General features: G+C 28.2%; 63 protein-coding genes and 1 tRNA gene (1 of these 64 cut by a window edge). 25 read left to right on the top strand and 39 right to left on the bottom strand.

Annotation, left to right across the window (positions count from 1 at the left end):
- The 4 genes from ileS to ACTTBL_RS03700 all read left to right on the top strand — a co-directional run.
- Nucleotides 1-2,378 (top strand): isoleucine--tRNA ligase (gene ileS, locus ACTTBL_RS03715; RefSeq protein ID WP_440643672.1); only part of this gene is annotated, 2,378 nt, incomplete at its 5' end.
- A gap of 2 nt (nucleotides 2,379-2,380) precedes the next feature.
- A complete protein-coding gene (gene lspA / locus ACTTBL_RS03710; RefSeq protein ID WP_440643671.1) occupies nucleotides 2,381-2,887 on the top strand; it encodes a signal peptidase II in 507 nt (168 codons plus the stop codon).
- Nucleotides 2,874-3,200 carry a DUF3035 domain-containing protein gene (locus ACTTBL_RS03705; RefSeq protein WP_440643670.1) on the top strand — a complete coding sequence of 109 codons (327 nt, stop codon included), beginning with the start codon at nucleotides 2,874-2,876 and terminating at the stop codon, nucleotides 3,198-3,200. The genes lspA and ACTTBL_RS03705 overlap by 14 nt, the downstream gene beginning before the upstream one ends.
- Nucleotides 3,200-4,363, top strand: coding sequence for a glucose-6-phosphate isomerase (locus ACTTBL_RS03700; protein WP_440643669.1), 1,164 nt, complete (start codon nucleotides 3,200-3,202; stop codon nucleotides 4,361-4,363). The genes ACTTBL_RS03705 and ACTTBL_RS03700 overlap by 1 nt, the downstream gene beginning before the upstream one ends.
- Here ACTTBL_RS03700 and rsmD read toward each other — a convergent pair.
- Together rsmD and purD are read right to left on the bottom strand one after the other, a co-directional pair.
- Nucleotides 4,346-4,912, bottom strand: coding sequence for a 16S rRNA (guanine(966)-N(2))-methyltransferase RsmD (gene rsmD / locus ACTTBL_RS03695; RefSeq protein ID WP_440643668.1), 567 nt, complete (start codon nucleotides 4,910-4,912; stop codon nucleotides 4,346-4,348). The genes ACTTBL_RS03700 and rsmD overlap by 18 nt on opposite strands.
- Nucleotides 4,909-6,174: a phosphoribosylamine--glycine ligase gene (gene purD, locus ACTTBL_RS03690; RefSeq protein ID WP_440643667.1), complete on the bottom strand. Its 1,266-nt coding sequence runs from the start codon at nucleotides 6,172-6,174 to the stop codon at nucleotides 4,909-4,911. The genes rsmD and purD overlap by 4 nt, the downstream gene beginning before the upstream one ends.
- A 21-nt stretch (nucleotides 6,175-6,195) precedes the next feature.
- Here purD and ACTTBL_RS03685 point away from each other — a divergent pair, with 21 nt between their 5' ends.
- Entirely contained in the window at nucleotides 6,196-6,393 is a 198-nt protein-coding gene (locus ACTTBL_RS03685) for a DUF2093 domain-containing protein (protein ID WP_440643666.1), read from the top strand.
- 2 nt (nucleotides 6,394-6,395) lie between these two features.
- Here the strand turns inward: ACTTBL_RS03685 and ACTTBL_RS03680 are convergent, their stop codons facing one another.
- From ACTTBL_RS03680 to ubiA, 5 genes are read right to left on the bottom strand one after another with little or no spacing between them, the layout of a single operon-like run.
- Nucleotides 6,396-7,256, bottom strand: a complete 861-nt coding sequence (locus ACTTBL_RS03680) for a lysophospholipid acyltransferase family protein (RefSeq protein WP_440643665.1) — start codon at nucleotides 7,254-7,256, stop codon at nucleotides 6,396-6,398.
- Between the two features lie 3 nt (nucleotides 7,257-7,259).
- On the bottom strand, nucleotides 7,260-8,189 hold the full coding sequence (lpxK, locus tag ACTTBL_RS03675) for a tetraacyldisaccharide 4'-kinase (RefSeq protein ID WP_440643664.1): 930 nt from the start codon (nucleotides 8,187-8,189) through the stop codon (nucleotides 7,260-7,262).
- Nucleotides 8,170-9,420 carry a 3-deoxy-D-manno-octulosonic acid transferase gene (locus ACTTBL_RS03670; protein ID WP_440643663.1) on the bottom strand — a complete coding sequence of 417 codons (1,251 nt, stop codon included), beginning with the start codon at nucleotides 9,418-9,420 and terminating at the stop codon, nucleotides 8,170-8,172. Before ACTTBL_RS03670 ends, lpxK begins: the two co-directional genes overlap by 20 nt.
- A 2-nt stretch (nucleotides 9,421-9,422) precedes the next feature.
- Nucleotides 9,423-11,159 (bottom strand): ABC transporter ATP-binding protein, encoded by a 1,737-nt coding sequence (locus tag ACTTBL_RS03665; RefSeq protein WP_440643662.1) that lies wholly within the window; start codon nucleotides 11,157-11,159, stop codon nucleotides 9,423-9,425.
- On the bottom strand, nucleotides 11,156-12,025 hold the full coding sequence (ubiA, locus tag ACTTBL_RS03660) for a 4-hydroxybenzoate octaprenyltransferase (protein WP_440643661.1): 870 nt from the start codon (nucleotides 12,023-12,025) through the stop codon (nucleotides 11,156-11,158). The genes ACTTBL_RS03665 and ubiA overlap by 4 nt, the downstream gene beginning before the upstream one ends.
- A gap of 49 nt (nucleotides 12,026-12,074) precedes the next feature.
- On the opposite strand from ubiA, the gene ACTTBL_RS03655 reads away from it, so the two are divergent.
- Nucleotides 12,075-12,479 carry a DUF2721 domain-containing protein gene (locus tag ACTTBL_RS03655; RefSeq protein ID WP_023854756.1) on the top strand — a complete coding sequence of 135 codons (405 nt, stop codon included), beginning with the start codon at nucleotides 12,075-12,077 and terminating at the stop codon, nucleotides 12,477-12,479.
- Here the strand turns inward: ACTTBL_RS03655 and ACTTBL_RS03650 are convergent.
- From ACTTBL_RS03650 to ACTTBL_RS03640, 3 genes are read right to left on the bottom strand one after another with little or no spacing between them, the layout of a single operon-like run.
- Nucleotides 12,472-13,446: a quinone oxidoreductase family protein gene (locus ACTTBL_RS03650; RefSeq protein WP_440643660.1), complete on the bottom strand. Its 975-nt coding sequence runs from the start codon at nucleotides 13,444-13,446 to the stop codon at nucleotides 12,472-12,474. The two genes, ACTTBL_RS03655 and ACTTBL_RS03650, sit on opposite strands and share 8 nt — an antisense overlap.
- 3 nt (nucleotides 13,447-13,449) lie before the next feature.
- Complete coding sequence (locus ACTTBL_RS03645; protein WP_440643659.1) at nucleotides 13,450-14,286, bottom strand: pirin family protein; 837 nt, start codon at nucleotides 14,284-14,286, stop codon at nucleotides 13,450-13,452.
- A 20-nt stretch (nucleotides 14,287-14,306) separates the two neighbouring features.
- On the bottom strand, nucleotides 14,307-14,969 hold the full coding sequence (locus ACTTBL_RS03640) for a haloacid dehalogenase type II (RefSeq protein WP_440643658.1): 663 nt from the start codon (nucleotides 14,967-14,969) through the stop codon (nucleotides 14,307-14,309).
- Between the two features lie 16 nt (nucleotides 14,970-14,985).
- Here ACTTBL_RS03640 and ACTTBL_RS03635 point away from each other — a divergent pair, with 16 nt between their 5' ends.
- From ACTTBL_RS03635 to ACTTBL_RS03595, 9 genes are all read left to right on the top strand, one after another.
- Nucleotides 14,986-15,684, top strand: coding sequence for an RsmE family RNA methyltransferase (locus ACTTBL_RS03635; protein ID WP_440643657.1), 699 nt, complete (start codon nucleotides 14,986-14,988; stop codon nucleotides 15,682-15,684).
- Between the two features lie 61 nt (nucleotides 15,685-15,745).
- Nucleotides 15,746-16,561 carry a cytochrome c oxidase subunit II gene (coxB, locus tag ACTTBL_RS03630; protein WP_440643656.1) on the top strand — a complete coding sequence of 272 codons (816 nt, stop codon included), beginning with the start codon at nucleotides 15,746-15,748 and terminating at the stop codon, nucleotides 16,559-16,561.
- A gap of 1 nt (nucleotide 16,562) precedes the next feature.
- On the top strand, nucleotides 16,563-18,197 hold the full coding sequence (ctaD, locus tag ACTTBL_RS03625; protein ID WP_075536509.1) for a cytochrome c oxidase subunit I: 1,635 nt from the start codon (nucleotides 16,563-16,565) through the stop codon (nucleotides 18,195-18,197).
- A 33-nt stretch (nucleotides 18,198-18,230) separates the two neighbouring features.
- Nucleotides 18,231-19,142 (top strand): heme o synthase, encoded by a 912-nt coding sequence (gene cyoE / locus ACTTBL_RS03620; RefSeq protein WP_440643655.1) that lies wholly within the window; start codon nucleotides 18,231-18,233, stop codon nucleotides 19,140-19,142.
- A gap of 118 nt (nucleotides 19,143-19,260) precedes the next feature.
- Nucleotides 19,261-19,794: a cytochrome c oxidase assembly protein gene (locus tag ACTTBL_RS03615; protein WP_023854768.1), complete on the top strand. Its 534-nt coding sequence runs from the start codon at nucleotides 19,261-19,263 to the stop codon at nucleotides 19,792-19,794.
- A 9-nt stretch (nucleotides 19,795-19,803) separates the two neighbouring features.
- A complete protein-coding gene (locus ACTTBL_RS03610) occupies nucleotides 19,804-20,592 on the top strand; it encodes a cytochrome c oxidase subunit 3 (protein ID WP_023854769.1) in 789 nt (262 codons plus the stop codon).
- A gap of 9 nt (nucleotides 20,593-20,601) precedes the next feature.
- Nucleotides 20,602-21,255: an SURF1 family protein gene (locus ACTTBL_RS03605; RefSeq protein ID WP_440643654.1), complete on the top strand. Its 654-nt coding sequence runs from the start codon at nucleotides 20,602-20,604 to the stop codon at nucleotides 21,253-21,255.
- The gene (thrC, locus tag ACTTBL_RS03600) at nucleotides 21,256-22,635 is read left to right on the top strand and encodes a threonine synthase (protein ID WP_440643653.1); all 1,380 of its coding nucleotides are present in this window, start codon (nucleotides 21,256-21,258) and stop codon (nucleotides 22,633-22,635) included.
- Complete coding sequence (locus ACTTBL_RS03595) at nucleotides 22,635-23,120, top strand: peroxiredoxin (protein ID WP_440643652.1); 486 nt, start codon at nucleotides 22,635-22,637, stop codon at nucleotides 23,118-23,120. Before thrC ends, ACTTBL_RS03595 begins: the two co-directional genes overlap by 1 nt.
- Here the strand turns inward: ACTTBL_RS03595 and rnhA are convergent.
- Genes rnhA through ACTTBL_RS03520 form a run of 15 tightly spaced genes read right to left on the bottom strand, consistent with a single transcriptional unit; the run spans nucleotide 23,112 to nucleotide 35,779 of the window.
- The gene (gene rnhA, locus ACTTBL_RS03590) at nucleotides 23,112-23,537 is read right to left on the bottom strand and encodes a ribonuclease HI (protein WP_440643651.1); all 426 of its coding nucleotides are present in this window, start codon (nucleotides 23,535-23,537) and stop codon (nucleotides 23,112-23,114) included. The two genes, ACTTBL_RS03595 and rnhA, sit on opposite strands and share 9 nt — an antisense overlap.
- The gene (locus ACTTBL_RS03585; protein WP_440643650.1) at nucleotides 23,537-24,502 is read right to left on the bottom strand and encodes a homoserine kinase; all 966 of its coding nucleotides are present in this window, start codon (nucleotides 24,500-24,502) and stop codon (nucleotides 23,537-23,539) included. Before ACTTBL_RS03585 ends, rnhA begins: the two co-directional genes overlap by 1 nt.
- A gap of 2 nt (nucleotides 24,503-24,504) precedes the next feature.
- Nucleotides 24,505-25,449, bottom strand: coding sequence for a 4-hydroxy-3-methylbut-2-enyl diphosphate reductase (gene ispH / locus ACTTBL_RS03580; RefSeq protein ID WP_440643649.1), 945 nt, complete (start codon nucleotides 25,447-25,449; stop codon nucleotides 24,505-24,507).
- Nucleotides 25,439-26,374 carry a Brp/Blh family beta-carotene 15,15'-dioxygenase gene (locus ACTTBL_RS03575; protein WP_440643648.1) on the bottom strand — a complete coding sequence of 312 codons (936 nt, stop codon included), beginning with the start codon at nucleotides 26,372-26,374 and terminating at the stop codon, nucleotides 25,439-25,441. The genes ispH and ACTTBL_RS03575 overlap by 11 nt, the downstream gene beginning before the upstream one ends.
- A 1-nt stretch (nucleotide 26,375) precedes the next feature.
- Nucleotides 26,376-27,440 carry a lycopene cyclase family protein gene (locus ACTTBL_RS03570; protein WP_440643647.1) on the bottom strand — a complete coding sequence of 355 codons (1,065 nt, stop codon included), beginning with the start codon at nucleotides 27,438-27,440 and terminating at the stop codon, nucleotides 26,376-26,378.
- Entirely contained in the window at nucleotides 27,427-28,278 is an 852-nt protein-coding gene (locus ACTTBL_RS03565) for a phytoene/squalene synthase family protein (RefSeq protein WP_440643646.1), read from the bottom strand. The genes ACTTBL_RS03570 and ACTTBL_RS03565 overlap by 14 nt, the downstream gene beginning before the upstream one ends.
- Nucleotides 28,278-29,738, bottom strand: coding sequence for a phytoene desaturase family protein (gene crtI / locus ACTTBL_RS03560; RefSeq protein ID WP_440643645.1), 1,461 nt, complete (start codon nucleotides 29,736-29,738; stop codon nucleotides 28,278-28,280). Before crtI ends, ACTTBL_RS03565 begins: the two co-directional genes overlap by 1 nt.
- Before the next feature lie 39 nt (nucleotides 29,739-29,777).
- The gene (locus ACTTBL_RS03555) at nucleotides 29,778-30,290 is read right to left on the bottom strand and encodes a F0F1 ATP synthase subunit B family protein (RefSeq protein WP_256998221.1); all 513 of its coding nucleotides are present in this window, start codon (nucleotides 30,288-30,290) and stop codon (nucleotides 29,778-29,780) included.
- Entirely contained in the window at nucleotides 30,265-30,855 is a 591-nt protein-coding gene (locus tag ACTTBL_RS03550; protein ID WP_440643644.1) for a F0F1 ATP synthase subunit B family protein, read from the bottom strand. The genes ACTTBL_RS03555 and ACTTBL_RS03550 overlap by 26 nt, the downstream gene beginning before the upstream one ends.
- Before the next feature lie 4 nt (nucleotides 30,856-30,859).
- On the bottom strand, nucleotides 30,860-31,087 hold the full coding sequence (locus ACTTBL_RS03545; protein ID WP_006997791.1) for a F0F1 ATP synthase subunit C: 228 nt from the start codon (nucleotides 31,085-31,087) through the stop codon (nucleotides 30,860-30,862).
- 17 nt (nucleotides 31,088-31,104) lie between these two features.
- On the bottom strand, nucleotides 31,105-31,839 hold the full coding sequence (locus ACTTBL_RS03540) for a F0F1 ATP synthase subunit A (protein ID WP_072090806.1): 735 nt from the start codon (nucleotides 31,837-31,839) through the stop codon (nucleotides 31,105-31,107).
- A 9-nt stretch (nucleotides 31,840-31,848) separates the two neighbouring features.
- Nucleotides 31,849-32,124 carry an AtpZ/AtpI family protein gene (locus ACTTBL_RS03535; RefSeq protein WP_075484905.1) on the bottom strand — a complete coding sequence of 92 codons (276 nt, stop codon included), beginning with the start codon at nucleotides 32,122-32,124 and terminating at the stop codon, nucleotides 31,849-31,851.
- A 9-nt stretch (nucleotides 32,125-32,133) separates the two neighbouring features.
- Nucleotides 32,134-34,707, bottom strand: coding sequence for a chromosome segregation SMC family protein (locus ACTTBL_RS03530; protein ID WP_440643643.1), 2,574 nt, complete (start codon nucleotides 34,705-34,707; stop codon nucleotides 32,134-32,136).
- Between the two features lie 8 nt (nucleotides 34,708-34,715).
- Nucleotides 34,716-35,294, bottom strand: a complete 579-nt coding sequence (locus ACTTBL_RS03525) for a thioredoxin domain-containing protein (protein ID WP_440643642.1) — start codon at nucleotides 35,292-35,294, stop codon at nucleotides 34,716-34,718.
- Nucleotides 35,291-35,779 (bottom strand): DUF721 domain-containing protein, encoded by a 489-nt coding sequence (locus ACTTBL_RS03520; protein ID WP_440643641.1) that lies wholly within the window; start codon nucleotides 35,777-35,779, stop codon nucleotides 35,291-35,293. Before ACTTBL_RS03520 ends, ACTTBL_RS03525 begins: the two co-directional genes overlap by 4 nt.
- Between ACTTBL_RS03520 and ACTTBL_RS03515 the strand changes: the two genes are divergently transcribed.
- Together ACTTBL_RS03515 and ACTTBL_RS03510 are read left to right on the top strand one after the other, a co-directional pair.
- On the top strand, nucleotides 35,780-36,766 hold the full coding sequence (locus tag ACTTBL_RS03515; RefSeq protein ID WP_440643640.1) for an A/G-specific adenine glycosylase: 987 nt from the start codon (nucleotides 35,780-35,782) through the stop codon (nucleotides 36,764-36,766).
- Nucleotides 36,763-37,905 carry an FAD-dependent monooxygenase gene (locus tag ACTTBL_RS03510; RefSeq protein WP_440643639.1) on the top strand — a complete coding sequence of 381 codons (1,143 nt, stop codon included), beginning with the start codon at nucleotides 36,763-36,765 and terminating at the stop codon, nucleotides 37,903-37,905. Before ACTTBL_RS03515 ends, ACTTBL_RS03510 begins: the two co-directional genes overlap by 4 nt.
- Here ACTTBL_RS03510 and ACTTBL_RS03505 read toward each other — a convergent pair.
- The 3 genes from ACTTBL_RS03505 to ACTTBL_RS03495 all read right to left on the bottom strand — a co-directional run bounded on the left by ACTTBL_RS03505 (nucleotide 37,902) and on the right by ACTTBL_RS03495 (nucleotide 40,356).
- On the bottom strand, nucleotides 37,902-38,972 hold the full coding sequence (locus tag ACTTBL_RS03505; protein WP_440643638.1) for a site-specific DNA-methyltransferase: 1,071 nt from the start codon (nucleotides 38,970-38,972) through the stop codon (nucleotides 37,902-37,904). The two genes, ACTTBL_RS03510 and ACTTBL_RS03505, sit on opposite strands and share 4 nt — an antisense overlap.
- Nucleotides 38,973-39,076: 104 nt before the next feature.
- The gene (locus ACTTBL_RS03500) at nucleotides 39,077-39,637 is read right to left on the bottom strand and encodes a ribonuclease HII (protein ID WP_440643637.1); all 561 of its coding nucleotides are present in this window, start codon (nucleotides 39,635-39,637) and stop codon (nucleotides 39,077-39,079) included.
- Nucleotides 39,637-40,356 carry a uracil-DNA glycosylase gene (locus ACTTBL_RS03495; RefSeq protein WP_440643636.1) on the bottom strand — a complete coding sequence of 240 codons (720 nt, stop codon included), beginning with the start codon at nucleotides 40,354-40,356 and terminating at the stop codon, nucleotides 39,637-39,639. Before ACTTBL_RS03495 ends, ACTTBL_RS03500 begins: the two co-directional genes overlap by 1 nt.
- An 11-nt stretch (nucleotides 40,357-40,367) precedes the next feature.
- On the opposite strand from ACTTBL_RS03495, the gene ACTTBL_RS03490 reads away from it, so the two are divergent.
- The 4 genes from ACTTBL_RS03490 to ACTTBL_RS03475 all read left to right on the top strand — a co-directional run bounded on the left by ACTTBL_RS03490 (nucleotide 40,368) and on the right by ACTTBL_RS03475 (nucleotide 44,284).
- A complete protein-coding gene (locus ACTTBL_RS03490) occupies nucleotides 40,368-42,053 on the top strand; it encodes a tetratricopeptide repeat protein (protein WP_440643635.1) in 1,686 nt (561 codons plus the stop codon).
- Nucleotides 42,054-42,899 carry a GHMP family kinase ATP-binding protein gene (locus tag ACTTBL_RS03485; protein ID WP_440643634.1) on the top strand — a complete coding sequence of 282 codons (846 nt, stop codon included), beginning with the start codon at nucleotides 42,054-42,056 and terminating at the stop codon, nucleotides 42,897-42,899.
- A 33-nt stretch (nucleotides 42,900-42,932) separates the two neighbouring features.
- Nucleotides 42,933-43,006: transfer RNA gene (locus ACTTBL_RS03480), tRNA-Gln, on the top strand.
- Between the two features lie 3 nt (nucleotides 43,007-43,009).
- Nucleotides 43,010-44,284, top strand: coding sequence for a CCA tRNA nucleotidyltransferase (locus tag ACTTBL_RS03475; protein WP_440643633.1), 1,275 nt, complete (start codon nucleotides 43,010-43,012; stop codon nucleotides 44,282-44,284).
- On the opposite strand, the gene greA is transcribed toward ACTTBL_RS03475, so the two are convergent.
- Genes greA through ACTTBL_RS03460 form a run of 3 tightly spaced genes read right to left on the bottom strand, consistent with a single transcriptional unit; the run spans nucleotide 44,281 to nucleotide 46,064 of the window.
- The gene (greA, locus tag ACTTBL_RS03470) at nucleotides 44,281-44,757 is read right to left on the bottom strand and encodes a transcription elongation factor GreA (protein WP_440643632.1); all 477 of its coding nucleotides are present in this window, start codon (nucleotides 44,755-44,757) and stop codon (nucleotides 44,281-44,283) included. The genes ACTTBL_RS03475 and greA overlap by 4 nt on opposite strands.
- Before the next feature lie 4 nt (nucleotides 44,758-44,761).
- Complete coding sequence (hemF, locus tag ACTTBL_RS03465) at nucleotides 44,762-45,589, bottom strand: oxygen-dependent coproporphyrinogen oxidase (RefSeq protein ID WP_440643631.1); 828 nt, start codon at nucleotides 45,587-45,589, stop codon at nucleotides 44,762-44,764.
- Nucleotide 45,590: 1 nt separating this feature from the next.
- On the bottom strand, nucleotides 45,591-46,064 hold the full coding sequence (locus ACTTBL_RS03460) for a tRNA (cytidine(34)-2'-O)-methyltransferase (protein WP_145596991.1): 474 nt from the start codon (nucleotides 46,062-46,064) through the stop codon (nucleotides 45,591-45,593).
- Between the two features lie 93 nt (nucleotides 46,065-46,157).
- On the opposite strand from ACTTBL_RS03460, the gene petA reads away from it, so the two are divergent.
- Genes petA through ACTTBL_RS03445 form a run of 3 tightly spaced genes read left to right on the top strand, consistent with a single transcriptional unit; the run spans nucleotide 46,158 to nucleotide 48,721 of the window.
- On the top strand, nucleotides 46,158-46,667 hold the full coding sequence (gene petA / locus ACTTBL_RS03455; protein WP_440643630.1) for a ubiquinol-cytochrome c reductase iron-sulfur subunit: 510 nt from the start codon (nucleotides 46,158-46,160) through the stop codon (nucleotides 46,665-46,667).
- 11 nt (nucleotides 46,668-46,678) lie between these two features.
- Complete coding sequence (locus tag ACTTBL_RS03450) at nucleotides 46,679-47,941, top strand: cytochrome b (protein WP_072090789.1); 1,263 nt, start codon at nucleotides 46,679-46,681, stop codon at nucleotides 47,939-47,941.
- On the top strand, nucleotides 47,942-48,721 hold the full coding sequence (locus ACTTBL_RS03445; RefSeq protein WP_440643629.1) for a cytochrome c1: 780 nt from the start codon (nucleotides 47,942-47,944) through the stop codon (nucleotides 48,719-48,721).
- Here the strand turns inward: ACTTBL_RS03445 and ychF are convergent.
- The 7 genes from ychF to lgt are packed head-to-tail and all read right to left on the bottom strand — an operon-like array spanning nucleotide 48,698 to nucleotide 54,637.
- Nucleotides 48,698-49,771, bottom strand: a complete 1,074-nt coding sequence (ychF, locus tag ACTTBL_RS03440) for a redox-regulated ATPase YchF (RefSeq protein ID WP_440643628.1) — start codon at nucleotides 49,769-49,771, stop codon at nucleotides 48,698-48,700. The two genes, ACTTBL_RS03445 and ychF, sit on opposite strands and share 24 nt — an antisense overlap.
- On the bottom strand, nucleotides 49,771-50,331 hold the full coding sequence (gene pth / locus ACTTBL_RS03435; protein ID WP_440643627.1) for an aminoacyl-tRNA hydrolase: 561 nt from the start codon (nucleotides 50,329-50,331) through the stop codon (nucleotides 49,771-49,773). Before pth ends, ychF begins: the two co-directional genes overlap by 1 nt.
- Nucleotides 50,332-50,372: 41 nt before the next feature.
- Entirely contained in the window at nucleotides 50,373-51,086 is a 714-nt protein-coding gene (locus ACTTBL_RS03430) for a 50S ribosomal protein L25/general stress protein Ctc (RefSeq protein ID WP_440643626.1), read from the bottom strand.
- A gap of 45 nt (nucleotides 51,087-51,131) precedes the next feature.
- Entirely contained in the window at nucleotides 51,132-52,064 is a 933-nt protein-coding gene (locus ACTTBL_RS03425; RefSeq protein ID WP_440643625.1) for a ribose-phosphate pyrophosphokinase, read from the bottom strand.
- Between the two features lie 8 nt (nucleotides 52,065-52,072).
- A complete protein-coding gene (gene pgeF / locus ACTTBL_RS03420; RefSeq protein WP_440643624.1) occupies nucleotides 52,073-52,831 on the bottom strand; it encodes a peptidoglycan editing factor PgeF in 759 nt (252 codons plus the stop codon).
- Complete coding sequence (locus ACTTBL_RS03415) at nucleotides 52,828-53,868, bottom strand: SAM-dependent methyltransferase (protein WP_440643623.1); 1,041 nt, start codon at nucleotides 53,866-53,868, stop codon at nucleotides 52,828-52,830. Before ACTTBL_RS03415 ends, pgeF begins: the two co-directional genes overlap by 4 nt.
- A complete protein-coding gene (lgt, locus tag ACTTBL_RS03410) occupies nucleotides 53,858-54,637 on the bottom strand; it encodes a prolipoprotein diacylglyceryl transferase (RefSeq protein ID WP_440643622.1) in 780 nt (259 codons plus the stop codon). Before lgt ends, ACTTBL_RS03415 begins: the two co-directional genes overlap by 11 nt.
- Before the next feature lie 32 nt (nucleotides 54,638-54,669).
- On the opposite strand from lgt, the gene ACTTBL_RS03405 reads away from it, so the two are divergent.
- Nucleotides 54,670-54,921, top strand: coding sequence for a hypothetical protein (locus tag ACTTBL_RS03405; protein ID WP_075504721.1), 252 nt, complete (start codon nucleotides 54,670-54,672; stop codon nucleotides 54,919-54,921).
- Here ACTTBL_RS03405 and ACTTBL_RS03400 read toward each other — a convergent pair.
- Nucleotides 54,899-56,013, bottom strand: partial view of an ATP-binding protein gene (locus tag ACTTBL_RS03400; RefSeq protein WP_440643621.1) — the 3' portion only. The gene runs 205 nt beyond the window's last position; the window shows 1,115 of its 1,320 coding nt (coding positions 206-1,320); its start codon lies off the right edge, out of view; the stop codon is at nucleotides 54,899-54,901. The two genes, ACTTBL_RS03405 and ACTTBL_RS03400, sit on opposite strands and share 23 nt — an antisense overlap.

Genomic DNA, 56,013 nt, shown 5'->3' with positions numbered 1-56,013 from the left:
AAGTTCCAATAGTTGAGTTTAGAAAAGAATGTAGAACATTTGCTGAGAAATGGATTGAGGTTCACAAAAGTCAATTTAAAAGATTAGGTGTTGTGGGGGATTGGGAAAATTATTACTCAACAATGAGCTTTAATGCAGAAGCCCAGATAGTTAGGGAGCTTGGTAAATTCTTACAAGAGGGAAGTTTATATGAAGGTTTTAAACCTGTGCTATGGTCAACAGTTGAGAAAACTGCGCTTGCAGATGCTGAGGTAGAATATCAAGACCATAAATCAGATACAATTTACACTTCGTTTAAAGTTAAATCATCTAATTTAAAAGATTTACTTGGAAGTGAAATAGTTATTTGGACAACAACTCCATGGACAATACCAGCGAATAAAGCTTTAGCATATAACGAGTCTCTTGATTATATAATATTAGAAATAAGTGATGAAGGAGATTTTAAAAATAGAAAAATTGTCATTGCAGATGCTTTACTAGAATCAGTTGTTAAAGAGTGTGGACTAAAAAACTATAAAAAAATTCATACCTTTAAAGGAAAAGAATTTAGTAATACTATTTGTAGTCATCCTTTTTTATATCTTGGCTATGAATATGATATCCCAATGCTTGAGGCTAGATTTGTAACTACTGAGCAAGGAACTGGAATAGTTCACTGCGCACCTAGTCACGGACCTGACGACTTTAACCTTTGTTTGAATAATGGAATCAAAGCAATAGAAACAGTTGATGGAGATGGAAAATATACAAACAATGTTAAATTGTTTGAAGGAATTCATATTTTTAAAGCAAATCCTATCGTTATTGAAAAACTTAGAGAACAAAAAAATTTATTATTTAATGGTGAGTTGGTTCATTCCTATCCACACTCATGGAGATCCAAAGCTCCACTTGTTCATAGAGCTACACCTCAATGGTTTATTTCAATGGAAAGTCATAAACTAAGAGATAAAGCATTAAAGGCTATTGATGAAACAACTTTCTATCCAAGTAAAGGTAAAGAGAGATTAAAATCAATGATAGAAACAAGGCCTGATTGGTGCGTATCAAGACAAAGAGTTTGGGGAGTACCTCTTCCAATTTTTGTAAATAAAAAAACAAAAGAAATTTTAGTTGACGATGAGGTTATTGAAAATATTGCTTCTATTTATGAAAAAGAAGGTTCAGATTGTTGGTTTTCAGACGATCCTCAAAGATTTTTAGGAAACAAGTATAAAGCTGAGGATTTCGAAAAATTAAGTGACATTGTTGAGGTTTGGTTCGATAGCGGTTCAACTCATTCGTTTGTTCTTGAAAAAAGGGATGATTTAAAATGGCCAGCATCAATGTATTTAGAGGGTTCAGACCAACACAGAGGTTGGTTTCATTCATCATTATTAGAATCTTGTGGAACTAGAGGAAGAGCACCATTTGAGTCCATTTTATCTCATGGATTTGTTGTAGACGGCAAAGGTTTAAAAATGTCTAAATCTTTGGGAAATGTAATTGCACCTGAGGATATTCTAAAAAAATATGGAGCTGATATTTTAAGGATATGGGTAGCATCATCAAATTATGCAGAAGATTTAAGAATAGATTATTCAATATTAGATCAACACGCCGATTCATATAGAAAGATTAGAAATACATTCAGATATTTGCTTGGAAACATTAATGATAATTTTGAAAATATAAATTTAGATGATCTAGATTTATCTGAGCTACCTGAGTTAGAGCAATTTATGTTACATAAAATTTTTGTATTAAATGATAAATTTAAAAAATATTTCAGGAATTATGATTTTCACAATTTATATAAAGAACTACTAAATTTCTGCACTGTTGATTTATCTGCTTTCTATTTTGATATTAGAAAAGATAATCTTTATTGTGATCCTAAAGACTCAAAAAAAAGAAAATCAACTATTTTACTACTTAATGTAATTTTAAATGCACTATTAAAATGGTTTGCTCCTATTTTGTCTTTCACAACTGAAGAAATTTTTAAGTTGTTATTTAAAGATCAAAAAAGTATTCACCTTGAAAAATTTCTAGAATTTCCTGATAAATTTAAAAATAAAAAACTTAGCGATAAATGGAGTGAATTAATTAAAATTCGAAATATTTGTAATATAAGTATTGAAGAAAAAAGAGCTAGTAAAGAAATAGGATCAAGCTTAGAAGCTAATTTGAAAATCCAATTGAGTCAAAAATTAAAAGATCTTACTGAAAATACTGATTTTTCTGAACTTTGTATTACTTCAAAAGCTGAAGTTATTTATAAAGATGATGTCGAAACAACAGCAATCACTTCTAAAGCAAAAGGATCAAAGTGTTCGATTTGCTGGAAGATAAAAGAAGCAGTTTGTGATAGAGCTAATTGTGCTTTGAATTAGGAATGATAATTAAAAACTCAGGAAAAAATTTTATTATTAATTTATCTTTGATTGTACTGATTTTTTTATTCGATAGAATTTCAAAAATTTATGTAATTTATCTAGACAAGAAATTTTTAGGATCTCAAATATTTTCTTCAGAATTTTTAAATATAACTTTAATTTGGAATGAGGGAATTGCTTTTGGATTATTTTCTTTTGATGAAAAGTATTTTTATAATATCTTAACTCTATTTATTGTTATAATTATTCTTATTATTTTTTTTATGCTTATTAAAAGCAAAGGATTTAAAAAATACGCTCTTCTCATAATTTTAAGTGGGGCACTAGGAAATGTTTTTGATCGAATATTTTATAAAGCTGTTCCTGATTTTATAGATTTTCATATCGGTGACTTTCATTGGTTTATATTTAATATTGCTGATGTATTTATAACGTTAGGAGTATTTTTTATGATATTATCTGAATTTATTGGTAATAATAATGTCAAAGATTATGAAAAATTTTAAATTTGTAGTTCTATTTATTTTAATTCTAACTACTTTAAATTCTTGCGGAACTGTTAAAGAAGCTTTTTCTTCTCAAAAAAAAGATAGTACTGACGAATTTTTAGTAGAAAAAAAAAATCCTTTAAAATTGCCACCTGATTTTGATGAATTGCCAATACCAAATCAAGATAGAGATGAGCAGAATGATGATGAAGACGAATTAAAAGAGCTGTTAATTATATCTGAAGATAGCACAAAAAATAAATCAGAAAGTTCAGATTCAAAAAATGATACTTTGGAAAAACAGTTATTAGAAAAAATTAAACAAAATTGATGTTTACTGAGAATATAAAACTCATTCCTTTTAAAAATAAAATCAATAGTAGTTCTATTAAAAAAAAATTGAAGATTATTTTAAATGAAGATAATGAAGTATTAAAATCACTCGGAAAAAATTATCAAAGCTCTTTTAAAAAATCATCATTATCTAAATATTATAAGTTTAACAATTTTAGAATAATTGGTATGGGAGGTTCCTCTTTAGGCTCACACGCAATTTATGATTTCTTAAATAGTAAAATTAAAAAAAAATTTATTTTTGTAAATAATCTACAAGCCCAAAATAAACCTGATAAAAAAAAAACTTTCGTTAATCTAATAATTTCTAAATCTGGAAATACAATTGAAACAATATCTAATGCTTCTATTTTAATTAAAAAAAAAGATAAAAATATATTCATAACGGAAAAGAAAAATAGCAATTTATATTTTTTAGCAGAAAAATTAAAAGGAGATATTATTCATCATAATAACTATATAGGTGGTAGATATTCCGTATTATCTGAAGTTGGTATGGTACCAGCTGAACTAATGGGTTTAAGTCCAAATAATTTTAAGAGATTTAATAGCTTGATAAAAAATAAAAATTTTATCAATAATTTAATTTCTAATGTTGCATCACTTTTATATCTGTCAAAAAAAAAAAAATTTAATTCAATCATAATAAATTATGATGAAAGGTCTGATAGTATTTTTAAGTGGTATCAACAATTAGTTGCAGAAAGCCTTGGTAAGAAAAAAAAAGGTTTCTTGCCAATAGTTTCAACCATGCCGAAAGACAATCATAGTGTTATGCAGCTCTATTTAGATGGATTTAAAAATAATTTTTTTACTTTTTTTTATGTAAATGATTTCAAATCTTTAAAAATAAAAAATTCCTTACTTTTAAAATCTGATAATAATTTAAGAAATAAAAGCTTATCAGATATTTTAAGTGCTCAAAAAACTGCATCAGAGAATATATTCAAAAATAAAAATATCCCATTTCGAAGTTTTGAAATTAAAAAAAGAGATGAAAAAACTTTAGGAGAGTTATTTAGTTTTTTTATTTTAGAGACAATTTTACTTGGAAAATGTTTAGATTTAAACCCATATGATCAGCCTGCAGTTGAATTAATTAAAAAAGAAACTCAAAAATTATTAATTAAAAAAACTTAAAAATATTATTTTTGAAATACCATATTTTTTTTCTTCAATAATAGAAAAATCTGATGGTAAATTGTCTTTCGAATTTTTATGTCTATGTATGATTATTATACCGCTCTCATCTAGAAGCTCATTTTTTTTTATATTAAGTAAAATGTTTTCTATATTTTTATATTTAAAAGGTGGATCTAAAAAAATTATATTAAATTTATAATTTAGTTGAGCTAATGTTCCATCGTCATATGCATCTTGCTCAATAATTCTATAGTTATTTTTTGAAATGAGATTAGTTAAATTTTTTTTTAATATTGTTAGGGCTTCAGAATAGTTTTCCACGAATACCACTTGATCTACTCCTCTGGACAAGCATTCTAGACCAAAGGATCCAACACCTGAAAAAATATCTAAAACATTAGCTTTATTTATATTTAAATTAAATTTATTTGAATGATTTATTACATTAAATATGGATTCTTTTGCCAAATCTTTTAATGGTCTAGTTTCATTATTTTTAGGTAGTAGAATTTTTTTTCCTTTTAATGAGCCAGATATTATTCTCATCTATTAATTACTTTATACCCAATATCTTTTCTGTAGAAGCCACCAGTCCAGCTTAGCTCAGATATATTGTTGATTATATTATTTTTTGCGTCAGCAAAATTATCTGATAGTGATACAAAATTTAAAACCCTTCCTCCAATTGCATATACTTTTTTATTTTCAATTTTTGTACCTGCGTGAAACAAGTGATTATAATTATCCAATTTCATTTTTCCCAAGTTATTAATTTCTATATTTTTTTTGAAATTTTCTGGATACCCTTTGGAGCAAACAACAACACAAATACTTTTTTTATTTAACCATTCAATATTAACTTTATTTAAATTCTGATCACAGCAAGCATTAAATATGTCAAAAAGATCAGTTTTAAGTTTTGGAAGTATGGTTTGGCATTCAGGATCACCCATTCTAACATTATATTCAATTAAATAAGGTTCATTATTTACTATCATCAAACCTGAATACAGAAATCCACTATACTGTGTTCCTATTTCTGACAATCCTTTCAAAGTAGGTTTGATTATTTTATTTATAATTTTTTCTTTTATCTCTTTGTTAATTAATCTTGATGGTGAGTATGCACCCATACCACCTGTATTTTTACCTTTATCTCCCTCTAAAACTCTCTTATGATCTTGAGCTGTTCCAAAGCATTTAAAGTTTTTACCATCATGTATTGTGAAAAAACTCATCTCCTCTCCTTTTAAGAATTCTTCTATGAGTAAATTATCTGCAACACCAAATTTTCCTTCAAATATTTCTTTTACCGCTATTTGAGCTTGATCTATATTATCACAGATATAAACACCTTTTCCTGATGCTAAATTGTCTGCTTTGATTACCACAGGGTATTTAGTTTTTTTTAAAAATTTAATTGAGTCTTCATTATTTTTAAATATTCCAAATTTCGCAGTTGGAATGTTAAATTTTTCACATAATTTTTTTGTGAATATTTTGGAGCCTTCTAATTGTGAGGCAATTTTATTTGGTCCAAAAACTTTTACTTGAAATTTTTTAAGATAGTCAACTAAACCTTCAACCAAAGGTTTTTCAGGCCCAATGACTATTAAATCTATTTTATTATCTAAAACGAATTCCTTAATTTTATCAAAATTTTCTAAGTCTATATTTACATTTTTTGCTATATCAGCAGTTCCTGCATTTCCAGGAAAACAAAATATTTCATCAATTTTATTTGATTTTCTTAAACTCTCGCATATTGCATGTTCTCTTCCACCACTTCCTATTATTCCAACTTTCATATAAAACTATATAAACCATAAATGACAAAAAAATTAGCAAAATTAAAGTATTTACCTAATAATTTTCAAATCATTGAAAATGGAGATTATGTTATCTGTGCAGTATCTGGAAAAAAAATTAATTTGGATAATTTGTTTTATTGGAATGTAGAATTACAGGAAGCATATTTTTCTTATAAAGAGGCTTTTGATAAAAGAGAACAATTAGACAAAAAATAAATTTATTTCCATCGATTGTGGGACCAAATCCATTGCTCTGGTTTTTTTAATATCAATTTTTCAAGTTCAAGATTTAGTTCACCAGTAATATTTTCTATACTTTTTTCCTTGGAGAAAAATATGGGATTTTTAATAGTTATTCTAAAAGTTACATCTTTAATTCTCTCGATATAAACAGGAACAACTGGGATATTAAATTTTTTTACAAGTTGAGCAGGTATTGTAGTTGTGAAGGCTTTCTGTTTAAAAAAAGGAGACAAAATTCCTTCGGAAACCCTTTGATCGATCATCAATGCTGTAGAAAAATTTTGTTTTTTATACTTTATTAAATTCTTTGTTCCTCCAATACCTTTTTTGATTTGATACTTGCAAATATATTTTCGTCTTATTTTTTCCATAAATGGATTTAAAAACAGATTATTCAATGGTCGATATATTGCTAATAAATTAATCCCATTTTTTTCTATAAACATTGCCATCAATTCGAAATTACTTAAATGCCCAGATACAAAAACAACTTGTTGATTATTTTTTTTTATTTTCTCAAGAATTTCTTTTCCCTCAATTTCAATATTTGAAGAAAATTTGCCAACTCTAAAATCTTTTAAAAAAATATATTCTGCAAAGGTTCTTCCATAATTATTCCACATCAATCTAGTTAATATCTCTAAATTTTCATTATTAATATCAGGTAATGCTCTTTTTATATTTTCATGAATTATTTTTTTTGATCTAAACAGCGGACCAATTTTTTCAAATATTTTGCCTCCAATAGCTGAGGACATTCTCAATCCACAGATTTTAAAAAGAATAAATGCTGTTATTACAAATATGTATTGAATAAAATAATAAAAATATTTCATTTTTTATAGTAAGTATTTTATTAACTTTTCTTCATCAATTATTTTTAACTCTGACTTTAAAAATTTAAATTTATTTTTATTAGGATGATCTATTCTTACGAAATCTTTTTCAGTAGTTAATATTTCACAATTTAATTTATTAGCATTATCCATGATTTTATTCATATCATTTTCTGAATATTTGTAATGGTCAGGAAATTCAATATCTGCCAAAACATTTAATCCATAATTTTTAACCATTTTAACAAAGGTATTATGATTTCCTATTCCAGAAAAAATTAAGTATTTGTCATCTGATTTAAATTCATTTAAATTAATAGGCTCATATTTTCCTAAATGAATATTAATTTTAGGATTAATTTTATTTATCTCGTTACTAATTTCTTCTATGTTTTCTAAATTTCCATTTAGAAAAACATGTTCATACTGACTTAAATTATTCAATTTTTCTCTTAATGGTCCAGCGGGCAAAGTTAAACCATTGCCTACCCAATTTAATGTATTGAAGCACACAAATTTTAAATCATAATCTATAGATTTATCCTGAAGTCCATCATCACAAATAGCCACTTCAAAATTTTCTTTTTCAGCTTGAGAAATTGCATCAATTCTCTTGTAGTTTACGAATAGGTTTCCCTCATTTTTGAGAATATTTTGTTCATCTATTTGATCCTCATATTTTTTTTTCACAAAGCATGCACGTATTTGTCTTTGTTTTAAAATTTTATTTATTTTTATACTTAGAGAGGTTTTTCCAGTCCCGCCAAGATAAAAGTTTCCTACACAAATAGTCTTTATTTTTAGTTTATTTTTATTTTTAAATTTGAAATTTAAAAATTGAAAAATGTTAATTAAAAGAGCAATTGGCGTTAATATATATGCGACAATATTTGGTTTTTTGTAATCCCAAAATTTAGGTTTTTTTAAATTCATTAATAATTAGGTTATCTAATTCTTTTATAGTTTTTTTTAATACTTTATCTCCAATTTTCTTTATCTTAATGCCAATATTTTTATTTTTTTTAAAGGTTATAGAAGAAGCTAATTGGTTTGGTGTGTAGACAATTCTAGAAACTTTTAAGGATTTCAATAATTTATAAACATCTTTAAAATTATCAGTGTTTGTTCCGTGTAAAATTTTAGCACCATAACGAGCAGCCTCAAGTGGATTTTGTCCACCTCTATTGATTATTGAACCTCCCAGAAAAACAGTAGATGCAATTTTGTGAAATTTTTTAGTTTCACCAAAGGTATCAACTAAATAGATATCAGTATTTTTTAAATTTTTTTTATTAGAGCTATGAATTTCTACATTAAGACCAAGTTTCTCTATACTTTTTTTTATTTCCTTACTTCTATGTACGTGCCTTGGTATTATTATAGTAATTAAATTTTTAATTTTTTTCTTTAATTCTAAGTGACTTTTTGCACAAAAAACTTCTTCATTTTTATGTGTGCTTGATGCAACCCAAATTTTTCTTTTTACTAATTCAGAATTTAAAGATTCATTCAATTTATCATTAAATATGTTATTATTTTCTGCAAACTTAATGTTTCCAATTAATTTAATATTATTTATTTTCATTTTTTTTAAATAATTTCTTGTTTCTAGATTCTGTGGATAAGCAATTGTAACGTTTTCTAAAACAGATTTAAAAAACCTTTTTATTTTTATCCATCTGTCAAAAGTTTTTTTTGTAAATCTAGCATTTAATAAAACTAATGGAATTTTTCTTGATTTTAGATTTTTAAACATAGATGGCCAAATTTCTGAGTCTATAAAAAGAGCTACATCAGGTTTCCAAAATTTTAAAAACCTATTTGTGAATATAAAATGATCTATTGGATAAAATTGATGAATTGTTTTTTTAAAATTATATTTTTCAAAAACTTTTGAAGAACTTAAGGTACTTGATGTAACAAGTATTTGATCTATTGATTTTTTTTTTTCGTAGATTTTAATTATTGGTATAACACTTAATAGTTCACCTACACTTGCGCCATGAAACCAAATTAATTTACCATCCTTTCTTTTTTTAGATGGGAAGCTAAATTTTTCAATATATCTTTTTTTATCTTCTTTATTCTTTAGTATTCTGAGAAATATTATTATAGGAGATAAAATTAGTAAAAATGTTAAAATTATTTGATATATAAAAAACATATTTATTTTTGAATTTGTTTCTCATAAAAATTTTTATATAACTTTGACTTTATCAATAAGTCTTCATGTTTACCGCTATCAATAACTTTACCTGAATCTATCAAATATATGTTGTTAGAATTTAAAATTGTTGAGAGTCTGTGAGCTATAACTATGGTTGTTTTATTTTCAGTTAATATTTTGAGGGCATCTTGAATTTTTTTTTCCGTTTCAGAGTCTAGAGATGAGGTTGCTTCATCCAGTAAAATAATCTGACTTTTTTTAATCATAGCTCTAGCGATAGATATCCTTTGTTTTTCACCACCAGATAATCTAACCCCATTTTCACCAATTATTGTTTCATATTTATTTGGTAATTTTTCAATAAAATCGTGTGCATTTGATAATTTTGCAACTTCAAATATTTCCTCATCTGTTACATTTTCGTTGGCATATTTAATATTATTTTTTATTGTATCATCAAACAAAGTTGTTTCTTGACTAACTAATGAAATATTTTCTCTTAATGAACTTATTTTAGTGTCATAAATTGACTGATTATCTATTAATAAGTCACCATCATCTGGTTGATAAAATCTTGGAATTAGATTTAATATTGTTGATTTACCTGATCCACTGTGTCCAACTAGAGCTGTCATTTTCCCACCCTCAAAATTTAATGTAATATTTTCAAGAACGTTATTTTCATTAACATCATATTTAAAATAAACGTTTTTAATTTCTATATTGCCCTTACTTATATTTAAGTCGGTAGCATTTGTTCTATCTTTAATCATATTTTCAGTATCAACTATTGGCAGAATTCTTGTAGCTGCTGAATAACCTTGATTAACTACCATATTGAGTGTTGATAGGGACCTCACCGGTTGGTAAGCCAACATCATTGCAGCAAGAAATGAAAAAAAATTATTTACTTGAAGTTCATTCTTCATAATTAATTTTCCAGAGTAATAAATTAATATAGCTATCATTATTCCTGTTAAAATTTCCATTATTGGTGACATCCTGACCAAAACGGTACCAATTTTTTTGCTTTTATCTTTTAATTGATCCAAATGATGGTCTGCTCTGTTCGTCTCAAATTTTTCTTTTTGAAATATTTTAATTAGTTTATGATTTTTAAATAATTCAACTAAGTAACTAGTAAGAAAACCAGATTTTTCCTGGGCTTGAGTTACAACTTTTCCTATTCTTTTTCCTAATGTTCTTGCCGCTACACTTGCTAGAGGAATCATAATAATTGAAATTAAAGATAGTTTCCAATTTTGAACAAACATGACCACTAGTAACCCAATTAAAGTTAGACTATCTTTAAATAAGTTAAGTATTGCAATACTAAGTAAGTTAGTAATATGGCTTACATCATAAATTAAATTTGAAATAAATTTACCAGAATGTTTTTTATCTATAAATTGAGTGTCTGCTCTTATTAGAGATCTTAACATATCATATTGGAGTTTTTTTTTCACTTCTTCTCCAACATTAATCATTAAAACTTTTGCAATATATAAAGATATACCTTTTGTCGCAAAAGCTAAAATTATAAGTATAGGAATAACAAAAATTAATGTTTGATCTTGGTCTATAAATATTTTTTTTATCGCAGGATCTAAAAGCCAGGCAATAGATGAGGTACTTCCAGCTACTAAAACTGAAAAAAAAGCAGAGAGAATTATTTTATTGATATGTTTTTTCGTGTAATCTTTGTACAATCTTTTAAATGTATCTGCTTTTCTCATATTAAATTTTTACCAGCTAAAATATTTAAAAAAATAATTAGTCCTAATAGGTTGTTACTTTTAAATGCCTTCAAACAACTTGAGGAATCTCTCAAATTAAAAGTTTTTAATTGATAAAAAAATAAATGAAAAATAGGAATTAACATTAAAACAAAATAAATATAATTAAATTTCATAAAATACCCTCCACCAAGGAAAAAAATAATTAAAAATGAATAACATGAAATTAAGAATTTTTTTGCATTTCCTTTAAATTTAATTGAAGTAGATTTTAATCCAATTATTTCATCATCTTTAATATCTTGATATCCATAAATGGTATCATAACCCAGTGTCCAAAATATGGCCCCTAAATAGAATAAAATTGAAATGAAATTTATTTCACCCTCAATTGCAGTCCAGCCAAGAATTAAACCATAATTAAAAGTAATTCCTAAAAATAACTGGGGCCAATATGTAAATCTTTTCATAAGTGGGTAAGTAAATGCAAGAGGCATAGAGGCCATGGCTAAAATAATAGTAAATAAATTAAAATTTATTAGAACTAATAATGCTAAAAAACACAAAAAAACTGAATAAAAGATTCCTAGGCGTATAGATACTTTTCCCGAAGCAATTGGACGATTTTTAGTTCGAAATACTTTTGCATCAAATTCTTTATCCAAAATATCATTAACAATACACCCAGCTGATCTCATCAAAACAGATCCTAAAAAAAACAAAATTAAATAAAAAAAATAATTATTTAAATTTGAAGAAAAATCATAAGCCAATGTTAAACCCCATGCACATGGCCAAAATAATAGCATAAAGCCAATTGGTTTTTTTAATCTAGTTAATTCAATGAAAAGATTTAATTGGTTCATATTTTACTTGTAAATAACAAAGGCTAGATTCATAATCAAATTGATTCGTATGAATATAGATTACACAGTCACAGCACTAATGTTTCCAGCAATACCTCTATTAATGGGAGTTTATAGCAACAGGTTCCATTCTCTTAGTATTTTAATTAGACAGCTACATGACGAACATGTTTACGAAAAACACATTCCACCTGAGTGGAAAAAGCAATTTATAAATCTTAGCGGCAGAATAACTCTTTTAAGATGGACTATACTTTTCGCAGCTTTTGGATTTTTATTTAATATGTTAACTGTATTTGCTCTTTATTTAGATGAAGTTTTTTTAGCAAGAGTAATTTTTGGATCTTGTTGTTTATCGATGATTATATCTATAATTTTTTTTATAAGAGAAATTCAAATTTCAACCAATGCACTTAAGCTCCATATGTCAGATATGGATGTTGATGTTAATTAGGCACTATTACAGCTGGGCCTAAAATTTTTCTTCCTTCGAGATCTTTATGAGCTTGAATAACTTCTTCTAAACTATACTTTTTATAAATTTTAATTTTGACTTTACCAGAGCTTATTTTTTCAAACATTGTTTTAGAGGCTTCATCTAATTCCTCTCTTGTTGAAAGGTATTGTTGCATAGAGGGTCTTACAAGATACAAACCTTTTGGCTGAATTACTTTTGGAACATTTATATCTGACAACGGTCCAGATGCATTACCAAATGAAACCATCATTCCTCTTATTGCTAAACATTCAATTGAACCATCTAATGTATCTTTACCAACACCATCGTAGACTACTGGGACACCTTTGCCATCAGTAATTTCCAAAACTTTTTTAGCAAAGTTTTCTTTATTATAATTGATTACATGATCGTAACCATTTTCTTTTGCTATATTTACTTTTTTTTCTGATCCAACCGTACCTATAACAGTACAACCTAAACTTTTTGCCCACTGTCCAAAAATCTGACCAACGCCACCAGCTGCTGCATGAAATAAAATTGTTTCTCCTGATTTAACTGGATAAGTTTTATGTAAAAGATAAAAAGTTGTTAAACCTTTTGTCATCAAAGTTGCTGCGATTTCAAGATCAATATTATCAGGTACTTTTACTAAATTTTTAGTTGGATAGTTTCTGTGTGAACAATATGAACCTAAAGGAATGCCAGCATATGAAATTTTATCACCAACTTTGAAGTCTTTCACATTTTCCCCAACATCAGTGATAACTCCAGCGCCTTCTAAACCCAAACCAATCGGTAGTTTTAAAGGGTATAAACCTGATCTATGGTAAGTATCAATATAGTTAAGACCAATTGCTTTTTGTTCTATTGTTACTTGATCAGGACCTGGCTTATCTAATGAAATGTCTTTAACCTCTAAAACTTCAGGTCCACCAGTTTTATTGATTTCTACAGCTTTCATAATTTATTTTACAAATGTACCATTATGATAATCTTGAACTGCTTGCAAGATCTCAGCTTTGGTATTCATTACAAAAGGCCCACCTCTAGCTATTTGCTCATTAATTGGTTTGCCTGAAATAACTAAGAATTTTGCATTTGACTTAGCTTTAACTATTAAATCTTCACCCCTTGTTAAAAGTATTAAAGTACTATCTTTCAAATTTTCATGTTTGTTTTTGCCTATTTCAATTTCACCACTAATTAAATAAACAAAAGTATTGTGAGTAGATGGTAATTTAAAATTGAACTCTTTATCTTTATTTAATTCTACATCAAAATAAACTGGCTCAACATTGTGTCCTTTAACAGGACCTTCAGCTTTTTCAAATTTTCCAGCTATTACTTTTACTTGTTTATCATCATCTTTATGAACACTCATTTTATCAGCATCAATATAAAGATATTCAGGCTTACTCATTTTTAATTTAGCAGGCATGTTAATCCATAATTGGAACCCATGAAGTCTTCCTTCTTTCATAGCAGGCATTTCTGAATGGATAATTCCACTTCCAGTTTTCATCCATTGAACGTCTCCAGCAGTCATTCTGCCTTCACCACCTGTACTATCTTTGTGCTCAAAATCTCCAGCCAACATATAAGTTACTGTTTCAATTCCTCGATGAGGGTGGGGTGGAAAACCAGCTATATAATCCTCACTATTTTCTGATCCAAATTCATCAAGCATTAAAAAAGGATCAAAATAATTTGGCTCAACACCAATACTTCTTTTTAATTTAACTCCAGCACCATCAGAAGCAGGGATGGGGTCAATAATTTTACTAACTTCAATATTTTTCATATTTCGTAAATAAGAATTTTTTATAATATATCAAGTAACTTACTAAGATCTTCGATTTGATGTTTTGGGATATAATCTAGATTATCAAAAGTATTGTTGCTTCTATTAACCCAAATAGAATTATAACCATAGTTTCCACCACCTGAAACATCCCAAGTATTTGCACTTAAAAAAGCAACTTCATTTGTTTGAATTCGATATTGCTTTATTGGAAGATCGTAAACTTTAGAGTCTGGTTTATAAACTCCAACCTCTTCAATTGAAAAAATATCATTAAATATATTTTCTAAATTATTACTCTTAACCAATTCATCAAGCAGGGAAGGAGTACCATTTGAAAGAATAGCAAGTTTAAAATTTTTTTCTTTTAGTGATTTTAAAACTTCTGGAACTTCTTTAAATGGTGAAAGAATTTTATAAAGATCTAATAACTCATTTCTCATTGAAGAATCTATCTTATAAGCTTTCATAGATTTATCTAAACTATCCTCTGTTACCTGCCAAAAATCCTTGTGACGTTTCATTAAACTTCTTAGCCAAGTATATTCTAATTGTGTTGTTCTCCAATAATTGGCGAAACCTTCCCACTTATCACCTATTTTATCTTTACATTTTTCAGCAGCTGAATTGACATCAAATAAGGTGCCGTAAGCATCAAAAATTATTGCTTTAATATTTTTCATAAACTAACTTATCAATATGAGTAACATTAGATTATTTTATTCAAAAAGTTTATCTCTTAATTTGACTGACAAACTTGATAAATCTCAATCTCACTATGTTTCAAAAGTAATGAGACTTAAAGAAAAAGAAGTTTTTTCTCTTTTTAATAATAGTGGAGAATGGGAAGCGAAAATCGTAAATATTACAAAAAGCACAGTTGAGTTTAATGTTACAAAACAATTAAGAAATAAAGAAAATACCAAAGAACTCTGGTTAGCTTTCTCCCCAATCAAATCAAATTACTTCAATTTCATGATGCAAAAAGCAACGGAGCTTGGGGTAACTAAGTTTTTACCATTAATCTTAGAAAGAACGATTGTTAGGAAGATTAATAAAGAGAGATTGGAAAAAGTAATCATAGAAGCTGCCGAACAATCAAACAGAACAACTGTTCCATCAATTGAAGAGCCTCAAAAATTAAAAAGCTTTCTAAATAATGATATGGATTTAATTTTTACTGATCTCAACACTGCTAATACAAAAATTGACATTAAAAAGTTAACCACCAAGCCTACTTGCGTAATCATTGGACCAGAGGGAGATTTTTCTGAGGAGGAAAGGGAAGAGATTCTCAAATTTAACGACGTTCAATCAATTAAAATCAATGAAAACATCTTGAGATCTGAAACGGCTGTAATTTCTGCCTTATCGATCATAAATTACGCCATTAATTGATATTTTGTCGCTAAAAGTAAAAGTGTATTTTTTTAAAAGACACTCTATATAGGGTAAAAAAATGAAAAAATTTTTATATATATTTCTAACATTCTTTATCACTTCAAGCGCATTCGCTAATCAACCAGTCGATTGGCAACTAGGCTTTCAAAAGGCTGCTTCCGAGACCATGAGAGATATAGTTAACTTTCATGATAAATTGCTGTTACCAATTATTATAGCAATAAGTGTTTTTGTTCTATTTTTAATGGTTTATGCTTGTATAAGATTTAGAGCTTCAGCAAATCCAGTTCCATCAAAAAGAACTCATAATGTTGCTGTTGAAGTTTTATGGACTTTAATTCCATGTTTAATTCTAATCGTGATGGCGGTTCCATCATTTAAAATTTTATACAAACAAGATGCAATTCCAAAAGCAGACATAACTGTTAAAGCTATTGGATATCAATGGTACTGGGGATATGAGTATCCAGATGAAAATATTTTCTTCGACTCTTACATGATCGAAACTAAGGACTTAAAAGAAAACGAACCAAGACTGTTAGCTGTAGATAATGAACTGGTTGTTCCAGTAAATAAAGTTGTTAAGGTAATGATCACTGCTAATGATGTTCTACATGCTTGGGCACTCCCTTCATTTGGAGTAAAACGAGATGCTGTGCCTGGGAGAATAAATGAAACTTGGTTTAAAGCAGAAAAAGTTGGAACTTATTATGGTCAATGTTCTGAACTGTGTGGAATTAAACACGCGTTTATGCCAATTGAAGTTAGAGTTGTTACTGAAGAGGAATATCAAGATTGGTTGTTAGACGCTAAAGTCAAATTTGCAAAAGAAATCAATGAAGAAGATCAAATTAAAAAACTAGCGAGTAAATAATATGTATACACAAACAGCATCACACGACGATCATCATACACCAACTGGTTGGAAACGTTGGGCTTATTCAACTAACCACAAAGATATTGGAACCATGTATTTAATATTTGCAATTATTGCAGGTGTAATTGGTACAGCATTCTCAGTTTTAATGAGAATGGAATTGATGCATCCTGGTGATGGAATTTTAGGTGGAAACTATCATTTATATAACGTCTTAGTAACAGGTCATGGCTTAATCATGATATTCTTTATGGTGATGCCAGCAATGATTGGTGGATTTGGAAATTGGTTTGTTCCAATTATGATTGGTGCACCAGATATGGCATTCCCAAGAATGAATAATATTTCATTTTGGTTGTTACCCACATCATTTATTTTATTAATAATGTCAATTTTCATGGATGGCCCTCCAGGTCAAACAGGAGTAGGAGGAGGATGGACAATATATCCTCCGTTATCATCTACAGCAGGTCAACCAGGTCCTGCAATGGATTTTGCAATTTTAAGTTTACACTTGGCTGGAGCTTCTTCAATTTTAGGTGCAGTTAATTTTATTACAACAATCTTGAACATGAGAACACCTGGCATGACATTGCACAAAATGCCATTATTTGCTTGGTCAATATTAGTAACTGCTTTCTTATTATTGTTATCATTACCAGTATTAGCAGGAGCAATTACAATGCTTCTAACAGATAGAAACTTTGGAACAGCTTTCTTTGATGCACAAACTGGTGGAGACCCAGTTCTATTCCAACATTTATTTTGGTTTTTTGGTCACCCAGAAGTTTATATTTTAATTTTACCAGGTTTTGGAATGATCAGTCATATTGTTTCAACATTTTCTAGAAAACCAGTTTTTGGATACTTAGGAATGGCTTATGCAATGGTTGCAATTGGAATAGTTGGTTTTGTTGTTTGGGCTCACCACATGTATACAGTTGGTTTAAGTACTGATACTAAAGCATACTTTTTAGCTGCAACTATGATCATTGCAGTTCCAACCGGTATAAAAATATTTTCATGGATAGCAACCATGTGGGGTGGTTCGATTTCATTTAAAACTCCAATGGTTTGGGCTTTAGGATTTATATTTTTATTTACTGTTGGTGGAGTTACTGGTGTAGTTCTTGCGAATGCTGGAGTTGATACTGCAATGCATGATACATATTATGTTGTTGCCCATTTTCATTACGTTTTATCATTAGGAGCTGTGTTTGCCATCTTCGCTGGTTTTTATTACTGGTTTGGAAAAATGTCTGGTTATGAGTACTCAGAGTGGATGGGTCAATTACACTTTTGGTTAACTTTTATCGGAGTAAACTTGGTTTTCTTCCCACAACACTTTTTAGGTCTTGCAGGAATGCCAAGAAGGTATGCTGACTATCCAGATGCTTTTGCAGGATGGAATTACATTTCTTCAATTGGTTCTTATATTTCTGTAATTGGATTGGTAGTATTTTTTATAAACCTTGCTTATGCGTTTTATAAGAAAAAAGCTGCAGCACAAAACCCATGGGGAGAAGGCGCTACAACTTTAGAATGGACTGTACCATCTCCACCTAATTTTCATACTTTTGAAGAATTACCAAAGTTTGAAGATGAAGAGGGTGTTGAAAAATCTACTAGCTAAATTTAGCAAATAAGATTTTTTAACTTTAAATTAATGATTAAGTCTAAATTAAAAAATAGAAACTTATCTCAAGAAGACGCCTTTAATTTATCTGAATTATTTAAATTAATGAAACCAAGAGTAATGTCTTTGGTTATCTTTACTTGTGCAGTTGGATTGTTAATGGCTCCTAATATAATTCCAACAAAAGATGCAATCATTGGAATAATTTTAGTTTCAATTGGAGCAGGAGCAGCTGGGGCTTTAAATATGTGGTACGAGTCTGATTTAGATGCTCTTATGACAAGAACCTGTTTGAGACCAATTCCGACAGGCAAGGTAAATAGAAATCAAGCACTAGTATTTGGAATTTTTCTTTCAATTTTTTCTGTAATTGCGCTTGATTATTATTCAAACAGAATATCAGCTAGTTTATTACTTTTTACTATTTTGTTTTATGTGTTTGTTTATACAATTTGGTTAAAAAGAAAGACTCCACAAAATATTGTGATAGGAGGAGCTGCAGGAGCATTACCCCCAGTGATTGGTTGGACTATAGCTACCAATTCTTTGACTTTTGAGCCAATTACATTCTTTTTGATTATATTCTTTTGGACGCCTTCGCATTTTTGGGCTTTAAGTTTGTATAAATCAGATGATTACAAAAAAGCAAAGATTCCAATGCTTCCTTTAACAAATGGTGTTGAGAGTACAAAATTAAATATATTTATCTATTCTTTAACAATGTTACCAGCAATTGTTTTACCATATGCTATTGGTTTTGTGGGTATAACTTTTTTAATCCCATCATTAATTTTGACAATTTATTATAATTATTTATGTTTCGAACTTTATAAATTTAAAAAGAACAAATTTGATGCAAAAAAAGCAAAATCTATTTTTGGATATTCAATTTTGTATCTATTTTTGATTTTTGTTCTTTTTTTAATTGATAAAATTTTATGATAACGCCTGACAAGAAAACAAAGAAAAAAAATATTATAACTGCAATAGCAATTTTAGCGTTTATGGTATTTTTATTTGTTTTTACTTTATACAACGTTGGAGTATTTGATAGACAGATATGATTAAAAGCAAAACATTAACTCCTTTACTTTTGGCTGGGATTTTTGTCCTTATGTTAGGATTGTCTTTTGCGGCAGTGCCTTTGTATGATCTGTTTTGTAGAGTCACAGGCTTCGGTGGAACAACCCAAGTATCTAAAGAGGCCCCAAAAATAGTTTTAGATAAGGTTGTAAGCGTGAGGTTTGATACAAATGTGAATAATCTTGAATGGAATTTTAAGGCAAAATCGAACGTGATTGATGTAAAGGTTGGCCAGGTCAACAGAATAGAATTTGAAGTTGAGAATATTGGAGATGAAACTACTTATGGTGTTGCTAGTTTTAATGTGTCGCCAGCAAGTTTCGGTAAATATTATAGTAAATTAGGATGTTTTTGCTTTGAAAAACAAGAGTTGAAGGCTGGTGAGAAGGCTACTTATGTGATGACTTTTTATTTAGACCCTGAACTTGTAAATGATCCAACAACAAAAAATCTACAAGATGTAACCATGTCGTACACTTTTTTCTCGACAGATTACTATAAACAATCATAATCACTAAAAATGTCAGCAGAAAAAAAACACGATTACCACTTAGTTGATCCAAGTCCTTGGCCAATCTATACATCGTTTGCATGCTTAGTATTAGCAATAGGTGCAATTTTTTATATGCATAATGGTATTTCCTGGGGAATGTATCTTGGTTTAGCGTTATTAATTTATGGCGCGTACATGTGGTTTAGAGATGTAGTTATCGAAGCTGAACATCAAGGTCATCATACTCCTGTTGTTCAAATTCATCATAGATATGGAATGACTTTATTTATTGCTTCAGAGGTAATGTTCTTTGTTGCATGGTTCTGGGCTTACTTTGATATAAGTTTATTTCCAAATGAATTTGTTGGAAATGTATGGCCTCCCAAAGATATTGAAACGTTTGATCCTTGGGACATTCCTTTAATAAATACTCTAGTTTTATTATTATCAGGAACAACTGTTACTTGGGCTCATCACGCTTTATTAGAAGATGATAGAAAAGGATTTATACAAGGTTTAACACTAACTGTTATTCTTGGTTTCTTTTTTACATTATTGCAAGCATACGAATATCATCACGCTACTTTTACGTACTCAGGACATATTTATGGAGCTGTATTTTATATGGCAACAGGTTTTCATGGTTTTCACGTCATAATTGGAACGATATTTTTAGCAGTATGCTTGTGGAGAGGAAGACTAGGTCATTTTACTAAAGATCATCATTTTGGATTTGAAGCAGCTGCTTGGTACTGGCATTTCGTTGACGTAGTGTGGCTATTCTTATTTGCTGCAATTTATATTTGGGGAAGTTAATATTTATCCTTGAAGAATAAATTACTATTTTCAGTTTTTGTTTATTTTATTATTTTAATTCTTCTCTCCCTAGGGTTTTGGCAAATTTATAGATTAAATTGGAAATTAGAGCTAATTGAGCAAATAGAAAATTCTTTAAAAAACGACCCAGTGGAATTATCCAATGTTGAAAAAAAAAACTATCTTAGAATAAAAACAAGTGGAGATATTGATTTTGATAAACAAATTTACTTATATAATTTAAATGATGCAGGGAAACCTGGATTTGAGGTAGTTAATCCAATAAAAATTGGTGACGTCAATTACTTAATGAATAGGGGATGGATACCTTTTGAAAAAAAAAACCTACCTGAAATAAATTTAGTTGATCAAAATAAAATAGTCGGCACTCTTATGCTACAAACTAAACCAAGTACATTTAAACCAGAAAACGATATTGAGAAAAATTATTGGTTTACTTTGAATAGAGAAGATATTTCAAAATTTACTGGAAGAAATTTTTCAGAGTATGTCATTTATTTAAACGGGGATTACAAAATTCCAAAACCAAGAGTGATTACTGCTAAAATTTCAAATAATCACAAGAAGTATGCAATTACTTGGTTTTCTATGGCGATTTCAATTCTTTTAATATATTTATATTTCAGGAAAAAAAATTATTAAATGAGATACGTAAGTACAAGAGACACATCAAAAACCTTTGAATTTAAAGAGGTTTTTATCAAAGGCCTTGCTGATGATGGAGGCTTATTTATTCCAGAAGAATTAACGAAATATACTGAAAATGAAGTTAAAGATTTTAAAAAACTAAGCTACTCAGAGTTAGCCAAAAAGATTGTTTATCCATTTATTGGTAATTTCATGTCACAAGCAGAATTAAGTAAAATTATTGATAAGTCTTACTCTACATTTAGACGGGATAATGTTGTAGATTTTATAAAACTTGGAGACAGAACTGTGTTAGAGCTGTTTCATGGTCCAACTTTAGCTTTTAAAGATGTTGCTATGCAACTTTTAGGTAACTTTTACGAGTATTACCTAAATAATGAAAATCAAAAGATTAATATTGTTGTTGCCACATCTGGAGATACTGGTGCTGCAGCAATTGATGCAATAAAGGGTAAAAAAAATGTTAATATTTTTGTGCTTCATCCAGATAATCGTGTTTCACCAGTTCAAAGAAAATTAATGACAACTGGTAAAGATGAAAACGTATTTAACATAGCCATTAAGGGAAATTTTGATGATTGTCAAAACTTAGTTAAATCCATGTTTGCAGACAAGAAATTTTCAAATGATATTAAAATGTCAGGTGTAAACTCTATTAACTGGGCGAGGATTATTGCTCAAAGTGTTTATTACTTTTATAGTTATTTATCAGTTGAAGATGTAAATGAACCAACAAATTTTTCAGTGCCGACAGGAAATTTTGGAGATGTATATGCAGGATATTTAGCCAAAAAAATGGGCTTGCCGATAGATAAATTGATTGTTGCAACTAATCAAAATGATATTTTACATAGAGCAATTTCAAAAGGTAGTTATGAAGCAGAAAAAGTTTCAGAAACTATCTCCCCAAGTATGGACATACAAATAGCCAGTAATTTTGAAAGACTTATATTTGATCTTAATAATGGAGACGATCAACAGACTTCTCTAGATATGAAAAATATTAAAGAGAAGGGACAGTATTTAATAAATGACGATAAATTAAATAAAATTAGCGAAAACTTTTTATCAGCTAGAATGAGTGAGGATGAGACCTTAGAGGTAATTAAAAATGTATATGAAAAATTTGCAGTAGTTTTAGATCCACACACAGCTATTGGGTATGGAGCATTTGATAAACATAACTTAATAGGAAACAATATCGTGCTTGCAACAGCACATCCCTGCAAGTTTCCAGGTGCCATTCAAAGTGCAATTAATGTGAAAGCAGAATTGCCCAATGAATTAACTTTTGTTTTAGATCAAAAAGAAAATTATGATATTGTTGAAAATGATATTGAAAAAGTAAAACAACATATTAAAGATAGAACATAATGAAAATAAACGAAAATGGTTTACTGCCTAATTCAGAAGTATTTGTTTTAGAAAATGGTGAGCCAACTAAAAAAAAAATTGAAGATTTTTTCAAAAATAAAAAAGTAGTCTTATTTGGATTACCAGGTGCTTATACATCAGTGTGTTCTGCTAAACATTTACCTGGTTATGTTAAGTTGCATGATAAGTATAAAGAAAAAGGTATTGATCATATTATTTGCATATCTGTAAATGATCCTTTTGTTATGAATGCCTGGGGAAAAGAAAATAATGTAGGCGATAAAATTATTATGATGGGAGACCCTTTTTTAAACTTTACTAAAGATATAGGTGCGGATGTTGATAAAAGTGGTAGAGGTTTAGGTATTAGATCAAATAGATACACGATGTATGTTGAAGATATGAAGGTTATTAAGTTACAAGAAGAAAAAGATACTGGATCTTGTGAAATTTCAGCAGCAGAAAACTTTTTAAATTTAATCTAAATTCGCAGCTTTTTTAGCTAATAAGTCTACTTCTTCATTCATAGGATTTCCATCATGAGCCTTTACCCAATTCCATTGAACATTAAGTGATTGATTTAAATTATATAATTCAATCCACAAATCTTTATTTTTAACATCTTCTTTTTTTGATGTTTTCCAATTATTAGCTAACCAAGTATTAATCCATTCGGTTATTCCATTTTTTACATATTGAGAGTCAGTATATATTTTTATTTCAACACCAGGCTTCATATCCTTCAGTGCATTAATTGGAGCAAGTAGCTCCATTCTATTATTTGTAGTGTTTTTTTCACTACCACTAATTTTTTTTATTTCTTTTTCATCATTTATAATGGCAGCCCATCCACCATTACCAGGATTTGTTAAACAAGAACCGTCTGTATAAATAGTAATCATTAATTTAAATAGTCTTTAAATGAACTTAAATTATTGTGAGAAAGCAATTTTTGATAATATTCATTAGGGTCTTTAATTTTAATCAATGCTGTTTTTGGTGTATTTGAGTAGTCATACAATCTTGTTAATAAATATCTTAATGCTGCACCTCTACATAAAATATTTATAGATTTCTTTTCCTTTATTGAAATTTTTTTAACACTTTCATAGCCTTTGATTAAATTTTTAATTTTTTTATGATTCAGTTGGAATTTTCTGTTTTTATAGTCAAAACAAAGAGCATTGATGCATATAGCAATTTCATACATAAAATAATCATTAGCAGCAAAGTAGAAATCTATAATTCCTGAAAGTTTATTTTTTTTGAAGAATATATTATCTATAAATAAGTCACCATGGATAATACCTTTAGGTAATTGTTTAGGCCAATTTTTATTAATATCTATTAGGTTATTTTTTAAGAATACTTTTAAATTTGAATACTTTTTTGACTTAAATTTAATACTCTCCAACAAAGGTTTTAAATTTCTAATACCCATTGAATTTTTTCTATTAAGCTTTATTTTATTTGTGACCACATGCATTCGAGCAATTGTTTTACCAATTGCATAACAATCATTTATATTTAATATTTTTTTATCTTTACCCTCTAAGAATGAAACAATACATGCAGTTTTATTTTTTAATTTAATAAGGTATTTATTACTTTTAGTTTTCAGTGGTTTGGGACAGTTTATTTTTGAATTATTCAAATTATCCATTAACTTCATAAAAAAAGGTATTTCTTTTTGTAAAACTCTTTTTTCAAAAATAGTTAAAATGTATTTTTTATTTTTTGATTTAAGAATATAGTTTGTGTTTTCTATTCCTTGCTTAATGCCTTTAAAACTTTTTATTTTATCAATATTAAAACTTTTATTAATAATATTAATTTCTTTTTGATTTATTTTTGTATAGACAGCCATTTTTAATTTAATTTTTTGGGAACTTTAAATACTACATCTTCTTTAATTATTTCAACTTCATCGATACTTATAGAAAATTTATTTTTTAAATCATTAAGAAAATTTTCAACTAATATTTCTGGTGCAGATGCTCCTGAAGATATACCTATAGTATTGCAATTTTCTATTTGATCATACGGTATTGAGCTTTCTGAGTGAATAAGTTGTGAATTTTCACACCCTGATTTCTTTGCCACCTCAACAAGCCTAACAGAATTTGAAGAGTTTCTACTTCCAATAACAAAAAACATATCACAACTCTTTGCAATATTTTTTACTGCCGTTTGACGGTTAGTAGTTGCATAACAAATATCTTCTCTCATTGGCTCTTTTATATTAGGAAAATTGGTTTTTAAAATTTTGATTATTTCTTTTGTGTCATCAACTGACAAAGTAGTCTGAGTAATATATGCTAATTTTTTGTCTTCTTTATTTTGATAGTTTATAGCCTCTTTCTCATTTTGGATTAGATCTATAGAACCTTCTTTTAATTGACCCATTGTCCCAATTACTTCAGGATGATTTTCATGACCAATTAAAATTATATGGTAACCGGCTTTATTAAGATTTTCTGCTTCTCTATGAACTTTAGAAACAAGTGGACATGTAGCATCCACATAAGTCATTTTATAACTTTTTGCATCTTCAGGTATTTTTTTTGGAACACCATGCGCTGAAAAAATTACCGGTCTTGATTTATCCTTTATCTCCTCCAGCTCTTCAACAAATATTGCCCCTTTATTTTTTAAATCATCTACAACATACTTATTGTGTACTATTTCATGACGCACATAAACCGGAGCTCCAAATTTTTGTATAGATTTTTCAACTATTTCAATTGCTCTTTCCACCCCAGCACAGAACCCACGAGGCGCAGATAATAATATTTTTAATTTTTTATTTTTCATTTTTTTCTAAAAAATATTCCAGCAATATATGTGGAAAGGTTAAAGACGCCAAACCTATAAATATTATTTTTAAAATTGCACTTTCTAAATTAAATGAATTATTCATTAGATAAAGTGCAATAAAAGAAAAAATAGCAGTTAAAATTGTTAAAGGTAAAGCTTTATTAACAAATAATTTAAATCCATTAACTATACTATTTGGATCAAGTTCAATAGCGAGAGAAATTGAATGTCTTATTGAATGTAAAAAACAGAAATAAACAGTAAAAGCTATTAGTGGAGATAAATAATAATTTAATATCAAAATTGAAAAATAATCTAAAAAAACAACAAATTTCTTGATTTCAAAATTCTTTAAGAAAAGAAAAATACTAGATAGTGTGCTGCAGAATATTCCTATTTGAATTACATTATTTGTCTCAATAAAATCTAAACTTGAATAAAATGTCTCATTATTGATTAATAATAATTTGAAAATCGCTATTGTTTCCTGAAAATGAAAATACAAAGGAGCAAGTATAATTAATAATCCTTTAAAAAAATAAAGTATTTGAGTGAAATAAGATTTTTCATTAATCAAAAATTGTGTATCTTCTTTGCCAAAGTGGTAGGAAGCGATCATTAAAAAAATAATTAAAGTTATTGATGGTAACAATATCCAAGTTACGACAACTAATACCGAAATTAAAATATATATAATGTAGAATATATAACTTGATTTTATATTAAACAATTTAAGCAGTTTTTTCCCTTTAATATGATCTAATGAACCATGGGAAACCCCTATAATTAAAATTAAAAGTAAACACAAAATTGATGAAATATTAAAATTATTAAACTTGAACAATAAAATACAAAAAATGTTTACAACAAAGAAAAAAATAAATGAATGATTTAGATTTATTTTTTTTATTTTATTGTTCATTTTAAATTAATTCTTTTAAAAATTTCCACTTTGGCATTTTTAGAATTACCTCTAAATCTTCAAAAAAACTGCTTTTATTTGATAAAAAATTGATAGCTGTTTTAGGTTTTGAATTAAAAACTTTGAAAAATATATTTCCCATTTCATTGGAATTATTTTTTAGAACTCTTAATAAGATTTTATCTAAAAAATCATATTTTGAATTAATTTTAAATAAATTTACATTTTTAATATTTTCTATGTTTTCTCTTATATATCTGCTCTGTTCTTGAATATTTAGGAACGTATAACCTGTACTTAATCTAGTCATGCCTCCTGCTGAGCCTATATAAATTTCATTTAATTTATTTATATTTTTTTGTCTAAAAAGTGGAATTGCACCAGTTTCTTTGAAATTGATTTTACAGTTTCTGATATTTAGGTTGTTACTTAAATAATTGTCAATTTGTTCATCATAATCTTTGAGTTTTTCATCATTTAGCTCAGATATCCAAGTAGTTTCAACTAATGCATTCCTTTTAGTAAATGGTAACGTATAAAAAAAATGAACTTTGTTTCTTTGATCACAAGCAAAGTCCATCAAATTGAAAATTTCGTCATCAAAAAAGTCTTTTTCTGTTTCTATTTCAACTCCACAAAAGTGTTGCCATAACTCACTCTGTTTATTCTCAAAATTAGGTACACTATTAAATACAATTGAATTTGATTTATCTATTTCATCAATACTTTTAAAAAACTGAATATTTTTATTTAATTTAAGTTTTGAAAGTATTTTTTCGTAGAACATACCACTATCAATTGTTTGATATGGCGTATGTTCACAATTTATATATTTCGTATTATTGGGTGTATTTATTGTAAAATTATTCCAACTTTTTTTGACACAGTCATCAAAATTATGGGAAAAAACTTTCCAAAATGACCAGGTTTTATCTCTTTTATAATCTTCTCTTGGTTCAATTATTGCTAGGGTTTTATCTTTTAATTTTTCATAAACTTCCAGCTCATATGCTAATGAAAGACCTGCGCAACCTCCTCCTATAATTGTATAATCAAATTCTTTCATTTAAATTTATTTCTTCATTAATTAAATTATGGTCATGATTAATATTATCATCGTTTTTACTTATAAGTGATAACTTAATTAAGTCAAAAATAGATAAAAAGGTTTCAATAATTTTTTCAATATTTGAAACATAAATTTTTCCAGACTTTTTATAATTTTCTATGTTTTGTTTATTTAAGATTTTATATCCTATTTTTCTATAAACCCTTCTTGCTACTAAAATAGAAAATCTGAAACTTAACGGTATTTCTTTAATTGAGTAAAATGAATTTTCATAAAACTTTTCTGAAAGCTTGATTGTGGTCTTTATGTCCTCAAAACTTTCATTGATATAAAATCTATTATTTTTTTTATCTTCCATAACGTCTCTAGAAATGTTTGTTAATTGCATAGCAATCCCAAGATCAATAGCTGATTTTAGAGATGGTTCTTTGTGAACATTCAATATCTTAGCCATCATCAATCCAACTGTTCCAGCCACCCTATAGGAATAAATTAATAATTCTTTTTTTGAATTAAGTTTAACATTTTCTTTTATATCAGAATTAATACCCTCAAATAAATCATCTACAATTTTAGTTGAAATACTAAATTCATTAATAAGACCCCACATGTTTTTAATAACCGGATCATCGTAATTTTTATTAATAAAATTATTTCTAAATTTAATAAAATTATCTTTTTTTACTTCTATCTTATTTTCATCATCAGCAATATTATCTGCTTCTCTACAAAAATCATAAAGCGCAGAGCATTTTTCATAGGTTTTTTTTGGTAAAAAAAAACCTGCCCAATTAAAAGATTTTGCGTAAATAGCTAAATAATTCTTTGTTAACATTAAAATAATTTATCTAAAACTTTTGCTGAAGAGAGAACACCTGGTACCCCAGCCCCAGGATGTGTTCCTGCACCAACAAAGTATAAACCATCATATATTTCAGATTTATTATGAAATCTAAAGTACGCGGATTGTGTAAATTTAGGTTGAATTGAAAACCCTGATCCAAATTTTGTATTTAATTCTTTTTCAAAGTAATCAGGTGTTAGATAAAAGTCCTCAACTATATTATTCTTAAGATCTGGCATTAAGTCTTTTTCCATTTTTTCAATTACAAGATTTTTCATTTTCTCACCTTCAGTTTCCCAATTTATTTTTGATTGATTGTTGGGAACAGGCACTAACACATAAAAACAATCATTTCCATCTGGGGCCATAGTTTTATCGGTCGCTGTAGGTCTGTGAAGATAATAGCTAATATCGTTATTTAATTTTTTCTTATCAAATATATCATCAAGATGTTCTTTATACTTTTCTCCAAACTTTATTGTATGATGTTCAACATTCTCATAAATTTTTTTTGTTCCAAAATAGTAAACAAATAAACCCATAGAATATTCCATTCGATTTTTTTTCCAATTAAACAACATGGAATTCTCGTTGCTTTTACTTAACATTTTTTCATAAAATACAGGTGGATCTGCATTACAAACAACATTATCTGCACCAATTTCATTGTCATTATTTAATTTTACACCACTTATTTTATTATTTTTTGATATAATTTCTGTAACTTCACTGTTTTTTATTATTTCAATACCAACCTCATTCATTAATTTTTCTAAGCCTTTAATTATATTTCCTGTTCCTCCAACTGAATAATGTATTCCCCATTTTTTTTCTAAATAAAGAATTAATCCATAAATAGAAGTGGTGGTAAAGGGATTTCCCCCAACTAGTAAAGGATGCATGCTAAGCATTCTTCTTAATTTTTCATTTTTTATATAAGATGAAACAAGTGAGTAAACTGATTTATAACTTTTAAGTTTTAATAGTGCAGGCAATTGTTGCATCATTACGAAAGGTTTATCAAATGGCACATCTGCAAGTTCTAAAAAACCTTTATCAAATATTTTTTTTGTAAATTTAACTAATTTTTCATATCCATTTACATCTTCTTTGCTAAGTTTCTCAATTTGGTCTCTCATCTCTATTTCGTCGCCTGAATAGTTAAATTTAGTTTTGTCCTCAAAAATAAACTGATACCAAATTTTAAGTGGAGTTAGTTCTATATAATTTTTTGGATCTTTATTGAATAACTCGAACAATTCATTAATTAAGTAGGGTGCAGTAATTACTGTTGGTCCAGCATCATATATAAATCCATTTTTTTTAAAAACTCTTGCTCTTCCACCTAGATCTGGATGTTTTTCAATTAATTTTACGTTATGTCCTTTTGCCTTAAGTCTTAGCGCTGCTGCGATCCCGCCAAATCCCGATCCAATGACTATAGAGTTCATTTTAATAATTTATAGCTTTTTTGAAAAATTGTAAGTGTATTATGAGTTAATTTTTTTTAACTCTGCTTTAGTTTCATCTAAATTTTTTTGAAACACAGCATCTAATTTTGATTTGTCTACAGATGTAGTTATTATTTTTTTAACTGAGTCCACGGCAATTTTTATTGATGCGTCCTTAATTTCTTTTAAAGCCGCTTCTTTCATCTGACTTATTTTATTCTCAGCTAAATTTTTTTTAATTTCTGATGATTTATGAAACTTATCATTCATCTCAATTATTAATCTATCTGCATCTTTTTTGGCGTTCTCAAGAATTTCGTTGCTAACAGACTGAGCTGTATCTAATTTTTTTTGTGAGTTATCTAATAGTGTTTTTGCCTCAGTTCTTAATTTTTCACTTTCATCAATTTCATTTTTAATGTCAGATATCATTTTATCTAACATTTCAGAAATTTTTTGAGGAATTTTAAGGTAAATTAACGCTCCAAAAAAAATAATAAATGATACGGCTACCCAAAATGTTGCATCAATTGCCATAGTATTTATCTCCATTTCTTTTAGATAGATCGTCAACAATTGCAGATATACTACTATTATTTACTTCAGCTCCAATTAGTTTTTGCAATAACTCAGATGAAGTCTCAATAGCAATTTTATTTATTTTATCTGGTGCATTTTTTCTTAATGCATCTATTTCTTTTTCAGCCTCAGCAATTTCATTATCAATTTGCTTATCAAGCACTTCTCTTTTTGCACCAATGTCTTTTAGCGCTTTTTCTCTTGCTAGATTGAAAATACTATTAGCCTCAAGTTTACTTTTAGATATAATTTCATCATATTCTTTTAGTTTTGCATCACTATCTTCTCTTTGTTTCTCAGCAGCCTCAATATTTTCTAATATTTGGGATTTTCTCGATTCTAAATTGTTACTAATTTTTGGTAGTATTAGTTTAGATAAAACTAAATACATAATACCAAAAGTAAGTATTAGCCAAAAAATTTGAGAAACCCAAAACTCTGGATTTAATTGAGGCATACCTCCGCTTTCAGCTGCAAAAGCTTCTTTAATAAAAAAGAAGCTAAAAAATATTGACTGAAAATATATTTTTTTAACCATCAATTTAAAACGCAAAGAGAATGATTAACGCAACTACTAATCCGAATAATCCTGTAGCTTCTGCAAGTGCAAAACCTAAAAGCAAGTTAGGAAATTGTTTTTGTGCTGCAGATGGATTTCTCATTGCACCAGACAAATAATTTCCAAAAATTATTCCAATACCAACACCGGCTCCAGCTAAAGCAATTGCTGCTAAACCTGCTCCGATCATTTTTGCTGCTTCTAATTCCATTATATCCTCCTCTGTTATTAATGGTGTAAATTTAATGCATCATTTAAATAGATGCAGGTTAAGATTGCAAAAACATAAGCTTGAAGAAAAGCAACTAAGATCTCCAAACCAGTTAACGCAACCGAAAAACTTAGTGGAAGCCACCCACCAACTATTCCAAGGCTAATTACGAAGCCTCCGAAAACTTTCATCATTGTATGACCAGCCATCATATTGGCAAATAATCTAACTGACAAACTTATAGGTCTACTTAAATAAGAAATAATTTCTATAACAACAATTAAAGGGAGTAATACTGCAGGTACTCCACTTGGAACAAATAATTTTAAATATCCAAATCCATGTTTAATAAACCCAATTACAGTCACTCCAATAAATATAAATGCTGCGAGCACAAATGTTACAATGATATGACTGGTTACAGTGAAAGTATAAGGTATCATTCCAAACATGTTACAAAATAGAACAAACATGAATAGAGAAAATATAAATGCAAAGTATGGTTTAGCTTTTGATCCAGCTGTATCGCTAATCATTTTGGATACAAAGGTATAGCTAAGTTCTGCTAATAATTGAATTTTGTTTGGTAGTATTGAATTTTTTTTTGATCCTAAATTAAAGATTAACAAAATAGATACAGTACTTAAAATCATAAATAAACTAGCGTTCGTAAATGATATGTCGAATGCTCCAACTTTAATTTCAGGTCCAATTCTATAAACATCGAATTGGGACATAGGATTTGCTGCCATAATACTAATTTATTTTTGCATTTTTTTTGCGGATCTAATCACATTGGTTATTCCAGCAACTACACCAACAAAAAAAAATATTAATATAAACCAGGGTTTAGTACCAAAGGTCTTGTCAAAAATAAACCCAATAATTGTCCCCACAGCTACTGCAGAAACAAGTTCTGTGCTCAATTTGAATGCAGTTCCTATAGGAGAGGGGTCATTCTTCTTATTGTAGAGATTTTTCTTTGAAATCTTGCTTTTTGCAATCTCTAAGCGAGTTTTGAAAGGGTCTTTTGGCATTTATATAGTTTAAGCAACCATACTCTCTGCTTTTTGTAAATCAACAGCCACAAGCTGACTAATTCCTTTTTGAGGCATAGTTACCCCATATAGTCTGTTCATTTTTGACATGGTTAAAGCATGATGAGTTACAATTATGAATTTGGTGTTGGTTATTTTAATTAGTTCCTCAAGTAAACTACAAAATCTTGTTACGTTAGCATCGTCAAGTGGTGCATCAACCTCATCTAATACACATATAGGAGAAGGGTTAGTTAAAAATACTGCAAAGATTAAAGAGAGTGCAGTCAATGCTTGTTCACCTCCAGATAACAAAGTTATAGATTGAAGTCTTTTTCCAGGAGGACTAACTAACATTTCTAAACCTGCTTCAAGTGGATCATCAGAGTCCACTAATTCTAATTTGGCATTTCCACCATTGAAAAGTTTTGTATAAACTTCATTAAATTTTCTATTAACTTTTTCAAAAGCTTCAATCAATCTTTCTCTTCCTTTTTGATTAAGTTCATTAATACTATCTTTAAGTTTTACGATAGCGGTAACAAGATCGGCACGATCTTGTTCCATTTTTTTTATCTCTTCTTCATATTTACTTGTTTCTTCATCTGCTTTTAAATTTACAGATCCTAATTTTTCTCTTTCTTGTTTTTTCTTGTCCAAAGCATCTTCTTGATCAACTGAATTTGGAAGCTCTTCTACTCCGTTTAAATTTGAATTTTCTAAAATATTATCTTCATTTAAATTTAACTCAGAACTAATTCTATCAAGGAGATCATTTTTTCTTTTTTGCAGGCCTTCAATTGTAGCTCCTGAGCTTGCTTTTCTTTCTCTGATTTGAATTGATTGTTCTTGAATTTCATTTAATTGCGTTCTTAACATTTCAATTTTTTGATCTGTTTCATCTATAATCGCTTCATTATCAATTTTTTCTTTATCAGAAATTCTTAAATTTTCTGAAATTTGACCTTTTCTTTCAGCTTGCGCTCTAGGTTGATTTTCTAAATCACTTAATTGTTTTGACAATTTTTCTTTTCTTTGTGTTAGTTCGTTAACCATTTTTTCTGAGTTAGTTAATAAATTTTTCCAACTTTCAATTTCCGTTTCAATGGTTTTAATTCTTTCATTTCTTTTTATAGACTCATTTTTAATTGATTGATTTTTACTATATGCATCGGCATATTTTTCTTGGAGTAATTTTATATTTTCTGATTTTTCGCTAACTCCTAATAACTCACTTCTAGATCTCTCATTTTTTAAATCATTTAAAAAACTATCTAGCTCCATATTACATCTATCTAGAAGTGTTAATGCTTGATTTATTTCATTACTATCTATTAATTCTTTTACCCTTGATATAGTGTTTTTTACATTTCTTATTGGACCAACACTTATATTTACAGTTTCTTCTGCTAAACTGTTTACAACTTCATCAACAGCTTTTTGTTCTTCTTTAAGTTTATTTTTTGCACTTTCTAACTCTTCATTAGATAATTTTTCTGTTTCAAAATACTTCGAGTCTGTCTCAATTAATTCAGTTTTTTCTTCCTTCAATCTTTTTTCATTTGAGTTAGCATCTATGATTATCCCTTTTTCTCTCGTGATATCATCATCAAGTGTTTGAATTGATTTTTTGATGCTTTCTATCTCATCTTGAATTCTTGTATTTTCCTCATCTAAACTTTGAAGTTCTAAATTAAGTCTTTGTATCCTTGATAAATTTTCAATATTTTTCTCTCTCAATGGATTTACCTTATCTGTAAAAGTTTTAATTGAGTTTTCTAATTCAGATATTTTGTTATTAAATCCTTCTACTTCTCCTTCTGCCTCAGTATTAATTTCATTTTCTATTTTAATTTCTTTATCTATTTCTAATAATTTTAAATAATACAAACCTGCCTCAATTTTTTTAATTTGATCTGAAATTAGTTTGTATTTTGTTGCCTCTTCAGCTTGTTTTTGAAGATTTGCTAATTGTTTTTCTTGCTGTCTTCTTAATTCATCTGCTCTTTTTAAATTATTCTCAGCCGCACCTAATCTTAACTCAGCCTCATGTCTTCTAACGTGTAAACCTGATATTCCTGCAGCTTCTTCTAAAATAGCTCTTCTATCTGTTGGTTTTGCAGTTACTAATGCACCTATTCTTCCTTGGCTAATCATAGATGGAGAGTGTGCACCAGTCGAAAGATCTGCAAAAAACATTTGCGCATCTCTTGCTCTTACTTCTTTATCATTAATGTAAAATTTAGATCCTTTATCTTTTTCTATTTTTCTTCTAACCTGTATTTGCTCCAACTCGCGGTATTGTATTGGACCTTCTTTATCTTTGTTTTCAACTTCAATAGATACTTCTGCAATATTTTTTGATGCTTTATTAGATGTTCCTGAAAATATAACATCCTCCATACCAGATCCACGCATACTTTTTGCCGAGGTCTCTCCCATTACCCATCTTAAAGATTCTACAATATTAGATTTTCCACAGCCGTTAGGACCCACTATACCCGTAAGACCATCCTCAATTAAGAAGTTGGTTTTTTCAGCAAAAGATTTAAATCCGTTTAATTGGATTTTTTTAAACTCCATGCACTAACTTATATCAGTTTTTCTAGAGCTTTTTTTAAATTTTTATAATTTAGAGTTTTTTCAAATTTTTCGTTGTTAATAATAATCGTAGGAGTTGCGTTCACTTTGAAGTTCTTTGCTCCATCGATTCGATCGTTTAATACAAAATCTTCAATTTCTTTATTATTTATACAAGTATCAAAATCAATACTAAATCCTTCATTTTTCAAAAATTTTTGTAGATTTTTATTTGCCTCCTGGATTGAACTTCCCTTTACCCATTTTTGTTGATTAGCATATAAACTTTCAAGGATATCTGAATTTCCATCATTCTTACACTGAGAAACTTTAGATGCATTAAAAGCCGCTATGTCTAATGGAAAATGTCTAAATTCTATTTTAGCGAGTCCAGTATCAAGATACTCCTCCTTTAATTGAGGATAAACATTTTTATGAAAATTTGCACAATGACTACAAGTCAATGATTCAAAAGCTATAATAGTTATTTTTGCATCTTTGTTCCCAACAGTTATTCTTTTAATTTCCTCAGCTTGTACATTTAAGACTGTAGTAAAAAATATTAATATTAAAAATATAATTTTTTTCATTTCTCTCTAAAAACCCTGGTTAATTCTGTTAATGATTTTTTAATCTTTTCGTTTTTAACACCTTTAATCTTATCTTGATATTTACTAATTGCCACATTTTTAACTTTTGTTTCACTCGAGCCCGTCATTTCATGTTCATCATCAAAACTTATAAATTTAAGCTTTTCAACAACGGAATAGCCAAAAAAGTTATTCATTTTATTTAAAATATCTTTCTTCGAATATTCTACGTCAACTTCATGTCCTCGCTTAACCATAACTACTAAGGTACTAACACCAAATTTATTTGAGTTTTTAAATGTTTTTGGATAGCAAATTTTAAATAATTCACTTCCAACTAAATATTTCCAATTACTCAGTGTTTCTGAATATACATGACCTTTTTTATTAATTATTTTTTTGACATTTTTTGGCAAAGTGTCTTTGAAAGATCTTAATCCTTGAATGCTAGCGTTTCTCTGCTTAGTATTATTTTTAGATTGCATATGAAAGATCCAACAATAACAAATAATATTCTTAATTGGTATGATTTAAATAAAAGATCTTTACCTTGGAGAAAGAATGTTTCTCAAACAAAAAAGCAATACTACACTTTGGTAAGTGAATTTATGTTGCAGCAAACCCAGGTTGCAACAGTAATACCTTACTTTAACAGATTTATAAAAAATATTCCTACAATTGAAAAATTATCTAAATATGATGATAGAAAATTAGTTAAACTTTGGGAGGGTCTTGGATACTATTCAAGAGTAAGAAATTTAAAAAAAACAGCTCAAATCGTTGTTAAAAATTTTAATAAAAAAATACCTAGAAATTTTATAGATTTAAAGTCTCTTCCAGGAATTGGAGATTATACAGCAAGTGCAATTTCTGCAATTGCATTCAATGAACCAATAATTCCTCTAGATGGTAATATTGAAAGAGTATTAAAGAGATACTTATTTTTAAAAAAACAAGATCAAATTAAAAAAGAAAATTTAAATGAGAAGAAAAAAATTTTTGGAACATCAATCAAAAGGTCTAGTGATTATGCTCAAGCTTTAATGGAATTAGGAGCACTAATTTGTAAACCTGTTAGTCCTAATTGTAAGAACTGTCCATTAGTAAAAAAATGCAAATCATTTAAAAATAAAAATTTTGATTTAGTAAAATTTAAAAAAAAAGATAAGGAAACTTTTTACAAGCTAAATGTTTATAAAAAAAATAATCATTATTTATTAATCAAAAATAATAAATTTAATTTTTTGAAAAATTTTAATATCTTCCCGATGGAGGAAGTAAATAATCCTAAAAACTTTGATAAAGATTTGAATTTTAAAATGTCTAACATGAGCATGAATATTAAAATTGAATTTAAAAATAAATATAATTTAAATAAAAATAATTTTTGGATTGATCCAACAAAGCTTCAAAATTATACACTGCCAACATTTACAAAAAAGATAGTAAAATTTTTAGAAAGTCATAAATGAAAAAAATAGCAATAATTGGTGCTGGAATTTCTGGTTTGTATATTGCCAATTTATTTAAAGATCATAAGGATTATCAGGTTACGATATATGAAAAAAGGAATTCAATAGAAATGGAGGAAGGTTATGGAATTCAGTTGTCAGTAAATAGTGTAAAACTTTTAAATAAAATAGGTTTCGCTTCTCTTACTGAAGAAGAAAAATTTAATCCAAAAAAAATCGATTTTTATGAAATTAAAAATTCAAAAAAAATTTGTGACTTAGATATTTCAAAATTTAATTCTGAAGATTATAAATACACAACACTGAAAAGATCAAAACTACTTCAATTTTTAAAAGAACAAATAAACGAGGATATAATTAAATATAATCACAGTATTGAACAGGTTGATTATGATAAAGATTCAATAAAATTAATATTTGATAAAAATAAAATTAGTTGCGATTACTTAATTATTTCAGACGGTGTGTTTTCTAAGGGGAAGTTATTAATTTCAAACAATAAATCAAAACCAATTTACAATGATACGATTGCTATTAGGGGCAGTATATCGAGAGAAAATCTACAAAATATAAATGAAGAAAATATTTCTTTGTTTTTAGGACCAAATTTTCATTATGTTGTTTATCCAATTAATAATGATAAAAATTTAAATTTTATTGGCATATTAAAACATAAATTAAATTCAAATGAGCAAGAGAATTACAATCTTTTTACTGAGAGTTCTTTTATAAAAAAAATTAAATTTAAATTATCTAAAAAAGTTTCTCAAAGTTTTTTGGAAAGTCTTCAAAATATTAAATTATTTCCAATATTTGTAAGTAAAAATTTATATAATCCTCCAAAAAATATATTTCTTGTAGGAGATGCATTTTTTGCTTTTTCACCTTCATTTGCTCAGGGAGCTTCCCAATCAATTGAGGGTGCTAATGAATTATATGAATGCTTAATTAATAATAATAATTTTTATGATATCAGATTAAAGAGAGTAAAAATGATTAACAGTAGATCTAATTTCAATCAATTTGCATTCCATATATCAAATCCAATTATGATCATATTTAGAAATATTTTTTTAAAAATTTTAACTAAAAATAAAAAATTTTTAGAAAGTTATTTGGGTAAAATTTATAAAAGTTAATTTTTAGAAATTAATCTTTGTCTTAGATAATCAATAGGATAAGTTCGTCCATTTATATCACAATGCCAAAAAGTCCATCCATTGCAACTTTCAGCCCCTAAAATAGTAGCCGCAACTTTGTGTATAGAACCCTCTGCTTGATTATGTTTTATACTACCATCGGCCATAATTCTGGCTGTTATTTTTTTCTTATTATCAAAAATATTAGTTCCAGGTTTAATTATTCCAAGCTCAACTAATGAACCAAAAGGAATTCTTGGTTTTGATCTATTATTTTTTAGCGTATCTAATAAGTCGTCCTCAATAGGCTTTGTAACTTTTATTCGTTGCTCAGCAGCTTTAAAATAATTTTTTTCCTTTTCTATTCCAAAATAATTTCTTCCTAGTTTTTTTGCTACTGTAGCCGTTGTTCCTGATCCTAAAAAAGGATCAAGTATAAGGTCATTTTTATTAGATGTAGCTAGTAAAATTCTATGTAATAGTGCTTCTGGTTTTTGTGTGGAGTGAATTTTTTTTCCATCCTTTTTAAGTCTTTCAGAACCATTGCATATTGGAAGATCCCAATTAGATCTCATTTGCAAATCATCATTTAAGCATTTTAAAGATTGATAATTGAATGTGTATTTTGATTTTTCACTTTTAGAAGCCCATATTAAAGTTTCATGAGCGTTAGTAAAACGTGTTCCTCTAAAGTTTGGCATTGGGTTGTTTTTATTCCAAATTACATCGTTTAAAATCCAGAAACCTAAATTTTGAATTGCCGTGCCAACTCTAAAAATATTGTGGTAGCTTCCTATAACCCAAATTGCTCCATCTTTTTTTAAAATTCTTTTACATTCACTAAGCCATTCATAAGTGAAATCATCATATTTTTTAAAATTTTCAAATTGATCCCACTTATCATTTACCGCACTAACCTTTGATCTATCTGGTCGAGTTAATTCACTTTTTAATTGTAAGTTGTAAGGAGGATCAGCAAAAATTAAATCAAAAGTTTCACGTGGAATTTTTTTTAATTCTTCGAGACTATCTCCATTAATTATTTTATTTTTGAAATCAGTTTTCATTTCTAAAAATTAATTAGACTCCAAATGGATTCTTCGGTCAACCTGAGATTGAAAAATTTGGACTCGATTAGTGTTTCTAAATTAGGAGGTAACTAGATGTAGTGTTAATTTATTTTAGATATAGGTGAAAAAGTTTTTCTATGATGTTTAGTAATACCCAACTTTTTCAAAGCTTTTAAGTGCTGTTTTGTTCCGTACCCAAAGTTTTTATCCCAATCATAGCCTTTATTTTTTTTTGATAAAGTGGTTATAAACTTATCTCTTGATACTTTTGCAATTATAGAAGCTGCTGAAATAGAGGGGACTTTTTTATCTCCTTTAATAACTGATTTTAAATTATAATTTTTTAACTCTGGAGTTTTGTTTCCATCTATCAGAACGTGTGTTGGTTTTCTCTTAAGTTTTTTGATGGCTCTTTTCATAGCCAGTAAACTTGCTTGAAGTATATTCAGCTTTTCTATTTCTTTGACAGAAGCTCTGCCTATGGACCAAGTAGAATTTTTTTTTATATATGTACATAGATGCTCTCTCTCTTTTTTACTTAATGATTTTGAATCTTTTAATAACTTTTGATTAATTGATTTTTTTAAAATTACTGCTGATGCATACACAGGTCCAATTAAACTTCCTCTACCAACTTCATCAACCCCTGCAATTATCTTCATCAAATTTTTAACTTCAGGTCTTTAATCTTGTCTCTAATTTTCTTTAAATCTTCCCATGAGTATTTTTTATTTTCTGGAAAACGGACGAGATAAGATGGATTAAAAGTTATCATTAAAGGGAATGTTTTGTTTTTTAATATCACTTCCTTCCAATGTCCTCTTTCAGCAGTGATTTTTTCGCTTATTCCTGTTATAGCCTCCATTGCTGAACTACCCATTAAAACGATAATCTTTGGGTTTATAATTGATATATGCTCTTTCAAAAATACTGAGTACCTTTTAATCTCGGTTGAGGTTGGTTTTCTATCATCAGGTAGTCTAAAATTGATTGCATAACTTGTATAAATATTTTGCCTCTTAATATTGATGGCTATGAGCATTTTGTTAAGAAGTTCGCCAACTTCACCTCTAAATGGGACACCCAACTTTTCTTCTTCAGCCCCAGGAGCCTCTCCAATTAACATTAAAGGGCTATTTATATTTCCCTCACCTAAAATAATTTTGTTTGAATTTTCTTTCAATTTACAATTTTCAATTGAATTTATTTGATCTTTTAAATTTTTTAGTAATTCTTCTTTATTAGTTTGCAGAGTGCCATTTTTCGTTTCTAAAATGTTAAATCTATTTATTGGCTTATCAGCGAATATAAATTTTGGCTCAATAGTATTAATTAGTTCTTGGTTTAATTTGGTATTTTGATTTATCACTTTTTTAGTCATAGTATGGTTACATGTTCCTAAAATTTTTAAAATTAGTACTATTAATATTTATATCTTATCAGACACCCTTGTATTCTAAAAGTGCTACTTTTAATGATTTCAACTCAAGAGATTTGTCAAATTATTTTTCTGGAATTGTTGCATTTGAAAATCGAGATAATTCTGAAGCTTTAAAATTTTTTAACTTAACCAAGGTATTAATTAACAAACATGACAGTTATTTAAAAAGATATGTTAACTCTTTAGTTTTAGATAACAAAGTACCTCAAGCAATTAATGTATTAAATAACAATGCAAACAAATCTAATTCAGATTTTTATGATGCGTATATAATTTTAATAATTGACAGTTTAAAAAAAAATAACTTTAAAAAGGCTGACGAATATTTAACACAAAGTTTAAAATTTCAAGACGAAGATAGAATAAACCTAGTTATATTTGAAACTCTAAAACAGTATATTTATACATTTAAAAATAAAAAAATATTAGATAACAAAAAAAATTTTGGAAACTTGTCTCTTATAGCCGAGACATTTCAAAGATGTTATATTGAAGATAAAAGAACTTCGTCATTTTTTCTTAATTTAATAAATAATCAACAAGGTGATTATTCAAGATACATTTTCTTTTATCTTAATCATTTAATTGATAACAATAAATTAAATGAAGCAAGATTAGTTGTTGAACAAATTGATTATATAAATTCAACACTTTTACTCTCACAAAGCAAAAGTTGGGTAGACAAAGAAAAATTCGATGATTTTGGAAAAATTTTTTCATGCAAAGATCACAATGATCTTGTAAGTGAGTTTTTATTTTTAATCTCTAATCTTTATTCTTCTCAGGATAATTTTGAGAAATCAAATTTTTACTTAAATTTGTCAAACTATTTGAATCCCAAGTTTGAATTTAATTTGTCATTGGTTGCAGAAAATTTTTATCTCAATGATGAATTTGATAAAGTAAAAAGGATCTTAAAAAACTTTAAAAAAGAAGATGAATTTTATTATTGGTTTAGATTAAAAAAAGAAGCTCAAATAATAATTCAACAGCAGGATTATGAAAATGGAATTAAATACATAGACTCAAAATTTAATAAAATTGAAAATCCAAATATAAAAATGATTTTTGATTTAGCCAATTTTTATAAAAATTCTAAAAATTATGAAAAGGCAATAGATCGTTATACAGAAATTATTTTAACACTGGATGACAATTCACTTATCAAATCAGATGTATTGTATCGTAGAGGTGGTAGTTATGAAAGAATGGGCAATTATGAAAGGTCAGATGAAGATTTATTGCATGCGCTTAAAATTGATCCTAGTGATGCATATATTTTAAATTACCTTGCTTACTCTTGGTTAGAGCGTGATTATAAAATTAATGAAGCAATGGATATGTTGAAAACAGCATATGATTTAAAAAGCAATGATCCATATATTATTGATTCAATTGGATGGGCTTATTTTTTAATAGAGGACTATGTAGAAGCAGAAAAGTATTTAAAAAGAGCTGTAGAATTAATGCCAGATGACCCAATTGTGAATGATCATTATGGAGACATTTTATGGAAATTAAATCGAAAAATTCAAGCAAGATATTTTTGGAACAACGTATTAACTTTTGATGACACCGAAGACGATATGAGAGAAAAAATCAATATTAAAGTAATAGAGGGTCTTAAAAATTCCTAAATGAAAATTAATAAAATTAAATCTAATGCAAAGTTAAATTTAGCACTAAATATCACTGGAAAAAAAAAGGTTTTACATAAAATTGAAAGTATAATTGGTTTCATAGATTTACATGATGTTATTTCCATAAATCAACATAATGGAAAAAAACACCACATTTCTTTTTATGGAAAGTTTTCTAAAAATATTGGAAAAAAAAATACTGTTCAAAGATTATTTCAGATACTAGATAAAGAAAATTTATTAAAAAATAAAAAATTCAAAGTTAAAATTAAAAAATTAATCCCTCAAGAAGCTGGGTTGGGTGGGGGATCGATGAACGCAGCAAGTGTGTTTAATTATCTGGTTAAAAAAAAAATTATTAATCCTAATCATCAAAAAACTCGAAGTATCTGTGACTGGGTTGGTTCTGATGTTATTCTGGGAACCATTTCATCCAGCTGTGTGTTGTCATCAAGTGGTAGAATAAAAAAGATTTATAATACTCCAAAATATTATTCTACTTTAGTAAAACCTGATTTTGGGTGCTCAACTAAAAAAATATACTCAGCTGTTCGAAAGTATACAAAATCAAAATATAACAAACCTAAAAAAAACATGTTTGGAGTAAAATATTTGATTGATCAACAAAATGCCCTTGAAACAATAGCACTCAAAAAATATCCAAAACTTAAAAAAATAAAGTTGTTCTTAGAAAGTATAAATAGTCCATTATTTGTAAGAATGACTGGTTCAGGATCAACAATTGTTGCCTATTACAATTCATTAAAGAGTTGTAAATTGGCAAGAGCTAAATTTAAAAGAAAATATAAAAATTATTGGTGTGTTACAGCAAAAACTATATGAATTTTATATTTTTATGTTATAGGAAGCTAGTATTGGGGCGTAGCCAAGCGGTAAGGCACGGGTTTTTGGTACCTGCATCCTAGGTTCGAATCCTAGCGCCCCAGCCATTTATGAAAAATTTTTTAGATAAATTTTTTTCCAGATCAAAAAATCTTGATTATATCAGTCAAAATTTAAAACAAATTACTTTAACAACACCAGCAAATAAAATTTTTGAGGCAATTAATAATTTTTCAGAGAAAAGTGAAATCAGATATGTGGGTGGGTGTGTAAGAAAAGTTATAAAAAAAGAAAATGTTGATGATATTGACCTAGCAACAAATTTAACTCCCCTGGAAGTTTGTGAGGCTCTTAAAAACAAACATATAAGTTATTACGAAACAGGAATTGAACACGGAACTATAACAGCAATAATTGATGAATATAAATATGAAATTACTTCTTTAAGGAAAGACGTCTCAACTGATGGAAGGCATGCTGAAGTAGAATTCTCTTTAGATTGGAAGGAAGATGCCTCTAGAAGGGATTTTACTATCAATTCAATTTATGCAGATGGTGATGGTAATTTATTTGATCCATTTAACGGTAAAAAAGATTTGGAGGATGGTTATATTAATTTTATTGGCAATGCGGAAAAAAGAATTCAGGAGGATTATTTGCGTATTTTAAGGTATTTAAGATTTTATTTAAACTACGCAAATCATGAGCACCAGCCAGAAATAATAAAAAATATAAAAAAAAATATTGATGGAATTTCAAATATATCATCTGAAAGGTTAATCGATGAGCTAAAAAAAATAACTAGTTCAAATGGATTTTTAAAACTTTTCAAAGATAAAGAAAGTTTAGAACTCATAGAAATAATTTTCCCTCAATTAAAGAATATTAAAAATTTTAAAAAACAAAATTCTTATGCTGCAGAGAATTTTTTAAAAATTGACTTTATATTCTTAATTGCGCTTTTAGTGATTGATGGGACTGATAATGCTGATTATTTTCTTTATAAATTTAAAATATCTAACAAAGATAAGAAAAGATTAAAATTAATAGATCTTTTTTATAGAGAAAAAGTAACTTTAAACAACTTTACAGAGAAAAACTTGAATAAATTTTTTTATTTTAATGGGCGACAGGCTGTATTGGATATAATTAATTTTAAAATATTTATCTCAAACAAAGTAGAGAAAAAACTAATCAAACTATTAGATACTTATAAAGAGAAAGTAATTCCAACTTTGCCAATAGGGGCCGATCTATTAATATCTAAATTTCAAATTCCTGAGGGTAAAACTTTAGGTAATAAATTAAAAAAGATAGAAGAAACTTGGGTTCAAAACGGATTTCAAATTTCAGATAAGCAGGTTCAACAAATAGTTAAAAGTTAAATATATTTAACGTCTTTAATTTCAAAATTTTTTACACCAGAGGGTGTATTTATTTCAACTAAATCACTTTTATTTTTTCCAATCAAACCTTTGCCAATTGGTGATTGAAAGAAAATTAGTTTTTGTTTTAAATCTGCTTCATCTCTTCCAACAATTTTATAATTAATTTTTTCACCAGTATCTAAATCTTCTAAATAAACTGTAGATCCAAAAATTACTTTTCCTTCATTGTTTAGTTTTGTAACGTCAATAACATTTGCTCTTGCAATAATATCGTTAATTTCTGCAATTCTTCCCTCGTTATGAGATTGTTCTTCTTTAGCTGCATGATATTCAGCATTTTCTTTAAGGTCTCCATGGGATCTCGCTTCAGCAATTGCAGCTACTATCTCAGGTCTTTTTTTTTCTTTTAAAAAAACCAATTCTTCTTTTAGTTTATTTAATCCGTTTAATGTTATTGGCTCTTTATCCATTTTCTTATTTCCATTTTGCAATCGGGGGTAATGACATCAAAATTCCTTCAACATTACCACCAGTTTGTAGCCCAAATTTCGTTCCTCTATCATAGAGCAAATTAAATTCTGCGTATCGACCCCTTTTAATATACTGAAACTCTTTATCTTTTAAAGTCCATTTTCTTTTTAATTTTTTTTTAATTATTTCATTAAATAGCATTTGAAATGTAACACCAACATCTCTGACAAATTTAAAGTCATTTTCAAAATTATCATTTTTATAGTCAAAAAATATACCACCTATACCTCTGGCTTCTTTTCTGTGAGGTAGATAAAAATATTCATCACACCACTTTTTATATTTTTTATAATAATTTTTATTATGTCTATCGCACATTGCCTTTAATATTTTATGAAAGTTTTTCTTCTCTCTTTCATCTTTTATTGCTGGGGTTACATCCATACCTCCACCAAACCAATTCTTTGTTGTACAAATAAATCTGGTATTAAAATGCATTGCAGGAATATGGGGATTTTGCATGTGCATAACTATTGATATTCCTGATGCCCAAAATCTAGGATCTTTACTTGCGCCTGGTATATTCTTTTGAAATTGTTTAGGAAATTTTCCATAAACTTTTGAAAAATTTACTCCTACTTTTTCAAAAATTTTTCCATTTTTAAGAATTCTATATTCACCACCACCCTCATCTTTTTTACTGCTTCTATTCCAAGAAGTTGATTGAAAATTTAATTTGTTTTTTTCAATTTTTAAAATGTCGTCACATATTGCATTTTGTAATAGCTTAAACCAATTACTCGCTAAGTCTTTTTTAATTGAAATATCCATTTTATATTAATTCAATTTGACGCAAACTTTCCGCCAAAACAATGGCAACAGACGATGAAATATTAAGAGATCTTACTTGATTATTCATGGGTATTTTTAAACGATTTTTAATAATCTTGTGAACCTTTTCGGGTACCCCAGCACTTTCTCTTCCAAACAAAATAGTATCATCAGGCTTAAATTTAAATTTAGTATAATTTATTGAACCCTTAGTTGTCATCAATACGATTCTCTGTTTTTTCTTTGCTTCAAAAAATTTTTCCGAACTTTGATAAAACTCTATTTGACTATAGTCCATATAGTCCATAACCACTCTTTTAAAACGTTTGTCTGATAATAGAAAGCCACATGGTTCAATTATTTCTAATTTAGCACCCAAACAAGCACAGGTTCTTATGATTGCAGCAGTATTCTGAGGTATATCAGGCTCATACAAAGCTATTTTGGGTCCTAAAATTGTTGAATTCTGTGTCATTCTTTCAGTAGTAAAATAATTATTTTATATTATATGAATTCGTATATTAACTATTTTAAATCAAAAAGAGATAATAATAAAAGCTACTAAAAAGTGTCTGAAAAAAAAACAAAAAGAAGAGATTTTTTATTTACAGCTACCACAGCGGTAGGAGCTGTTGGTGCTGCTGCAGTGGTGTGGCCAATGATAGATCAAATGAATCCAGATGCTTCTGTTAAAGCATTAGCTAGCACAGAAGTTGATGTAAGTGCATTAACACCAGGAAACACACTAACTGTTTTGTGGAGAGGTAAACCAGTCTTTATAAGAAGAAGAACCCAAGAAGAAATTGATGAAGCAAGAAAAGTGAGGATGGAGGATTTAATTCATCCAGAGAAAGATGAGGATAGAGCTAAAAATCCAGAGTGGCTTGTAATGTTAGGGGTTTGCACACATTTAGGATGTGTACCTTTAAATGACAAAGGCGATTACAATGGATGGTTCTGCCCATGTCATGGATCCCACTATGATACATCTGGAAGAATAAGAAAAGGGCCAGCTCCATTAAATATGGAAATACCTAAATACGAATTCGTTAACGCTAATACAATTAAGATTGGATAAACTAAACACTAATGAGTGATCACGACTACAGACCAAAATCAAAAGTAGGACAATGGTTTAATGATCGATTACCACTTTTAACTCTTGCAAATCATTTAACAGATTATCCGACTCCTAAAAATTTAAACTATTGGTGGACATTTGGGGGAATTTTAACTTTTTGCTTAATTACTCAAATCATCACGGGATTAACTCTAGCAATGCATTACATCGCTCACGCCGATATGGCTTTTGAAAGTGTTGAGCACATCATGCGTGATGTTAACTATGGTTGGTTAATTAGATATATTCATGCAAATGGTGCATCTATGTTTTTCTTAGCAGTATACATTCATATTTTTAGATCATTGTTTTACGGTTCTTACAAAGCACCAAGAGAAATAATTTGGATAATTGGAATAATTATTTACTTACTAATGATGGCAGCTGCGTTCATGGGATATGTATTGCCTTGGGGACAAATGAGCTTCTGGGGAGCAACTGTAATTACAAATTTATTTAGCGCCATTCCTTTTGTTGGAGAGGGTATTGTTACCTGGTTATGGGGCGGATACTCAGTAGACAATCCAACTTTAACAAGATTTTTTACATTGCATTATCTTATTCCATTTTTAATTTTAGGATTAGTTGTTTTACATATCTGGGCTTTGCATGTTCCTGGAAATAATAATCCAGTTGGGATAGACATCAAAAAACCTTCAAAAGACACTGTGCCTTTTCATCCTTACATCGTAATCAAAGATGGTTTCGCTTTATTAATGTTTATGATTGTTTTTGCATTTTTTGTTTTTTATTCACCAAATATACTAGGTCATGCTGATAATTATATTGAGGCAAATCCAATGGTAACACCTGCACATATTGTACCTGAATGGTATCTATTGCCTTTCTATGCAATTTTAAGATCTGTACCAGATAAATTGTTAGGTGTTGTGGCAATGTTATCTGCAATATTAATTTTAGCTGTCTTACCTTGGTTAGATACTTCGAAAATTAGATCTGCAGTATTCAGACCTTTGTATAAACAGTTTTACTGGATACTAGTTGCTGATGTTCTAATTCTTGGTTATGTAGGCGCAATGCCAGCTGAAGGACTTTATTTGTTAATTGCAAGAGTTGCTACGGCATATTACTTTTTACATTTTTTAGTTATTCTTCCTGTTTTAGGATTTAAAGAAAAAACTTTACCGGTACCTTTGAGTATAACGGAACCAGTTCTTGGTGGTTCGCCCAATTTAGCAACAGCGAGGAAAAAAGAAAGTAAGATAGAATAAGTGAAAAAATTACTTAAAATATTTTCAGTATTATTATTAATTTGTACGTCAAATACCTTCTCTTTTGCTGCTGAAAAAGTTGATTACTTAAAAACAGATTGGAGTTTTAAAGGGCTTTTTGGAAAATTTGATAGAGCTTCTCTTCAACGAGGATATCAAGTTTACACAGAAGTTTGTGCCTCATGTCACTCAATGAAATACTTAAGTTACAGAAATTTAGCTGAAAAAGGTGGACCAGAATTTCCAGAAGATCAAGCCAAGGCTATTGCAGCTTCATTTGAGGTAATGGATGGACCTAATGCAGACGGTGAAATGTTTGCTAGACCAGGTAAATTATCTGACAAATTTGTAATGCCGTATGACAATGTAAAAGCTGCTCAAGCCGCAAATGGTGGTGCATACCCTCCAGACATGTCTGTTTTGGTTAAAGCTAGAGGTGGTGGTGTTGATTACATATATTCTTTATTACAAGGCTATGAAGAAGCTCCTAGTGGAATGACTTTGGATGATGGTGTTCATTATAATAAGTATATGTATGGAAATAAAATAAGAATGGCTGCTCCACTTTCAGATGGATTAGTCGAGTACAGTGATGGAACTACTGCTACTGTTGAACAAATGTCAAAAGATGTAACAACATTTTTAATGTGGGCTGCTGAACCTCATCTAGAAGCTAGACATCAGATGGGCTTTAAAGCAATTATATACTTAATTATTTTGACAATTCTTGTTTACTTCAGCATGAAAAAGATATGGTCACGTGTTGAATCTGAAGTTTAGTACGTCTCCATCTTTCACAATATAATCTTTACCTTCTAATCTCATTTTTCCATTAGCTTTAGAATTTACCCATCCATCATTAGCAACAAAATCTTCATAAGATATAGTTTCAGCTCTAATGAAACCTTTTTCAAAATCTGTATGAATTTCTCCTGCAGCCTTAGGAGCAGTACAGTTTTTTTGTATTGTCCAAGCCCGTGTTTCTTCAGGTCCAGAAGTAAAATACGTATCAAGTTCTAATATTTTATAGCCCTTTTGAATTAACATACTCAGACCTGTGCCTTTTAAACCAATCATATCCATATAATTTTTTTTTTCATCTTCTGCTAATTCATTTATTTGGTTTTCTATGTCTGCAGAAACAATTAGAGTGTTATCTTTCCCAAATTTTTCGATAAAGTTTTTAGTATACTTATTTCCATCCTGAACGCTTTGCTCATCTACATTGCAAACAAAAATCTTTGGTTTTATTGATAAAAGACCACTTTGATTAAGTTGTTTTGTGTCAAATTGAGAATTTAATATTGATATATCTTTATCATTATTAATGCAGTCTAATGCAATCTCTAAAATCTTAAGCTGATCTTCGTCAACGTTTTTCTTATTATTTTTTTCAAGTCTTTTTTGTATAGATTCTAGGTCAGCTAACATCATTTCAGTTTCAATGATCTCAAGATCTCTTATAGGGTCAACATCAGGATTAACATTTTGAATATCGTCCGAGTCAAAGCATCTAATCATATGAATAACTGCATCAACTTCTCTTATATGGGACAAAAATTTATTGCCCAATCCTTCACCTTTAGATGCACCTTTCACAAGACCAGCTATATCTACAAATGAAATAGTTGTATTTATTGTTTTTTTTGATTTTGAAACTTCTGATAATTTGTTCAACCTTTTATCTGGAACAGGGACTACTCCCACATTAGGATCTATCGTGCAAAATGGAAAATTTGCAGCCTGGGCTTTACTTGAGTTTGTTAAAGCATTGAAGAGTGTAGATTTACCCACATTAGGTAAACCAACAATTCCACATTTAAAACTCATTATTTATTATTTACTGTGCTAGAGAATAAATCTAATTTTTTGTCGATAAGTATTGAAATAGAATCTGTGATGTTATTTGTAATTTTTTCCAATCCAAGCATTTCATCCTCATCAAAATTTTGAAGAACAAAATCACTAACTTCCATTTTATCTTTTGGTTTACCAATTCCTATTCGCACTCTTGAATAATCTTTACCAATAAATTTGTCTATTGATGCAATTCCGTTATGTCCTGCATCAGAGCCACCAAATTTTGCTTTTATTTTTCCAAATTCTACATCTAGATCGTCATGAAAAACGATAACATCCTCAGCATCTATTTTGAAATATTCAATTAATTCTCTAATACAAATTCCAGAATTATTCATAAATGTTAAAGGTTTAATTGCATAAACTTTTTGTTCTCCCACATTACCAGTTGTAAGAAGTCCTTTGAATTTTGGTTTTTGTTTTGAAAGTCCAAATTTTTTATTTATTGCATCTATAATCTTGAAACCAATATTGTGTCTATTGTTTTCACTGTCTGGGGTTGGATTGCCTAATCCTACAAGTAGTAGCATAAAATATTAATATTGGAGGATAAAATTCAATTTTAATTAACTTATTTTTTTTCTTCAGCAGGTTTTTTATCTTCACCTTCTTTTTTATCACCTTCAGCTGCTGGCTTATCTCCGCCTTCAGCTGCTGCCGCTTCTGCTCCTTCAGCACCTTCTCCCTCAGCCGCCTCAGCTTCTGCAGGTTTTTCAGGTTCTTTCATAACAGTCGGAGCTGCTAGAGTTGCAATTACGAAATCTCTTCCTTGAATTGTAGGAGTAACGTCACTGTCAAGATTTATAGAAGAGATTTTAAAACTCTCTCCAATATCAACTCCATCAAGATCTATCACAAGATTTTCAGGAATTTTTTCGCTTGGGCATTTTAGCTCAACTTTTCTTCGTACAATGTTTAAAACACCACCTCTTTTCAAACCAGGAGATTTTTCATGATTTAAAAATTTTACCGGAACTTCAATTCTAACTTTTATACCCGAAACTATTCTTAGAAAGTCTACATGAATTGGTTCATCTGAAATAATGTCATATTTTATTTCTCTTGGTAGAACTTTTTGAGGCTTACCATCAACATTTAAAGTTATGATACTTGATAAAAAGTTTTCTTTTTCAATTAGTGACTTAAGTATTTTTTTAGATATTGAAATTTTCTCGTTTTGAGCCTCTCCACCATAAATTATAGCAGGCACATTACCATTATCTCTTAATGAATTTAATTCACCTTTAGTTTTGGTATTTCTGATGTTGGCGTCTAATGAATTCATAAAAACAAGGGTTTTTAGCTCAAGTTACTTAATAACTCAAGGTATTTATTTGAATAAATCTGATACTGAGGTTGAATTAGATATTCTTTTAATTGCTTCTCCCATAAGCCCTGAAATTGACAGAACCTCAATGTTTTTAACACCTTTAGTTCTATTCATGTTATCGATTGTATCAGTTATTACTAAATTCTTAATTACTGAATTTTTAATTTTTTTTACGGCTTCACCGCTGAGTACACCATGAGTTATATAGACATAAACTTCTTTAGCCCCTCTATCTTTAAGAGCTTTGGCTGCATTTACTATTGTTCCACCTGAATCGATTATATCATCTACAATTATACAAGTTTTACCTTTTACATCCCCTATGACATTCATCACTTGAGATTGACCTGGTTTTGGTCGTCTTTTATCTACAATTGCTAATCCAACATTTAAGAGCTTACCTAGTGCTCTTGCTCGCTCAGTTCCACCCACATCTGGAGCAACGCAAATAAGGTTTTTACTTTTTATTCTTTTTTTTGCATGTCTTGCAAAAATAGGTGTTGCAAATAAGTTGTCTACTGGAATATCAAAGAAACCTTGAATTTGACCTGCATGTAAATCAACAGTAACTACTCTGTCAGCACCCGCTTTTGTAATTAAGTTTGATACTAATTTTGCAGAAATTGAAGTTCTAGGCACTACCTTTCTGTCTTGTCTAGCATATCCAAAATATGGAATTACAGCAGTAATATTTTTTGCAGAAGATCTTTTTAGTGCATCAATACACAACAAAAGCTCCATCAAATTATCATTAGCAGGCGAAGATACAGATTGAATAATAAAAATACTGTTTCCTCTGATATTCTCATTTATTTCAACATAAATTTCACCATCAGAAAAATTTCTAATACTAGAGTTTACTAATTTAGATTTTAGATATTTAGCAATATTCTTGCTTAATGGTTTGTTGCTATTTCCGGATAATAATTTCATTAAAAAACCTAATAAAGCATAATTATTGAAATATTTCTACCATAATCATCATGCTTTAGCCTTAACGCTCTTCTTGCACTAAAAAAATTATTATTAATATCAAATGTATCAATATTTAAAGATTCAATATTTTTTATTTTATTCTTCAAAAGACATGATTTTACATATTTAGGTAAATCAAAATAAAGCTTTTTGTACTTAATTTTAAAAAATTTATTATTATTTTTGTCCTTTTTTATAAATTTTCTTTTAAAATCTTGTTTGACTTCATAATTTTTAGCCGAGATAGCAGGTCCGATAGCTGCAGTAATATTTTTAGGATTAGATCCTTTTCTGATCATAAATTTGATTACTTTGCTTATTATATCTTTGAATGCACCTTTCCACCCTGCATGAATTGCAGCAACTAATTTTGTTCCTTCATCACAGATTAAAATCGGCACACAATCAGCGGTTAAAACACCAATTGGTATGTTTTTTTGGTTTGTGATTACTGCGTCTGCTTTTGGTTTTGATCTAAATTTATTTTTTTTATTAATATAAACAAACTTATTACTATGTATTTGATGAAGTAAAAAAATATTTTTAGCGGTACTTTTTATTTTTTTTTTTACTATTTGTAAATTTTTTTTAACATCTAAGGGATTATCTTTAGAACCAGGACCACAGTTTAAACTTTTATAAATTTTTTTCGATTTACCACCAGTTTTATTAAAAAAACCATGTTTAATTATTTTAATTTTTGAGAGTTTTTTTGATTTTATCAATTTTGAAAACCTGTTTTAAAATTATTTCTCTTATTTTTTAAAAGCATGACTTTGAACAATTCACCCATTTGTTTTTCATCTATTAAACGTCTTACTCGATAAAATAAATCTGCTTTTTTAGAAAATGCTATATTTTTGCTGATTATTTCTGCTCTTTGAAGAATACCCATATTTGTTAAAAACTTTTTTTGATTTGTAAAAATTGAATTAACTTCTTTAAACTGATTTATAAATTTTTCAAAGGAACGAAAGTTTATATTGTAAGTAATATCAGAGTCTCCAATATTTTCTAAAATGTTAGAATATTTGTGATTATTAACTGCCTGAAGAGTTTCATGCATTTTGCTATCTGCATAACCATAATCAATAATCAACATTCCTCCATCATTTTTTTGTATTAAGTCACAAATTGTTTTTAAATATTTAAATGAGTCTGGCGAATATTCTATAATGTTCTGATTTTTTGATATTTCAAAATTTAGATGTTTCTCAATTTGTTTTATATCAATTTTTTCATCTTTAAACTCAGCTTTTTTTGGATCATTCAAATTTACGAATCTTTCAAACCAACCATCTTTTTTTTTAAAAAATTGTTTGATTGGTATTGCATCAAAGAATTCATTAGCTAAAAAAATTGTTGGGTTTGAGTTTATTTTTTTAATGTCTTTTAGCCACGAAAATTTTTTAGAATTTAAATTATTTTTTTGTTCATCTACTAAAAAATCACTTTTTTCATGAATTACAAAACTGCAGGCATTGTAACACTCGGGAAAATTTATAAGTGTCTCATCTATGACTTTCATCATTTCACCATTTCCAGCCCCTAGTTCTAGCAAATTAAATTTTTTTGGAGAGCCTATACTTTTCCAAAAAGTAATTGTCCAAATTGCAATTATTTCTGAAAATAATCTTGTGATATTAGGAGCAGTAATAAAGTCTCCATCCTCACCAAAAGGATTTTTTTTCATATAAAAACCTTTATCCTTATCGTAAAGAGCTAAATTTATAAATTGATCTAATGGTAAATTATTTGTCATAGTGAGTTTCATATTTTAAATAAAATAAGATTATCCCTGATATTATAAATATTAAACTTACTACTTGTCCCGTTGTTAAGTTTAAAAATATATAACCAAGTTGTTCATCTGGTGCTCTATAAAATTCAACAATAAATCTAAAGATTGAGTAAATTATTAAAAATAATCCTGAAATTACACCAGGTTTATTTGAAAATTTTTTTTTAAAATAAATTAATAATAAAAATAAAAATAATCCTTCTAATAGTGCTTCATATAATTGCGAGGGATGCCTAGGAAGATTGTCTACTTGAACAAATGTTACTGCCCAGGGTACATTAGTTATAGTTCCATACAGTTCTGAATTTATAAAGTTTGCTATTCGTCCAAAAAATAATCCGACTGGAGCTACTAAAGCGACAATATCTAAATATAAGAATGGGTTTTGATTATTTTTTTTAGCGAAAAATATAGATGCGAAAATAACTCCAATTAAACCACCATGGAAGGACATTCCTCCCTGCCAAATTTTAAATATATCTGATGGATTATTTATATAAAAACTTAAATTATAAATAATAATATATCCAAGTCTTCCTCCTAAAATTATACCTATAATTAAATAAGTTAAATAATCATCAAATTTATTTTTAACTTCTATGTCTTGGATAAATAATTTTTTTGCGAGAATCCAGCCTAATATAATTCCAAATATATAAGCTAAAGAATACCACCTGATTTCTAAAGAAAATATTTCTAAGGCTACTGGGTCAAAATTATTAATGAACATTTTTAATAATACTTATAAAGTATATCTTAAATATGAAAAATTCTAAATTTATAATTGATAAGTTTGCTAAATTAATAGAGCAGGGACTAGTATCTTCAAAAGACTTAACTACTGAATTATTTAATATCTTAAAATCTAAAAGAGATGAGTTTGTTTTTAAAATGAAACTTACAAGTAAAGATGAATTTGAAGTACTCTCAAAACGTGTTGAGAATCTTGAAAATAAAATAAATAAACTTGAGAAAAAAAAAAGTAAAAAAGTTAAACAGGCAAGAAAACCTTAACCCTTAAACCATTCATTTTTGATTTTTCCAACATTATATTTCCTCCATGAGATTTGATAATGTCTGATGAAATTGATAAACCAAGACCAACACTTGATTTTGAGTCTGCTCGACCTTTATCTATTTTATAGAAAGGTTTAAATACATTTTCATACTCATTTTTTGGTATTCCAGGACCATCATCATCAATAATAATGAATAAGTTAGTATTTTTTTTACTTAAGCTAATTTCAACTTTATTTGCATATTTCAGTGAATTATCAATTAGATTATTTAGACATCTATTAATTAAATTTTTCCTGCCATTAAAGTAAATTCTTGGTGTTAAGTTTTGTGAAATGTTTTCATTATTATATTTTTCAATAACTTCTGAAATTAATTCAGATAGATTAAACATTTCATCTTTTTCAACATGTGATGAGCTGGTAAATTGTAAATATTCATTTAACATTTTCTCCATTTCATTGATGTCTTCAGTCAATTTATTAACAGTTTCTTTATCTTTTATGAAAGCTAATTGTAGTTTCATCCTTGTTAAAGGTGTTCTTAAATCATGACTTATTCCAGATAACATTTCTGTTCTTTGATTTATGTGTCTCTCAATTCTCTTTCTCATTTTATCAAATTCATGTCCTGCTTGTCTTATTTCAAGGGCTCCAGAAGGTTTGAACTCTTCAATATTTTCTCCTTTACCAAACCTTTCAGCCGCACGAGCTAGGTTAGTGATTGGTCTAGTTTGATTTTTTAAAAATATTAGAGAAATGATCACCATTATAATTGCAGGTACTGTGATCCAAAGTGCAAATATTCTTGCTGAAGAACTTGCAACCCTATCTTTAGGCACTAAAAATTTAAAATAACCATCTTCGTATTTAATTCTTAAATCAATTAATTCTTTATAACTTGTTGTATCAAACCAGTATTCATTTAATCCAAATTTAGATTTTAGTTCTCTTCTTAAAGTTCTATCTATAGGACTAAACCATCTTTCAGTATCTGTATTTTGTAATTTTTCGTTATTGGTAAACTCAATATTTAAATCTAAAAATATGGAAAAAAGATCTAGCAACTCTTGTTTATTTTCTTGCTCGC

This window comes from Candidatus Pelagibacter sp. HIMB123 (genome assembly GCF_052048195.1).
Lineage (GTDB): Bacteria > Pseudomonadota > Alphaproteobacteria > Pelagibacterales > Pelagibacteraceae > Pelagibacter.
This window is presented reverse-complemented; position numbering and strand designations above follow the sequence as displayed.

Excerpts from the sequence above, each read along its gene's own strand:
- ACTTBL_RS03495 (WP_440643636.1), bottom strand. The coding sequence starts at position 40,356 with ATGACTAAAAAAGTGATAAATCAAAATACCAAATTAAACCAAGAACTA.
- ACTTBL_RS03450 (WP_072090789.1), top strand. The coding sequence starts at position 46,679 with ATGAGTGATCACGACTACAGACCAAAATCAAAAGTAGGACAATGGTTT.
- ACTTBL_RS03595 (WP_440643652.1), top strand. The coding sequence starts at position 22,635 with ATGAAAATAAACGAAAATGGTTTACTGCCTAATTCAGAAGTATTTGTT.
- ACTTBL_RS03615 (WP_023854768.1), top strand. The coding sequence starts at position 19,261 with ATGATTAAAAGCAAAACATTAACTCCTTTACTTTTGGCTGGGATTTTT.
- ispH (WP_440643649.1), bottom strand. The coding sequence starts at position 25,449 with ATGAAAAATAAAAAATTAAAAATATTATTATCTGCGCCTCGTGGGTTC.
- ACTTBL_RS03490 (WP_440643635.1), top strand. The coding sequence starts at position 40,368 with ATGTTCCTAAAATTTTTAAAATTAGTACTATTAATATTTATATCTTAT.
- ACTTBL_RS03635 (WP_440643657.1), top strand. The coding sequence starts at position 14,986 with ATGAGTAACATTAGATTATTTTATTCAAAAAGTTTATCTCTTAATTTG.
- lspA (WP_440643671.1), top strand. The coding sequence starts at position 2,381 with ATGATAATTAAAAACTCAGGAAAAAATTTTATTATTAATTTATCTTTG.
- ACTTBL_RS03575 (WP_440643648.1), bottom strand. The coding sequence starts at position 26,374 with ATGAACAATAAAATAAAAAAAATAAATCTAAATCATTCATTTATTTTT.
- purD (WP_440643667.1), bottom strand. The coding sequence starts at position 6,174 with ATGAAAGTTGGAATAATAGGAAGTGGTGGAAGAGAACATGCAATATGC.
- ACTTBL_RS03545 (WP_006997791.1), bottom strand. The coding sequence starts at position 31,087 with ATGGAATTAGAAGCAGCAAAAATGATCGGAGCAGGTTTAGCAGCAATT.
- ACTTBL_RS03525 (WP_440643642.1), bottom strand. The coding sequence starts at position 35,294 with ATGAAAAAAATTATATTTTTAATATTAATATTTTTTACTACAGTCTTA.
- crtI (WP_440643645.1), bottom strand. The coding sequence starts at position 29,738 with ATGAACTCTATAGTCATTGGATCGGGATTTGGCGGGATCGCAGCAGCG.
- rsmD (WP_440643668.1), bottom strand. The coding sequence starts at position 4,912 with ATGAGAATAATATCTGGCTCATTAAAAGGAAAAAAAATTCTACTACCT.
- rnhA (WP_440643651.1), bottom strand. The coding sequence starts at position 23,537 with ATGATTACTATTTATACAGACGGTTCTTGTTTAACAAATCCTGGTAAT.
- ACTTBL_RS03650 (WP_440643660.1), bottom strand. The coding sequence starts at position 13,446 with ATGAAAGCTGTAGAAATCAATAAAACTGGTGGACCTGAAGTTTTAGAG.
- ACTTBL_RS03535 (WP_075484905.1), bottom strand. The coding sequence starts at position 32,124 with ATGCCAAAAGACCCTTTCAAAACTCGCTTAGAGATTGCAAAAAGCAAG.
- coxB (WP_440643656.1), top strand. The coding sequence starts at position 15,746 with ATGAAAAAATTTTTATATATATTTCTAACATTCTTTATCACTTCAAGC.
- ACTTBL_RS03570 (WP_440643647.1), bottom strand. The coding sequence starts at position 27,440 with ATGAAAGAATTTGATTATACAATTATAGGAGGAGGTTGCGCAGGTCTT.
- lgt (WP_440643622.1), bottom strand. The coding sequence starts at position 54,637 with ATGTTCATTAATAATTTTGACCCAGTAGCCTTAGAAATATTTTCTTTA.
- ACTTBL_RS03530 (WP_440643643.1), bottom strand. The coding sequence starts at position 34,707 with ATGGAGTTTAAAAAAATCCAATTAAACGGATTTAAATCTTTTGCTGAA.
- hemF (WP_440643631.1), bottom strand. The coding sequence starts at position 45,589 with ATGGATATTTCAATTAAAAAAGACTTAGCGAGTAATTGGTTTAAGCTA.
- ACTTBL_RS03505 (WP_440643638.1), bottom strand. The coding sequence starts at position 38,972 with ATGAAAACTGATTTCAAAAATAAAATAATTAATGGAGATAGTCTCGAA.
- ACTTBL_RS03645 (WP_440643659.1), bottom strand. The coding sequence starts at position 14,286 with ATGAAAAATATTGAAGTTAGTAAAATTATTGACCCCATCCCTGCTTCT.
- ACTTBL_RS03430 (WP_440643626.1), bottom strand. The coding sequence starts at position 51,086 with ATGAATTCATTAGACGCCAACATCAGAAATACCAAAACTAAAGGTGAA.
- ACTTBL_RS03705 (WP_440643670.1), top strand. The coding sequence starts at position 2,874 with ATGAAAAATTTTAAATTTGTAGTTCTATTTATTTTAATTCTAACTACT.
- ACTTBL_RS03415 (WP_440643623.1), bottom strand. The coding sequence starts at position 53,868 with ATGACAAATAATTTACCATTAGATCAATTTATAAATTTAGCTCTTTAC.
- ACTTBL_RS03685 (WP_440643666.1), top strand. The coding sequence starts at position 6,196 with ATGACAAAAAAATTAGCAAAATTAAAGTATTTACCTAATAATTTTCAA.
- thrC (WP_440643653.1), top strand. The coding sequence starts at position 21,256 with ATGAGATACGTAAGTACAAGAGACACATCAAAAACCTTTGAATTTAAA.
- ACTTBL_RS03680 (WP_440643665.1), bottom strand. The coding sequence starts at position 7,256 with ATGAAATATTTTTATTATTTTATTCAATACATATTTGTAATAACAGCA.
- ACTTBL_RS03565 (WP_440643646.1), bottom strand. The coding sequence starts at position 28,278 with ATGTTAACAAAGAATTATTTAGCTATTTACGCAAAATCTTTTAATTGG.
- cyoE (WP_440643655.1), top strand. The coding sequence starts at position 18,231 with ATGATTAAGTCTAAATTAAAAAATAGAAACTTATCTCAAGAAGACGCC.
- ACTTBL_RS03655 (WP_023854756.1), top strand. The coding sequence starts at position 12,075 with ATGAATATAGATTACACAGTCACAGCACTAATGTTTCCAGCAATACCT.
- ACTTBL_RS03500 (WP_440643637.1), bottom strand. The coding sequence starts at position 39,637 with ATGAAGATAATTGCAGGGGTTGATGAAGTTGGTAGAGGAAGTTTAATT.
- ychF (WP_440643628.1), bottom strand. The coding sequence starts at position 49,771 with ATGAGTTTTAAATGTGGAATTGTTGGTTTACCTAATGTGGGTAAATCT.
- ACTTBL_RS03520 (WP_440643641.1), bottom strand. The coding sequence starts at position 35,779 with ATGCAATCTAAAAATAATACTAAGCAGAGAAACGCTAGCATTCAAGGA.
- ubiA (WP_440643661.1), bottom strand. The coding sequence starts at position 12,025 with ATGAACCAATTAAATCTTTTCATTGAATTAACTAGATTAAAAAAACCA.
- ACTTBL_RS03640 (WP_440643658.1), bottom strand. The coding sequence starts at position 14,969 with ATGAAAAATATTAAAGCAATAATTTTTGATGCTTACGGCACCTTATTT.
- ACTTBL_RS03510 (WP_440643639.1), top strand. The coding sequence starts at position 36,763 with ATGAAAAAAATAGCAATAATTGGTGCTGGAATTTCTGGTTTGTATATT.
- ACTTBL_RS03550 (WP_440643644.1), bottom strand. The coding sequence starts at position 30,855 with ATGGTTAAAAAAATATATTTTCAGTCAATATTTTTTAGCTTCTTTTTT.
- ACTTBL_RS03555 (WP_256998221.1), bottom strand. The coding sequence starts at position 30,290 with ATGGAGATAAATACTATGGCAATTGATGCAACATTTTGGGTAGCCGTA.
- ACTTBL_RS03700 (WP_440643669.1), top strand. The coding sequence starts at position 3,200 with ATGTTTACTGAGAATATAAAACTCATTCCTTTTAAAAATAAAATCAAT.
- ACTTBL_RS03405 (WP_075504721.1), top strand. The coding sequence starts at position 54,670 with ATGAAAAATTCTAAATTTATAATTGATAAGTTTGCTAAATTAATAGAG.
- pth (WP_440643627.1), bottom strand. The coding sequence starts at position 50,331 with ATGCTACTACTTGTAGGATTAGGCAATCCAACCCCAGACAGTGAAAAC.
- ctaD (WP_075536509.1), top strand. The coding sequence starts at position 16,563 with ATGTATACACAAACAGCATCACACGACGATCATCATACACCAACTGGT.
- lpxK (WP_440643664.1), bottom strand. The coding sequence starts at position 8,189 with ATGAATTTAAAAAAACCTAAATTTTGGGATTACAAAAAACCAAATATT.
- ACTTBL_RS03540 (WP_072090806.1), bottom strand. The coding sequence starts at position 31,839 with ATGGCAGCAAATCCTATGTCCCAATTCGATGTTTATAGAATTGGACCT.
- ACTTBL_RS03610 (WP_023854769.1), top strand. The coding sequence starts at position 19,804 with ATGTCAGCAGAAAAAAAACACGATTACCACTTAGTTGATCCAAGTCCT.
- ACTTBL_RS03515 (WP_440643640.1), top strand. The coding sequence starts at position 35,780 with ATGAAAGATCCAACAATAACAAATAATATTCTTAATTGGTATGATTTA.
- ACTTBL_RS03585 (WP_440643650.1), bottom strand. The coding sequence starts at position 24,502 with ATGGCTGTCTATACAAAAATAAATCAAAAAGAAATTAATATTATTAAT.
- ACTTBL_RS03460 (WP_145596991.1), bottom strand. The coding sequence starts at position 46,064 with ATGACACAGAATTCAACAATTTTAGGACCCAAAATAGCTTTGTATGAG.
- ACTTBL_RS03425 (WP_440643625.1), bottom strand. The coding sequence starts at position 52,064 with ATGAAATTATTATCCGGAAATAGCAACAAACCATTAAGCAAGAATATT.
- ACTTBL_RS03665 (WP_440643662.1), bottom strand. The coding sequence starts at position 11,159 with ATGAGAAAAGCAGATACATTTAAAAGATTGTACAAAGATTACACGAAA.
- greA (WP_440643632.1), bottom strand. The coding sequence starts at position 44,757 with ATGGATAAAGAGCCAATAACATTAAACGGATTAAATAAACTAAAAGAA.
- ACTTBL_RS03670 (WP_440643663.1), bottom strand. The coding sequence starts at position 9,420 with ATGTTTTTTATATATCAAATAATTTTAACATTTTTACTAATTTTATCT.
- ACTTBL_RS03485 (WP_440643634.1), top strand. The coding sequence starts at position 42,054 with ATGAAAATTAATAAAATTAAATCTAATGCAAAGTTAAATTTAGCACTA.
- ACTTBL_RS03475 (WP_440643633.1), top strand. The coding sequence starts at position 43,010 with ATGAAAAATTTTTTAGATAAATTTTTTTCCAGATCAAAAAATCTTGAT.